At 42.9% G+C, this 57,671-nt stretch carries 51 protein-coding genes, 2 other RNA genes, 2 pseudogenes and 1 riboswitch (1 of these 56 running past the window's edge); of the genes and pseudogenes, 5 read left to right on the forward strand and 50 right to left on the reverse strand.

What is annotated here, in order from left to right:
* The 8 genes and pseudogenes from T546_RS22850 to T546_RS0104955 all read right to left on the reverse strand — a co-directional run.
* A pseudogene (locus T546_RS22850) lies at positions 1-482 on the reverse strand (hypothetical protein); the annotation flags it as partial.
* Positions 483-666: 184 nt separating this feature from the next.
* Positions 667-1,956, reverse strand: a complete 1,290-nt coding sequence (locus tag T546_RS0104925) for a glycoside hydrolase family 27 protein (protein ID WP_026890665.1) — start codon at positions 1,954-1,956, stop codon at positions 667-669.
* A 116-nt stretch (positions 1,957-2,072) separates the two neighbouring features.
* Positions 2,073-2,348, reverse strand: a pseudogene (locus T546_RS22855) (sigma-70 family RNA polymerase sigma factor); the annotation flags it as partial.
* A 174-nt stretch (positions 2,349-2,522) separates the two neighbouring features.
* Positions 2,523-3,701: a phosphoribosylaminoimidazolecarboxamide formyltransferase gene (locus T546_RS0104935; RefSeq protein WP_026890666.1), complete on the reverse strand. Its 1,179-nt coding sequence runs from the start codon at positions 3,699-3,701 to the stop codon at positions 2,523-2,525.
* A gap of 14 nt (positions 3,702-3,715) precedes the next feature.
* Entirely contained in the window at positions 3,716-4,429 is a 714-nt protein-coding gene (locus tag T546_RS0104940) for an IMP cyclohydrolase (protein ID WP_026890667.1), read from the reverse strand.
* 53 nt (positions 4,430-4,482) lie between these two features.
* Positions 4,483-4,565, reverse strand: a riboswitch (ZMP/ZTP riboswitch).
* A 52-nt stretch (positions 4,566-4,617) separates the two neighbouring features.
* Entirely contained in the window at positions 4,618-5,973 is a 1,356-nt protein-coding gene (locus T546_RS0104945) for an ABC transporter permease (RefSeq protein WP_026890668.1), read from the reverse strand.
* Entirely contained in the window at positions 5,963-7,795 is a 1,833-nt protein-coding gene (locus T546_RS0104950) for a COG1361 S-layer family protein (RefSeq protein ID WP_026890669.1), read from the reverse strand. Before T546_RS0104950 ends, T546_RS0104945 begins: the two co-directional genes overlap by 11 nt.
* Positions 7,782-8,501 (reverse strand): ABC transporter ATP-binding protein, encoded by a 720-nt coding sequence (locus T546_RS0104955; protein ID WP_034598079.1) that lies wholly within the window; start codon positions 8,499-8,501, stop codon positions 7,782-7,784. The genes T546_RS0104950 and T546_RS0104955 overlap by 14 nt, the downstream gene beginning before the upstream one ends.
* A 260-nt stretch (positions 8,502-8,761) precedes the next feature.
* Here T546_RS0104955 and pyrB point away from each other — a divergent pair, with 260 nt between their 5' ends.
* Together pyrB and T546_RS0104965 are read left to right on the forward strand one after the other, a co-directional pair.
* On the forward strand, positions 8,762-9,685 hold the full coding sequence (gene pyrB / locus T546_RS0104960) for an aspartate carbamoyltransferase (RefSeq protein ID WP_026890671.1): 924 nt from the start codon (positions 8,762-8,764) through the stop codon (positions 9,683-9,685).
* Complete coding sequence (locus tag T546_RS0104965; RefSeq protein WP_026890672.1) at positions 9,679-10,104, forward strand: aspartate carbamoyltransferase regulatory subunit; 426 nt, start codon at positions 9,679-9,681, stop codon at positions 10,102-10,104. The genes pyrB and T546_RS0104965 overlap by 7 nt, the downstream gene beginning before the upstream one ends.
* Before the next feature lie 74 nt (positions 10,105-10,178).
* On the opposite strand, the gene T546_RS0104970 is transcribed toward T546_RS0104965, so the two are convergent.
* The 22 genes from T546_RS0104970 to T546_RS0105065 form a co-directional block, all read right to left on the reverse strand.
* Positions 10,179-10,697, reverse strand: a complete 519-nt coding sequence (locus tag T546_RS0104970; RefSeq protein ID WP_026890673.1) for a GNAT family N-acetyltransferase — start codon at positions 10,695-10,697, stop codon at positions 10,179-10,181.
* 30 nt (positions 10,698-10,727) lie between these two features.
* Complete coding sequence (locus T546_RS0104975) at positions 10,728-11,396, reverse strand: exonuclease domain-containing protein (RefSeq protein WP_026890674.1); 669 nt, start codon at positions 11,394-11,396, stop codon at positions 10,728-10,730.
* 125 nt (positions 11,397-11,521) lie between these two features.
* On the reverse strand, positions 11,522-12,493 hold the full coding sequence (locus T546_RS0104980) for a family 43 glycosylhydrolase (RefSeq protein WP_026890675.1): 972 nt from the start codon (positions 12,491-12,493) through the stop codon (positions 11,522-11,524).
* Between the two features lie 12 nt (positions 12,494-12,505).
* Positions 12,506-13,375: a carbohydrate ABC transporter permease gene (locus T546_RS0104985; protein ID WP_026890676.1), complete on the reverse strand. Its 870-nt coding sequence runs from the start codon at positions 13,373-13,375 to the stop codon at positions 12,506-12,508.
* Position 13,376: 1 nt separating this feature from the next.
* Positions 13,377-14,261, reverse strand: a complete 885-nt coding sequence (locus T546_RS0104990; protein ID WP_026890677.1) for a carbohydrate ABC transporter permease — start codon at positions 14,259-14,261, stop codon at positions 13,377-13,379.
* 79 nt (positions 14,262-14,340) lie between these two features.
* Positions 14,341-15,714: an ABC transporter substrate-binding protein gene (locus T546_RS0104995; RefSeq protein ID WP_026890678.1), complete on the reverse strand. Its 1,374-nt coding sequence runs from the start codon at positions 15,712-15,714 to the stop codon at positions 14,341-14,343.
* Positions 15,715-16,150: 436 nt separating this feature from the next.
* Complete coding sequence (locus T546_RS0105000) at positions 16,151-17,194, reverse strand: LacI family DNA-binding transcriptional regulator (RefSeq protein WP_026890679.1); 1,044 nt, start codon at positions 17,192-17,194, stop codon at positions 16,151-16,153.
* Positions 17,195-17,392: 198 nt separating this feature from the next.
* An RNA gene (gene rnpB, locus T546_RS24520) (RNase P RNA component class A) lies at positions 17,393-17,740 on the reverse strand.
* Positions 17,741-17,787: 47 nt separating this feature from the next.
* The gene (locus tag T546_RS0105005; RefSeq protein WP_026890680.1) at positions 17,788-19,449 is read right to left on the reverse strand and encodes a nucleoside kinase; all 1,662 of its coding nucleotides are present in this window, start codon (positions 19,447-19,449) and stop codon (positions 17,788-17,790) included.
* Between the two features lie 11 nt (positions 19,450-19,460).
* Positions 19,461-20,258, reverse strand: coding sequence for a Nif3-like dinuclear metal center hexameric protein (locus T546_RS0105010; RefSeq protein ID WP_026890681.1), 798 nt, complete (start codon positions 20,256-20,258; stop codon positions 19,461-19,463).
* A complete protein-coding gene (locus T546_RS0105015; protein ID WP_034597975.1) occupies positions 20,245-20,946 on the reverse strand; it encodes a tRNA (adenine(22)-N(1))-methyltransferase in 702 nt (233 codons plus the stop codon). Before T546_RS0105015 ends, T546_RS0105010 begins: the two co-directional genes overlap by 14 nt.
* Before the next feature lie 21 nt (positions 20,947-20,967).
* The gene (gene rpoD, locus T546_RS0105020; RefSeq protein ID WP_026890683.1) at positions 20,968-22,083 is read right to left on the reverse strand and encodes an RNA polymerase sigma factor RpoD; all 1,116 of its coding nucleotides are present in this window, start codon (positions 22,081-22,083) and stop codon (positions 20,968-20,970) included.
* 129 nt (positions 22,084-22,212) lie between these two features.
* The gene (gene dnaG, locus T546_RS0105025; protein WP_026890684.1) at positions 22,213-23,985 is read right to left on the reverse strand and encodes a DNA primase; all 1,773 of its coding nucleotides are present in this window, start codon (positions 23,983-23,985) and stop codon (positions 22,213-22,215) included.
* Between the two features lie 36 nt (positions 23,986-24,021).
* A complete protein-coding gene (locus T546_RS0105030) occupies positions 24,022-25,032 on the reverse strand; it encodes a deoxyguanosinetriphosphate triphosphohydrolase (protein WP_026890685.1) in 1,011 nt (336 codons plus the stop codon).
* Between the two features lie 89 nt (positions 25,033-25,121).
* Entirely contained in the window at positions 25,122-25,952 is an 831-nt protein-coding gene (locus tag T546_RS0105035) for an AraC family transcriptional regulator (RefSeq protein ID WP_026890686.1), read from the reverse strand.
* A 72-nt stretch (positions 25,953-26,024) separates the two neighbouring features.
* Positions 26,025-27,728 (reverse strand): S8 family peptidase, encoded by a 1,704-nt coding sequence (locus T546_RS0105040; RefSeq protein ID WP_026890687.1) that lies wholly within the window; start codon positions 27,726-27,728, stop codon positions 26,025-26,027.
* Between the two features lie 48 nt (positions 27,729-27,776).
* Positions 27,777-30,053, reverse strand: a complete 2,277-nt coding sequence (locus tag T546_RS0105045) for a SpoIID/LytB domain-containing protein (RefSeq protein WP_026890688.1) — start codon at positions 30,051-30,053, stop codon at positions 27,777-27,779.
* A gap of 89 nt (positions 30,054-30,142) precedes the next feature.
* Positions 30,143-30,321, reverse strand: a non-coding RNA gene (gene ssrS / locus T546_RS24960) — 6S RNA.
* Positions 30,322-30,396: 75 nt separating this feature from the next.
* Positions 30,397-30,651 carry an HPr family phosphocarrier protein gene (locus T546_RS0105050; protein WP_026890689.1) on the reverse strand — a complete coding sequence of 85 codons (255 nt, stop codon included), beginning with the start codon at positions 30,649-30,651 and terminating at the stop codon, positions 30,397-30,399.
* 34 nt (positions 30,652-30,685) lie between these two features.
* A complete protein-coding gene (locus T546_RS0105055; RefSeq protein ID WP_026890690.1) occupies positions 30,686-31,456 on the reverse strand; it encodes a GNAT family N-acetyltransferase in 771 nt (256 codons plus the stop codon).
* Positions 31,457-31,517: 61 nt separating this feature from the next.
* Positions 31,518-32,162: an HAD family hydrolase gene (locus T546_RS0105060; RefSeq protein WP_026890691.1), complete on the reverse strand. Its 645-nt coding sequence runs from the start codon at positions 32,160-32,162 to the stop codon at positions 31,518-31,520.
* Between the two features lie 12 nt (positions 32,163-32,174).
* Positions 32,175-33,869, reverse strand: coding sequence for a phosphoenolpyruvate carboxykinase (ATP) (locus tag T546_RS0105065; protein WP_026890692.1), 1,695 nt, complete (start codon positions 33,867-33,869; stop codon positions 32,175-32,177).
* 144 nt (positions 33,870-34,013) lie between these two features.
* Here T546_RS0105065 and T546_RS0105070 point away from each other — a divergent pair, with 144 nt between their 5' ends.
* Entirely contained in the window at positions 34,014-34,979 is a 966-nt protein-coding gene (locus tag T546_RS0105070) for a pectinesterase family protein (RefSeq protein ID WP_026890693.1), read from the forward strand.
* Positions 34,980-35,025: 46 nt separating this feature from the next.
* Here T546_RS0105070 and T546_RS0105075 read toward each other — a convergent pair whose 3' ends face one another.
* The 5 genes from T546_RS0105075 to leuC all read right to left on the reverse strand — a co-directional run bounded on the left by T546_RS0105075 (position 35,026) and on the right by leuC (position 39,168).
* The gene (locus tag T546_RS0105075; protein WP_026890694.1) at positions 35,026-35,490 is read right to left on the reverse strand and encodes a YhcH/YjgK/YiaL family protein; all 465 of its coding nucleotides are present in this window, start codon (positions 35,488-35,490) and stop codon (positions 35,026-35,028) included.
* A gap of 103 nt (positions 35,491-35,593) precedes the next feature.
* Entirely contained in the window at positions 35,594-36,484 is an 891-nt protein-coding gene (locus tag T546_RS0105080; protein WP_026890695.1) for a cell wall hydrolase, read from the reverse strand.
* A gap of 308 nt (positions 36,485-36,792) precedes the next feature.
* Positions 36,793-37,266 (reverse strand): Cys-tRNA(Pro) deacylase, encoded by a 474-nt coding sequence (ybaK, locus tag T546_RS0105085; RefSeq protein WP_026890696.1) that lies wholly within the window; start codon positions 37,264-37,266, stop codon positions 36,793-36,795.
* A 134-nt stretch (positions 37,267-37,400) separates the two neighbouring features.
* A complete protein-coding gene (leuD, locus tag T546_RS0105090; protein ID WP_026890697.1) occupies positions 37,401-37,889 on the reverse strand; it encodes a 3-isopropylmalate dehydratase small subunit in 489 nt (162 codons plus the stop codon).
* 13 nt (positions 37,890-37,902) lie between these two features.
* Complete coding sequence (leuC, locus tag T546_RS0105095; RefSeq protein WP_026890698.1) at positions 37,903-39,168, reverse strand: 3-isopropylmalate dehydratase large subunit; 1,266 nt, start codon at positions 39,166-39,168, stop codon at positions 37,903-37,905.
* Positions 39,169-39,315: 147 nt separating this feature from the next.
* Between leuC and T546_RS0105100 the strand changes: the two genes are divergently transcribed.
* A complete protein-coding gene (locus tag T546_RS0105100; protein WP_026890699.1) occupies positions 39,316-40,221 on the forward strand; it encodes a LysR family transcriptional regulator in 906 nt (301 codons plus the stop codon).
* A gap of 77 nt (positions 40,222-40,298) precedes the next feature.
* Here T546_RS0105100 and ilvC read toward each other — a convergent pair whose 3' ends face one another.
* The 4 genes from ilvC to T546_RS0105120 all read right to left on the reverse strand — a co-directional run bounded on the left by ilvC (position 40,299) and on the right by T546_RS0105120 (position 44,645).
* On the reverse strand, positions 40,299-41,309 hold the full coding sequence (gene ilvC, locus T546_RS0105105) for a ketol-acid reductoisomerase (RefSeq protein ID WP_026890700.1): 1,011 nt from the start codon (positions 41,307-41,309) through the stop codon (positions 40,299-40,301).
* 105 nt (positions 41,310-41,414) lie between these two features.
* Positions 41,415-41,915, reverse strand: a complete 501-nt coding sequence (gene ilvN, locus T546_RS0105110) for an acetolactate synthase small subunit (protein ID WP_024836078.1) — start codon at positions 41,913-41,915, stop codon at positions 41,415-41,417.
* 137 nt (positions 41,916-42,052) lie between these two features.
* Positions 42,053-42,682 carry a metallophosphoesterase family protein gene (locus tag T546_RS0105115; RefSeq protein ID WP_026890701.1) on the reverse strand — a complete coding sequence of 210 codons (630 nt, stop codon included), beginning with the start codon at positions 42,680-42,682 and terminating at the stop codon, positions 42,053-42,055.
* A complete protein-coding gene (locus T546_RS0105120) occupies positions 42,660-44,645 on the reverse strand; it encodes a BMP family ABC transporter substrate-binding protein (protein ID WP_026890702.1) in 1,986 nt (661 codons plus the stop codon). The genes T546_RS0105115 and T546_RS0105120 overlap by 23 nt, the downstream gene beginning before the upstream one ends.
* A gap of 126 nt (positions 44,646-44,771) precedes the next feature.
* Between T546_RS0105120 and T546_RS22860 the strand changes: the two genes are divergently transcribed.
* Positions 44,772-46,058, forward strand: coding sequence for an MFS transporter (locus tag T546_RS22860; RefSeq protein WP_166429797.1), 1,287 nt, complete (start codon positions 44,772-44,774; stop codon positions 46,056-46,058).
* Positions 46,059-46,108: 50 nt separating this feature from the next.
* Here the strand turns inward: T546_RS22860 and T546_RS0105130 are convergent, their stop codons facing one another.
* From T546_RS0105130 to T546_RS0105180, 11 genes are all read right to left on the reverse strand, one after another.
* On the reverse strand, positions 46,109-47,029 hold the full coding sequence (locus T546_RS0105130; protein ID WP_026890703.1) for a PLP-dependent cysteine synthase family protein: 921 nt from the start codon (positions 47,027-47,029) through the stop codon (positions 46,109-46,111).
* A gap of 1 nt (position 47,030) precedes the next feature.
* Entirely contained in the window at positions 47,031-48,197 is a 1,167-nt protein-coding gene (locus T546_RS0105135) for a trans-sulfuration enzyme family protein (protein WP_026890704.1), read from the reverse strand.
* A 314-nt stretch (positions 48,198-48,511) separates the two neighbouring features.
* Positions 48,512-48,976, reverse strand: coding sequence for an SsrA-binding protein SmpB (gene smpB, locus T546_RS0105140; protein WP_024836084.1), 465 nt, complete (start codon positions 48,974-48,976; stop codon positions 48,512-48,514).
* 143 nt (positions 48,977-49,119) lie between these two features.
* Complete coding sequence (locus T546_RS0105145) at positions 49,120-50,346, reverse strand: Zn-dependent hydrolase (RefSeq protein WP_026890705.1); 1,227 nt, start codon at positions 50,344-50,346, stop codon at positions 49,120-49,122.
* Positions 50,347-50,368: 22 nt separating this feature from the next.
* Entirely contained in the window at positions 50,369-51,889 is a 1,521-nt protein-coding gene (gene preA, locus T546_RS0105150; protein ID WP_026890706.1) for an NAD-dependent dihydropyrimidine dehydrogenase subunit PreA, read from the reverse strand.
* Between the two features lie 4 nt (positions 51,890-51,893).
* Complete coding sequence (hydA, locus tag T546_RS0105155) at positions 51,894-53,273, reverse strand: dihydropyrimidinase (RefSeq protein WP_026890707.1); 1,380 nt, start codon at positions 53,271-53,273, stop codon at positions 51,894-51,896.
* Positions 53,274-53,331: 58 nt separating this feature from the next.
* Positions 53,332-54,510, reverse strand: coding sequence for an ABC transporter substrate-binding protein (locus T546_RS0105160; protein WP_026890708.1), 1,179 nt, complete (start codon positions 54,508-54,510; stop codon positions 53,332-53,334).
* 26 nt (positions 54,511-54,536) lie between these two features.
* Positions 54,537-55,346, reverse strand: a complete 810-nt coding sequence (locus tag T546_RS0105165; protein WP_026890709.1) for an ABC transporter permease — start codon at positions 55,344-55,346, stop codon at positions 54,537-54,539.
* Positions 55,347-55,357: 11 nt separating this feature from the next.
* A complete protein-coding gene (locus T546_RS0105170) occupies positions 55,358-56,170 on the reverse strand; it encodes an ABC transporter permease (protein WP_024836090.1) in 813 nt (270 codons plus the stop codon).
* A gap of 2 nt (positions 56,171-56,172) precedes the next feature.
* Positions 56,173-57,000 (reverse strand): ABC transporter ATP-binding protein, encoded by an 828-nt coding sequence (locus tag T546_RS0105175; protein WP_024836091.1) that lies wholly within the window; start codon positions 56,998-57,000, stop codon positions 56,173-56,175.
* Between the two features lie 88 nt (positions 57,001-57,088).
* Positions 57,089-57,671, reverse strand: the 3' portion of a protein-coding gene (locus T546_RS0105180) for an iron-containing alcohol dehydrogenase (protein ID WP_026890710.1). 569 nt of this gene lie beyond the right edge of the window; the window shows 583 of its 1,152 coding nt (coding positions 570-1,152); its start codon lies beyond the right edge, outside the window; the stop codon is at positions 57,089-57,091.

The following is a 57,671-nucleotide window of genomic DNA, read 5'->3' on the forward strand; positions in this document are numbered from 1 at the left end:
GCTACATAAGCAGGCTGACCATCTTTTCCGTTGTATTGTGCCAGTTCTTCCAAGGTGAATTCCCGGGTGCCTTCCTCTGGTTCCTCTCCGTTTTCTGATTCCTCTCCGTTCTGTGGCAGAGTCCCATTTGGGGGTTGGGTCCCATTTGGGGGCTGCGTCCCATTCTGGGGTTGGGTTCCATTCTGCGGCTGACTCCCTCCCTGGGGCTGGGTTCCATTCTGCGGCTGACTCCCTCCCTGGGGCTGGGTTCCATTCTGCGGCTGACTCCCTCCCTGGGGCTGAGTTCCGTTGTTCTCTTCCTGATTGACTGGCTGGATAAGCTGATTGAAATATTGAATGTGGCTTTCCAGCATAACGATCTCACTGCTTAGAGTATCCAGTATATCTTCACGGTTAAACTGATCAGAACGCAGTTTCTCCACATCTGAATTGATTTTTCTCAAACCTTTGCCTACAAAATCTAATACCAGTTCCATTTCCATATGAACACCTCCATAAAAAGTATACAGGATTATAACTATATGTATCGTTTTATTGCTTGACCAAGTGGGAGTTTTAAGCATTGCTTGATTCAATATATGTGGTAAGTACAATTTTAACCCCCTATTTTTATGTTTTCTCAATAAAAAATCATCCTCTCACATGAAGTAAAAGGATGATTTTAAATTATGGAAGATACCGGTAAATGGCCGCTCCATGTCCGGGCAGAGTAACGGATATATTTTTTTCTTTAAAAGTTTCATGCTTACCCGTCCATAGCTCTGTAAGGGTAAGACCGCTAAAGCTTGAAAGACCTGCCATATCTGCTTCGATTAAGATGGGCCGTTCTTCATTCGAAAGATTAAAGACAGCAAGGTATTGTGTGCCGTCTGTTTTATCATGACTCAGCCAAAAACAATGATGGTCATCTCTCCATAACTGCCTGGCGTTTACTGAATCAAATAAAAGCTTTAAGACCGCCTTATTCGTCAACAGCTTAAGGGTCCAGTCATCAAGGAGCGTCAATTCTCCACCAATCATTAGCGGTGATCGGAACATGCACCAAAGTGACATCATGGTAATCTGTTCTTCCCTGGTAAATCTCGTAGGCCGTTCCTCTCCAAATCCTTTGCCGAGTATTCCAACAGGCAGCATGTCACAATCCGGATAATTTCCTTCACTCACATGGTTCTGCCAGATTTCGCAGCGCTCAAACATGGGAAGAAGGTATTTCCAGTCATCCCAGAAATCATCGGTTATACGCCACATGTTTGCATAGGTACTGTAATGCCATGATTCATTAATCAAGGCAGGGCCTGGAGAAAGACTTAATACCATAGGGCGGCCGCACTTTTTGATGGCCTTATGAAGCATTACAATTTCCTGCTTTGCCGACGGGACATCCATTCGGCATATATCATCACATTTTATAAAGTCCACGCCCCAGCTGGCATAAAGTTCTATGATGGAGTCGTAATATTCCTGAGCCCCTTCTATGCCAGGTATTACCCCATACATATCAGGATTCCAGAAACACACAGACCCGGGATCTGCGATTTCATTGGCGGTCTTATCCGTTCCCATAAGCTTGCCATGGGTATGTGCAGCAATTCTTGGAATTCCACGCATGATATGAATGCCAAATTTAAGTCCCAGCTCATGGATATAGTGAGCCAGAGGGCTAAACCCCTTTCCCCCGGCTGATGATGGAAAACGCTCTGTGCAGGGGATCAGCCTGGAAAATTCATCTATTTCCACTTTCCCAAAGGGTATGTACTGGTACTTGTCCCTCCTTGTCCCTGCCCCGTAAGCATACCACTGAATATCCACTACAATGTATTCCCACCCATATTCCTTTAAATGTGCTGCCATATAATCTGCATTGGCCCTGATCTGATCCTCATTCACAGTCGTATCATAATAATCATAACTGTTCCACCCCATGGGAGGAGTCTGTAAAATGACCTGCTTTTTCATATAATCCCCTTTCTCCATTCATTACATAGTGATAAATCCATTATAACAAGCATGTTCGGCCTTGCAAGTATAATATGTAAAAATTTGGAAATTCCTATGCCTGTGAGCCGTTATGATAGGATATCATTTTCCACACATTTGGCCGCATAGGTAGCCAGCCTTGAGCCTCTATCCGGATGGAAGGTGTTCACGGCTTTAATCAGACCGATCGTTCCTACGGATAGGAGATCTTCCATGTCATAATCCGTGTTCTGATATTTTTTCGCCACATGGGCAACCAGACGCATGTTTCGCTCAATGAGTGTGGCTCTCGCCTCCTGATCCCCTTCCTGGTATCGTTCCAGACACTCTCGTTCCTCTCGCGCAGTTAAAGGTTTGGGAAAAGTTTTCAAAGAAAGCCACCTTAAACTTACTTACTCTCATTTTATGCTGCCCTTTCCATGAAAGTGCTTTTACAATAAATATTGGCTGGTACTTCTTTTTCCTCTTTTTTAAAGAGAGATATAAAAAATCGGACAAGAAAACTCAATGGTCTGTCTGAGTCTCTGTCCGATTTTTATAATATCTTAATGATGGAACAGGCGGATTTTGGTAAATGCCATTGCCATTCCATATTTGTTACATGTTTCAATTACCTGATCATCCCGTACGGAACCGCCCGGCTGGGCCACATACTGCACCCCGCTTTTATAAGCCCGGTCTATGTTATCCCCAAATGGGAAAAATGCATCTGAGCCTAAGGCGACCCCGGAAAGCTGATCCAGCCAGGCCCTTTTTTCCTCTGCGGAAAATACAGGAGGTTTCACTTTAAATATACTTTCCCATCTTCCGTCAGCCAGGACATCCATATATTCCTCACCAATGTAAATATCAATGGCATTGTCTCTGTCTGCCCGGCGGATATCATCCACAAATGGAAGTTCTAATACCTGAGGTGCCTGACGCAGGAACCAGTTATCAGCCTTGCTTCCTGCCAGTCTGGTACAATGGACTCTTGACTGCTGCCCGGCTCCAATTCCAATGGCCTGTCCCCCTTTTGCATAGCAAACGGAGTTTGACTGGGTGTATTTTAAGGTTATGAGAGAAATGATTAGATCCATTTTCCCGGAATCCGGGATCTCCTGATTCTTAGTAACAACGTCCTTTAACAGCTCTCCATCTATTTTCAGTTCATTTCTTCCCTGCTCAAACACAATCCCATACACCTGTTTCGTTTCAAGAGGCTCTGGCACATAATTAGGATCTATCTGAATAACGTTATAATTTCCATTCTTTTTTGCCTTTAGAATTTCTAATGCTTCAGGTTCAAAACCAGGGGCAATAACACCATCGGATACTTCCCTCTTAATGATTTTCGCCGTATCTACATCACAGATATCAGATAAGGAAATAAAGTCTCCAAAGGCTGACATCCGGTCAGCGCCTCTCGCTCTTGCATAGGCACAGGCCAACGGAGATAAGTCCTTCATATCATCTACCCAGTAGATTTTTGATAATACATCATCAAGAGGAAGACCTACCGCAGCTCCGGCGGGAGAAACATGCTTAAAGGAGGCTGCTGCCGGAAGTCCGGTGGCCTCTTTCAGCTCTTTTACCAATTGCCAGCCATTAAAGGCATCCAGGAAATTAATATATCCGGGGCGGCCGCTTAGAACTTTAATCGGCAGTTCTTTCCCGTCCTGCATAAATATACGGGATGGCTTCTGATTCGGGTTACAACCATATTTTAATTCCAGCTCGTTCATCCTTTGCGCTCCTGTTATTTGTTTTTATTTATGATTCTCGTCTCATATGCACCTGTTTTGATATCAATATATCGGACAAACAGGGATACCTTATTCTCTTCATTTAGGCTTTCCCAAACAAGCTCTGTAAATGCATCCATATCATCAAGGGTCTCAACCAGCTTTGGTTCTCCCTGAAAGCTTTTAAGGGGATCTCCATCCTGCATGTAGGTGTGGATAAAGCGAGCCTCGCCAGCCAGTGGATTTTCATAAGAAAAGGTATAGCGGTTGCAGGATCTGGCATCTCCATGATTGCTTTTTAAGATGGACATGTCATAGTGAAATTCACCGTCTTCTAAATGCATAATCCCTGAAATGCGAGGGGTATAGTTGGGGCCGTCCGGTTCAAATTCTCTGGAACGAAGGGATTGTTCAAAGGTCAGCTTCTGATCCATTCCATCATAAATGGTATCGGTCTGATCTCCATTGGTTACAATGGTCTTATTTCCAAGAACCCTTACCGGAGCATAAATAATTAAGCTGGGGTCTGTCAGCTTAGAGGGATCAAATGCCTGAGTACGAATTCCCTGCCCTTCCTGAGCAAATATCCGGTTACGGCTGTTTTCACTTCTTCCCATAATAAAATAAGCAGCCACTGCCTTTGTCCCATCCGGGGTCCTTCCGATTACGATCCCTCTTCCGGGATAAGAATTGTTCTTTAATTCGTCCTTTAAAGAAATCAAATTCATAGCATTTGTTCCTCCTTCATCATTTACACGCAAAAAACCGCCTGGGCATCCCATAGCGGTGCCCAGACGGTCGGCTTCAAATTGTATCGTGCTCCCTGTGGTTAATTCCACTGATCCGTCAGTCGCACGTACCTTGTAAATCATCATAGCTTATAAAAGATTAAAAAGCAAGTATTTTTTTCAATCCATTATTCATTCCGAATGGCTGCCAAGGGACTGAGCTTCATAGCCCTTAATGCCGGGAAGAAGCCTGCTGCCATTCCCACAAAAATAGCAAAGCCGATGGCTGTTGTGGATAACCATATGGGAATTTGTGACAGATCACCCGGCATATCCGGCATGAACCGGCTGGCCAGGAACTTATTGATCAGAAACGAGATTCCATAGCTGAAGGCAATGCCTGCCACACCTCCAAAAAAGCCGATAAAACCCGATTCCAACAGAAACATGTTTCTGATTACATTCATATCACAGCCCAACACCTTAAGAATACCGATCTCCTTGGTTCTTTCATAGATGGACATCATCATGGTATTTGCAATACCGATGGCTGCAACAAACAGAGAAACCGCTCCAATACCGCCTAAAAGCGCCTGAACCATCTTAGCCTGCTTTTGGGACTGCTCCAGCCACTCCATGTTAGAGTTCGCCTGAAATCCCATATCAGAGACTGCCTTTTGAACCAAAGCAACATTCTTCATATCATCTACCTGGATCACGGACTGATCATAGATAAAATAGTTGTAAGGCTTTCCTTTTTTTGTGGTTGGCTGATTTGGGATGGGTTTTTTCTTAAATATCTGTTTTAACTGCGTTTTCAAGGTATCTATGTCTACATATACACTATAACTGTAATTATTATATTCTTCCGGCGTACCCTTCACCAACCCGCTGGTATGCAACAGATATTTCTTCGGAGGCTTCACAGGAGTCTTCCCATCGTCAGCGGTTCCTCCGTTTTGAGCCTGGTAATAAGCATCCATATCAAAGATTACAAACATGGGCCGGTTCATAAAATCTATATCCGGAAGGTTACTGGTGTCACCGAACATACGGTTAGAGCTTTTGGGATTATAAAAGTCTCTTATGACCATATTTCCCACCACCATCTTTAGCTCATTATCACCTGCTTCCGGTATCTGCCCTTCTTTCAAAGTAATATCTTTCATATATTCCTGAGTGACACCTGTAATCGTTGTATTGGATTCATAAGCTCCCTGCTTCATCAGTACGCTTACCTGCAAGAGCGGGGAAACTGCTTTCACGTGTTCGATTTTTTCAAATTGCCGGATCACATCATCAGTCATGTATTTGGGATCCTTGCTGTCCTGATTCATCCGTTCACCGGAATATACGGATATTTCCGTAAGGCTGCCGTAAGAAGCAATCTGGTCCATGGTCAGCTGATTAAAACCGATTCCTAAGGAGACCATAACTACAATGGAAGCAGTTCCGATCCAAACTCCCAAAACCGTTAAAAATGTCCTTAGCTTTCTCCGTCTTAAATTATTTGCACTCATGGAGAGCAAATCACTAAATTTCATGATCTGTTTCCTCTTCTATCGCTTCCGCTTCTTTTTTCTTTTTCAGCCTTTTGAATACAATCACTCCGCCGATAATCCCTACGGCCAGGACTACAATCACAGAAGCAATGATCACATTCCGGTACTTGGCAAATCCTTGAGGTTCCATATCCGTTGGCAACGCGCCTGGATCTTCTCCTCCAAAATCAGTTTCCTGAGCGTCCGATACCATTAAGGTTATCTCTTTCTCCAAAGGCTCACTGACAACTCCATTTTCATCTTCATAGGTAATGAGAACTTTGATTCTTCCATCGTCAGCTGTAGGGGCAATGGCTGAGACCATGGCATCCACATTCCCGGTCTCTCCCGGTTTTATATTGCCTACATAGCTGCTGGTCTGCTGGATGGAATCTCCTACGAAATTCACCATAACATTATATAAAAGAACCTTACCTGTATTATTGATAGGGAACATGACATTGGTCTCTGATCCTACATTGACAGTATCTGGGGAAACCTCTATGGTTCCTGTATTGAGACGAGGAGTCTGTCTGACAGGGATATTTACGACCACTTTTTCTTCTGCATTCTTAAACTCAGGACTGTCGTATTTCTCATTAATGGTTATAGCATACGTCCTTTGGTCTACCCAGGCACCTGCCCGAAGCTTTACCTTGACATCCGTAACCTGACCAGCCCCAAGGGAGTTAACGACTATAGCGGAAGAACTGGAATCTGTGGTAAACACTGCACTTTCCGTTACCTTTTCCGATTCCAGGCTGAAAAGAATATTGCTGGCTGCAACGTTTTCTGATGCATTTTTCATATGAAGAGTAAGCTCAAATTCATCACCGGCATATACGGTTTCCGGGTTGGTCTGGAATCCATCTACAATCAGCCTTGCCTTGGAACGGTCATTGGCATTAAATTCCTTCGTATCGCTTTCCTTTTCCTTGTTTTGAACCTTAACAAAGAAGGTTCCCTCGGCCTTCTGTATATCTCCCTCTGTACTGTCACGGTACTCAATCACAAAGGCAATGGGATAATAGCCGCTGTAAACGTCTTTGCGAATGCTCATGCTGTAAGGGATTTCAATGTTCTGCCCCCCACCAACACGGTCGTAATGCTTTGTATAGTTTCCGTCATTGATGTCGAAAGGAAATTTGGTGCTGTCCTGATCTACTTTCATCCGGATATTCACATCAAAGGCTGTAATGTCAGAAGAATTGCGGACATTCATATTGTAATTCATAACATCGGGATAAACTCCAAATGGAGTACTCTGGTTCTCTCCCAGCTCAAACTGTATCGTCCCCTGGTTGCTGCCTGACGCAGTGGTACCAGCGGATTTTGTAATCCATATATTCACTTTTTCCCGTCTGAATTCATTCCCATCCGCTTTTACTAAAAGCGGTACGGTATAGTAGCCTTCTGACAAATCACGTCTTACTCTTCCAGAGAGGGAAAAACTTTTTGATTCTCCACGTTTCACCATTCCTATCAGTTTACCATCAAAGGTACTGGAGGTAATTTCAAACGGAAACATAGAGCCGATACTAACAGCAGTGGTTTCATCTGCCGCATCCGAGGTGGCCTCAAATTCTTCCTGAGCCACACCTTTGTCAAACATAATTGTTACACCCTTTAAATCTTGATCTTGTGAATTATTAGTAAAAATCAGATTAAGAGTAGTCTTTTCTCCTGTCTTTCCGGAAGGAGTAGTCTTCGCATCTATGTAAGCGTTCTTACTGACATCGTACTGCGCAAACACTGCACCCGGCACCGATGCAATCATCATAAGAACCGCAAGAAGTAACACTGCCCCCCTTCTAAACTTCTTCATCTCTGATTTCCTCCTCAGTATCTTCATGATGCTGCTCCTCTATCTTAAATATTTTTCCATCTACAATGTGGAATTGTCTGTCTGCAAATTTTGCTATGTAATTATCATGAGTAACCATAATAAGGGTCTGATTCTGTTCCCGTACTATCTTTTGCATGAGTCCAAGAATCTCCTTTGTTGTCTTGGAATCCAGGTTTCCAGTAGGCTCATCTGCAAAGATGATCTTCGGATCCATGGCAAGTGCCCTGGCAATGCCGACACGCTGTTGCTGTCCTCCGGACATCTCATTTGCCATATGCTTCTTCTGCTTTTCAAGCCCCACCAGTTTTATATATTTTAAAGCCCTTTCGTTTCTGATCTTCTTTGGAATCCCCCGAAAGGAAAGGGGAAGGGCAACATTCTCTGTTGCATTCATAGTTTTAATCAGATTATAAGACTGAAAGATAAATCCAACATGCTTTCTTCGAAATGCAACCAGCTTATTCTCCGAAAGCTTTTCAATGTGATTCCCACCGATGACAATCTCTCCCTTAGAGGGCTTTTCAAGTCCTGCCATCATATTAAGAAGAGTGGATTTGCCAGAACCAGATGGGCCAACGATGGCACAAAACTCACCTTTATATATCGTAAAATCGACACCGTTCAGCGCATAAACCTTGGTATCTCCTACCTTATACACCTTGTATAAATTTTTCACTTCAATCATAGGTGTCTTATTTTCAGCCAATACAGTTACCTCCTGACTTTCTTTTGCATACACATTATACAATAAATAACCATTTTGGGTCTTACTGTATTTTCTTAATCTTCCTTACATATTCCTTACACCATAATTGGAAAAATCTTCAAGAATTCGACTAAAAAAGATTATACCATAAATCGAAAAAAAGTGTGGAAATATTCCAATGAATACTATATAATGGGATAGAATTTGAAACCATAACTCAGTGGATAAAGGAGATTCTTATGAGACATTTACTTAACCCGTTAGATTTTAGTGTGGAAGAAACCGGACAACTTTTAGATCTGGCAAAAGACATCGAAGATAATCTTCCAAAATATTCCCACGTATGCGATGGAAAAAAATTAGCCACATTATTTTATGAGCCAAGTACAAGAACCCGTTTAAGTTTCGAAGCTGCTATGCTGAATCTGGGGGGTAGTGTACTGGGCTTTTCTTCTGCTGATTCCAGTTCTGCCGCAAAAGGCGAGAGTGTTTCCGATACCATTCGAGTCATCTCCTGTTACGCAGATATCTGTGCCATGAGACATCCAAAGGAAGGTGCTCCCTTAGTGGCAGCCACACATTCCGGAATACCTGTGATTAACGCCGGAGACGGTGGCCATCAGCATCCCACTCAAACACTTACCGATCTGCTTTCCATTCGCTCTTTAAAGGGCCGCCTTCATGATTTAACCATTGGGCTTTGCGGTGATCTTAAATTTGGCCGTACCGTCCACTCTCTCATCAACGCTCTGGTTCGATATGAGAACATCAAATTTATCTTAATTTCTCCCCCAGAACTTCGTGTACCTGAATACATCCGGGAAGATGTGCTTCGGGCCAACAACATTGAATTTATGGAAATGGACAGCCTTGACGATGCCATGCCTGACCTTGACATTCTCTACATGACCCGTGTCCAGAAGGAACGTTTCTTTAATGAAGAGGACTACATTCGTTTAAAAGACTGCTATATCCTGGACAAGAAAAAAATGAAGCTGGCAAAAGAAGATATGTATGTTCTTCACCCCCTTCCCAGAGTCAATGAAATCTCTGTGGAAATAGATGAGGATCCAAGAGCCGCTTATTTCAAACAGGCGCAGTACGGCGTATACGTGCGAATGGCTCTGATTATGACTTTACTGGAGGTAGAAAAATCATGTTAAATATCAGCGGATTAAAAGAAGGAATTGTACTGGATCATATTGAAGCCGGGAAAAGTCTGGAGATTTACTATCATCTGGGTCTGGACAAGCTGGACTGCCAGGTAGCCATTATAAAGAACGCCAAGAGCAATAAGATGGGCAAAAAAGATATTATTAAAATAGAAGGCGGATTAAACCATATTGATTTAGATATCCTTGGATACATTGATCATAATATTACCGTCAACATTATCCGGGATAACCAGATCGCTGAAAAGAAATCTTTAAGCCTGCCTCAAAAAATCACCAATGTAATACCATGCAAGAATCCTCGTTGTATTACTTCAATCGAACAGGGACTGCCTCAAATTTTCTATCTTGCTGATGAAGGGAAAGAAACGTATCGATGCATGTACTGTGAAGAAAAATATACAAAATAAATAATACCCCCGGAGAGCATCTGATATTTAAGGTGCTTTGCCGGGGGCTTGCTTTTTATAACATATCTTCTTATTTAATCCAGCTTTTTCAAAAGAATATCTCTTATGTAACCACCGTATTTTTCTTTTGTCATAACGACCTCATAGCCCTGGCGGACTGCATTGGACTTGCTGTAGATGTTATCCGGGTGAATGGTGCACATGAGATAACGGAACCCTCGTATAACCAGTTCCTTCTGCGCCTCCTGCATGAGGGAGTATTGAAGCCCATATCCACGGTATTTGGGAAGAACCGCTACAGACTCCATATGAGCCACGGTTTCCAGTTCCTCTTTTGGCAGATCGATATCATGGCCAAGATTCTCTTCCCCCATTCCATGCATAGCTGCAATTAATACTCCAGCCACAGCTCCCGTACTTCTTTCCACAGCCTTATAGGCGATCCCTTTTTCTTCCTGAAGCAGACGCCGGATGCTTTCCCAGTCATCTGCAACGAACCACTCTTTTCTTTCTATCTCCCGAAAAGAAGATTCGATGATTTCAGCCAGAACCTGGGACTCATTTAGATAAGCCCTTTCAATAGAAAATTCCATTCATCATACCTTTCCAAAACCAAACCCCGACTATACGTTTCTTGTAAAGCGGCAGCTTGGATAATTGGTACAGCCATAGAAATCTCCAAATCTTCCGCTTCGCCGTCTTAATTCGCCACCGCACTGTGGACAGATTTCTACTGTGGTCTCTTTTACAAGCTTTCCCATTTGTTCATAGCACTGCTGATTCATGACGCAGTCATTTAACGCCCGATGGGCTCCCTTAGTTTCAATCCGGAAATATTCCGAGATATCCACCAATCGGTATCTCCTTAACATGGGAAGACATTCCCTGGCCATATGTAACGTATCGATATAATCGTTGGGAACCTCTTTTTCAAGGAGTTCCTCTGCTGCCCGGTAAATAAACGGAAGGTCAAAGGACTGGATGTTATGTCCTACTAAAATCTCCCCTTCAATAAATGAAAGGAAATTGGGAAGCACCTCTGTAAGCCCCGGCGCATCCTTTACCATATCATCTGTAATCCCGTTTACATTCGTCGCCCCCGCCGGTATATGGGTACCAGGATTTATAAGGGCAGTAAATTCCTCCACTGGATTATGATCTCTTACCTTGATTGCTGATATTTCTATAATAGAATCTTCTTGCGCGCTGATTCCAGTGGTCTCCAAGTCAAAGACCACGTAGTCTTTTGCATACTGGTTCAAACGTCTGCCTGTTATCTGTCTGACAGCCATAGTTTCCTCCGTTCTGTATAAATATGTATCTATGGTCTATGTAACGCTTCTATTATAACGTCACTCCTGTCTTTCATCAAGCTTCCAGGCAAAAATCTTTCTTTATGAATAAAGTTAATCAATTATTATATCTTCCTATTATGTTCCGCATGAAATACTGGCTTTCCCTCATTCCAGCCAACTTCCATTAAATAAGTATGACGGTTGGGATCATAAAGGGGGTCACCTGTAATCTCATCGTACTGTCTGGCATGATAAACCATAATATCTCTGATTCCATCTTCATCCTTTACAAAGGAATTGTGGCCCGGTCCAAAGATTCCATTTTCTCTATCCGTTTGAAATACCGGCATCCGCTCCTTTTTCCAAGCATTTTTATCCATGAGATCTTCATCGGCATCAATGCTCAGCATTCCCATGCAATAACATTCTCCGGTGGCACTTGCGGAGTACGTAATATAAATCTTATCCTCATGCTTTAACACTCCAGGCCCTTCATTGACCCAAAAGCCTACTCTCTCCCAGTCGTAATCAGGGGCGGACAAGGTCACCTGCTCCGTAGACAGCTTACACGGCGACTCCATTCCGGCAATATAGAGATTTGATATCTTTTTCCCTGAACTGACCTTTTCCGCCCAGACACAGTACCAGGCACCCTTGTGTTCGAATACCGTCATATCAAGGGAAAAGTCCCGGAAGGTATATTCATCAAAGGGCTCCATCATCCCAAGCTCCTTCCACGCTCCGGTTATGGGATCCTCATCCAGGCATTCCAGCACATAAGGACGGATTTCCCAGATGTTTTCTGCTTCCCCTGCCGCAAAATAAATATACCAGCCTCCATTGATATAATGAATCTCAGGTGCCCAGATATGTGCTCCCATGATTCCCTTTTTGTGCTTTTCCCAGACCGTAATCTCCCTTTCGTCCTTCAGACCTAACAAAGTACTGGAACGGCGCAGTATAATTCTGTCGTACTCAGGGACGGAAGCAGTAAAATAACAGGTGCCATCCACATGGCGGTATATGTAAGGGTCTGCCCGATTACGTATAAACGGTTCATTATAGGGGGTCTTTCTGTAATTATTTTTGTCCATTTAAAATTACCTTTATCCTTTCACAGCTCCTGCCATCATTCCTTCTATAAAGTATTTCTGGAATGCCACAAAGAGTATAAATATTGGTATTACGGAAAATACAGAGCCAACCACCAGAAGGCTGTAGTTATCTCCATATGGGTTAATGAGTGTATTAAGTCCTAAGGTCAAAGGATACTTTTCGGAAGAGCGAATCACCAAAAGCGGCCACAGATAATTATTCCAGGCATTCATTCCATTTAAGATTGCCATAGCAGAAAAGGCAGGCTTCATAAGTGGGATGATCAGCCGGAAAAAGATTCCGTACTCCGTAGCTCCATCGATTCTTCCGGCTTCCAAAAGAGACTGAGGAATGCTGACCAGATACTGACGGAAGAAGAAAATAGTCGAGGCATGGGCAACGAATGGAAGGACCACGGCTGTAAAGCTATCCATCATCTTCCAGGCAGACATCTGCTTATACAGTGGAAGCATTACTACCTCCAGAGGAATGGAAAGAATCAACAGTACAAGGAGAAACAAGAACTTTTTCCCCTTAAACTCGTAAGCAGCAAAACCATAGCCTACAAAGGCACTGATGATCAGAGTACTTAAAACGGTTATTACCGTAAGGCAAATGCTGTTAAAAAACCATTTCCAGTATTCATGCTGTCCGGTAAACAATAGAACGTAATTATCCAGATTCATTCTGGAAACATTGATATCCAGATTAAGTCCATACTGCAAAAGATCACCGCCCGGCTTAAAGCTGGCTACAAACATCACCCAGATGGGGAGAGTAATAAGAAGAGCCAGAATGGAAAACAAAATGATAAGAGCTACGGAAGCATAACGTTTCCGTTCCCTGCTGCTATGTACTTTTTCACTGCCTTGTTTGTTCATATCATTCTCTCCCCTCTTCAAAGGTTCCCGTAATCTTTAACTGTAGGATATTGACCGCCATAACAACGAACAGAAGAATGAAGCCTACTGCACAGGCATAGCCTAAAGCCCTTTTCTCCACTCCCTGACGGTAGAGATAACCAACAATCGTCAGTCCTATGTTATTGGGAGAGTTGTTGCCCTTAAACAACATGTTGCTCTCAATAAACATAGATAAGCCTGCGTAAATGCTGATAGTAAGTACATAAACCGTAGTTGGTTTCACCAGAGGCATGGATATTTTTTTAAACTGCTGCCACTTGGAAGCGCCGTCAATGGAGGCTGCTTCATATAATTCAGAAGGAATGCTTTGAAGACCGGCAAGAAAATAAAGAATATTTACCCCAGTCCATCTCCAGCATGCCAGTAAAAGTAAGGCAAAGAAACTGGTACCCGCTCCTTTGAGCCACTTAATGGGACCTACTCCGAAATATCCCAGGATCTGGTTAAATAGCGAGGTAGAAGCTTCCCCATACATCAGCCGGAAAATAGTACCAGCCACCACCACCGAGGTCAAAGCCGGAATGAAGTAGATGGATTTGAATATGTCTGCTTTTTTCATCAGCTTACTATTGAGCAATGAAGCAAATAATAAGGGAAATGGAATGAGAAGAAGCAAGGTTCCCACCATATATTTAAAGCTGTTCCATAATGCTTTTAAAAATATGGTATCCGTAAGAAGCCTGGAATAATTGTCAAACCCAACCCATTGCTCTTTCAGCACATCCTGAAAGCTTAAAAGCACGCCGTTACATATGGGCACCAGCCAGAACAGCAGCACAGTAATCACAAAAGGACAAATAAACACATAGGGAGCTATTTTTTTAGAATAAAAAAATTTTTTCATTTATCTTACCCCATTTTTCGTTGGACAAAAGTAACAGGCTGCGAAAAGGCACTTGACCACCCGCAGCCCGGCTTTGTTATCACTTTTCTTTGAATTCATTGCTAAGAGTCTGTTGTGACTGCAGAAGGGCTTCCTTCACATCCATACCGTCTTCAAAAATGCTGTTTAAAGTGACATTGCAGAATTCGTTATTAATGGATGGATACTTTTCATCCGTATAAGCCTGCAGGATTCCTATGCTGTCCTTTGTTTTTAAAAGTGTATCAAATGGATAATTTGTAAAGTACTGAATGAATTTGTTATCAGGATTCTGTGTCAGGGAGGTGTCATTCCATACAGACGTATTAACAGGGTCAAAGCCTAACACATTCCAGACTTCTTTGTTGGATTCTTCGGAAAGCTTGATAAAAGCCATAACCTCCGCAGCAAGCTGGGCGTTCTTTCCGCTCTTAATAATTGCAGTACCAGTTCCGCCGCCGCCAATTGTGGCAACCTCACCATCGTTCTCATTAAAGACAGGTACCGGTGCAATGGCTACCTGCTTCTTGATATCAGTCATGTAATTTACAAATCTTGATGTCTGCCAGAAAGGCATGATCTGAACCGCATAATCTCCGGAATTGTAGAGAGGATATGCCTCTTCATTATCCGGCTGTCCTCCTGGAATTGTTGCAAATGCTCCCGTTTCCTGCATTCCTTTTATGTATTCCAATACTTCTTCCATTTCTTTGCTCGCGATATTAAGCTTTCCATCCTTATCAATGTAATCCCCACCCTTTTGGGCCAGCATCAGATTGACCATCCACTGGGCAGAAGTCTCGACACAGGAGAAGTATTTCCCGGTGGCTTCATGGTATTTTACACCAGCTTCCTTAAACTGATCCCAGGTCTTAATATCCTTATAGTTAATGCCTGCATCATTAAGCAGTTTTTCATTGTAAAATGCTACGGTAGTCCCAACGTGGGTTGGCAGGCCATATTCTTTTCCGTCCTTGGAGTAAATGTCTAATCGGGACTTAACAATTTTGTCCTTATAAGGTGCAATCACATCATTCAGCTCCATAAGTCCTATTTTTCCAACCATATATGCCGGGAACTTTCCAAGCTCGATATCCACAATATCAGGAGCCCCTTCCCCTGATTCCAGTGCAAGAGACAATTTATTATGCATGTCATCATAAGGCATATTGCTTAAAACCAGCTTCACCTTTTTATCTGGATGAGCTTCATTCCACTTCTCTGCCATTGAGACATAGAAATCCTGATGAAGTTCAATAAACGTCCATACATTTAATGTGGTTACGTTATCTCCCCCTACTTCCATGGCTTTTTTTCCTGCTGATGAAACTCCTTTTTCCGTAGATGCGGAATTCCCTGTCGCAGAACTGCAACCTGCAATCGTAGACGCTGCCAATACTGCACATAACAATGCTGCTAATCCCCGTTTTTTCATTACGAATCCTCCTTTTCGTGATCCTGCTTCTTTCTAAACAATCTTTCCCTCCGCATTCATCATCATTTCAAGGTATACCGCTCTTTTTTTCTTCATCTCTTTTCCGCTTTTTAAGCATATTAAACGTTTAATATAGTTAGTGAAAATTATTGGCTATTCATAAATATAGCCACTTTAAATGCTTATAGAAAGATGTTCTTTCTGGATATATTTGCATATTATCACATACCATTTATTCTGTAAAGTATTTTTGCATAATTAAATCAAATTATTAATCGTTTAATTATGTAATATTTGCTATATTTTCATGTCTAATTCTGTTGATTTATTACCTTTATTGGGCTTCTTTCGTCGAACTCAGGATAGCAAGTCTCATTTCGGCAAAAAAATAAAACGTTTCAATTGCAGATTTTTGCAAGAAACGTTCTATCTTTTATTATAATGTTATGTCTTTTACAGATTTACGCACCTGTAGTTCACAACCCACGTAACATACATTCTCAGATCCTGCTTCTATCCCCGTTCCGTTGATAAGATCAATCATCAGCTCACTGGCCTTATGTCCAATATCGTGAAGAGGAAGGCTCACCGTTGTCAGCGGGGGTCTGTAATAGCCAGACAGTTCCCTGCCATCATATCCTGCAATGGATACATCAATTCCCGCTTTCAGCCCCAGCTCATCTACCCGGTCGTAAACTCCTCCTGCCATCAAATCATTCATGCAGAAAATTGCTGTCACTCCCTTTTCCAGCAGCTGGCTGGCGCCCCGGTAACCGGATATACGGGTCCAGTCCCCTTCCATTACAAGGCTTGGGTCATATAAAATTCCGTTTTCAAACAGTACCTGCTGATATCCAACCAGTCTGGCCTGGGCATGGAGACTGTCAGGCTTACCAGTTATGACGCCGATCCGTTTATGACCGTTACTTACCATATACTCCAGTATTTTCGCGGCCCCATGGACATCATCCACGACGATGGAAGGTATCTTGTCACTTTTAGAATAGCCATAAGCCATAATCGCTGGTATGGGTAGAGTATCTGGAATGCAGCGAATGATTCTCTCATGAGCTGCCACATATATGATTCCTTCCACCTGTTTTTCCATCAGCTTTTTAATTTCAAGCCTTACCAGATCGAAATAATCCTCACGGTTATAATACGTATCATTGTATTTTTTAAACAGCCTTAAATTGGTCAGCAAAATCTGATAATCCTGTTCCTGACAATAATCTGTGATTCCGTCAATGATATCCGGAATGCTGAAAATTGTCATATCCTCAGCTATGACTCCAATGCTTCTGGTCTTCTGCATCTTTAAATTTTTAGCCACTATATTGGGAGTATAATTTAACTTTTCTGCCATATCCAAAACCAGTTTTCTTGTTTTATCACTTGCACCAGGCTTGTTATTTAAAATATTTGATACCGTGGCGACTGAAACACCGCAGCTTTTTGCCAGTTCTTTTATTGTTGCCATCGTCTGCCTCCAGTTCCTTTTGTAACAATTAACTCAAATTTTCAGCTGATTGTCAATAGGAAGAGAAGAAATATTAAACGTTTTACTTAGACTCTGGTGGTGGGGCAAAGTTTATAATATGCAAAAAAGCACGGCCCAAAGAGGCGTGCTCAAGTTAATTACCTTTATTCTATTCCATTTAATCAACTGCTGTTATATGTTTTGAGTAAGACGATAAGCCGGGTTATGTCGTTGAATGGCCATCTATCTAGGCCTGCCGTCGCCAGCAGGCTCAAGCGACCTACCCGGGAGCAGACGGGCCGCCTTGCGCTCCCTGTTCGGTCTTGCTTCGGATGGGGTTTACATGGACCCCTCCTGTTACCAGGAGAGCGGTGGTCTCTTACACCACCTTTCCACCCTTACCGCATAAATGCGGCGGTATATTTCTGTTGCACTGTCCCTAGAGTCGCCTCCGCCAGACGTTATCTGGCATCCTGCCCTGTGAAGCCCGGACTTTCCTCACCTGCAGCCTTTCGGCTTTGCAGCTGCGACCATTTGTCTTACTCAAAACTACACTAGTCTACCATAAATAAAAGCATTTGTAAAGTCTTACCTTAAACCTTGAAACAGCTTCCGCCTATAAATTCCCGCACAATGGAATTGCGGGGAATGTCTTCGCTGTTGACGCCCAGAAAATAATCCAGGAATTTCAGCAAACGCTTTGCCTCCATATATTCCGGAGATTCTCTTGGAATGCCAAATAATAGCGGCTCCGCAAACTGCTTTAATACCGCAAGCTCATAGACCGTAGCAGAGTTGAACATCATATCCGCAGATTCCTGGAAGGGGAATATATAAGACTCCTCTCCATTCCTTACCGTAGGCCACATCCGTATGGTATCCTGAGCAGATGCACCTCTTGTTCTGGCATCCCGGACCATACGGCGAATCAACCGGCAGTCAGTGGTTGGAATCCGGTTATGCTCATCAATGTTAAGCTGAGTCAGGGCACTGACATAAATCCGGAATTTGCTTTCCTGAGGCAAGGTATAGGACAGTTTGTCATTGAGGCAGTGGATGCCTTCTATAACCAGAATATCGTCCTTTCCCAAGGTAAGATAATCTCCCCGGTACTCCCTTTCCCCTGTTTTAAACTGATATCTTGGCATCTCTACCGTTTCCCCGGCAAGGAGTGCTGTCATATCTTTGTTAAACTGCTCCACATCAAGGCTTTCCAGTACCTCAAAATTGTAGCTTCCGTCAGGATTTTTCGGACTGTTCACCCGATTTACAAAATAGTCATCGGCTGCAATGGGGTGAGGATTCATGCCCTGAGCCTTCAGCTGTATGGAGAGACGGTGGGAGAAGCTGGTTTTTCCAGAGGAAGAAGGACCGGCAATCATAACGAACTTTTTACTACGGTCTGCCCCGATTCTGGCTGCAATCTCTGCAATCTTCTTCTCCTGAAGCGCTTCCTGAATCAGAATCAATTCATTAAGCTTTCCTGCCGCAATTTTTTCATTCAATGATCCTACATGGGACACATCCAGGCATTTGCCCCATTTCACACTTTCCTTTAATACCTGGAAAAGCTTTGTCTTTTTCTCTGGCTCAAAAGCTGGAACCTCTTTGGGATTATCCTTTTGAGGCAGCATAAGCATAAATCCCTCGTCAAATAATACCAGATCAAAATATTTGATATAGCCTGTATTCTGAACCATATATCCGTAGAAATAATCCTCAAATCCGCCTATGCTGTAGATATTGACCCTGGAAACCCGGCGGTAACGAAATAAGCGCTCTTTATCATACATACGATGCTTATGAAACAGCTCAATGGCATCATCTGTATTGACACTCCGTTTCATAATGGGAATTTCCTGGCTCACATATTCCTGCATCCGGATCTTCACACGGTCGATTAAACTCTGCGTAAGAGCGATATCTCCGTGGGGTTCAATGTAATATCCGTTCCCGAGAGAAAAGTCCACTGTGACTTTTTCTATTTTTTCCGCACCTACAATATCGTAAAATGCTTTCATCATAAGAAAAATTGCACTTCTGTGATAGGTCTGAATCCCAGGCTGGTCATTACCAGTAAAGAAATTCAAATTGCAGTCAAACTGCACGGTTTTATGAAGCTCTCTTAATTTGCCATTAATGCTGACAAGTAAAATATCGCTTTCGTACTGGGGCTGAAACTCCCTTGCAATCTCCTGATATGTGGTTCCCTTGGGGTATTCCTTTGCTGTTCCATGAATCGTTACAATTGCCATATTATACCTCCTTATACCAATGTCTGAGGAAATACCACTTCTGCCTTTTTGATCGTCAGCATTTCGCCTGCTTCCCGTCTTAAGTAATCTTCCATAAAATCAAGGAAAAGATACTCCAGGCCGTAATGTCCTGCATCAATAACAGCCAAATGATTGGCCGCAGCATCAATGCCGCTGTGATGTCCAATGTCACCGGTAACGAGTACCTGGACTCCGGCATTCAGAGCAGATTTAATCATGCTCTCCCCTGATCCGGGACTAATGCCGATAAAGTCTATTGTCTCTCCCGGTGCGTGCTCTCCATATATGGTAAGAAACGGAAGATCAAACCGTTCTTTTACAAGATCGGCCAGCTCCCGTATCGTAAGCTTCTCTTTTAAATACCCAGTCTTGCCAATTCCATAAGGAACTTCCTCTAACATCCCTTCCTGCTGCAATACCTTTGTCTCAGTCAGCTCCAGTTTCTGGGCTGCGGCATCGGCCATACACCCTGGCGCTGAGTCGAAGTTAGTGTGCATGGCATAGTAGGATATGTCATTGCGTAAAAGGCTTAGAACACGCCTTCCAATAAAATCCGTGTCATTAATCTTTTTTAAGGGCTTAAAAATAAGAGGATGGTGGGTAATGAGCATATCTGCTCCCCAGCTGATTGCTTCTTCCACCACTTCGTCTGTGGCATCCAATGCCAGAAACACTTTTTTTATCTCCTTATCGCTTCTTCCCGCCAAAAGTCCTACATTATCCCAGTCACAGGCACAGCTTACCGGTGCAAGCTGTTCCAGTTGTTTTATGAGTTCATCGCATCGCATCTTGTGCCTCCTTATTCCAGGACAGCTCTGTCTTAAGCTCCCTCATTCTCTTTTCAGCGGATTCACTTTCGCCTTTTAAAAGGCCCTTTAGGATTTCCTCTAATTGGATCTCTTCTTTCTTTAAGTACTCTGTCAGAACAGGGTCCTTGGATTCCAGAAGACTTTTTCCGTAACGGTATGAAATCTCACGTCCGTCGTGGTTGTTATCAAGAGGCTTTCTAACAGCTCTCATGACCACATAATACTTACCGTCTTCCTTTATCATAGTCTCCTGCTCGATGAAAAATGCCTGTTCCAAAAGGAACCGGCGCATCTTTTGAAGCTCTGATTGGGGGGATAAGACCCAGTTAGGGATATGATCCCATAAACGGCGGCCTTCCTCCAGAATATGTATCATCAGTTCTCCGCCCATTCCGGCTATGACAACACAGTCTGCTTCGTCTTTTTCCAACTTTAAAAGTCCGTCGCTTAAACGGACTTCAATCATATCGGAAAGGCCAGCTTCTGCGATATGAGACTGGGCCCTGCAAAGAGGGCCTGTCCTCACATCCATAGCAATGGCATGGGCTGCTTTTCCTTCCTGTACCAAATGAATGGGTATATATCCATGGTCCGTTCCAATATCAGCCACTTTACTTCCTTCTGGTATAAAAGAAGCTATGGTTTCCAAACGCTTTGATAATTTCATGCAAAAACTCCATCTTATGTCTTAATCGTCCAGGTAGTCCTTAAGCTTTTTGCTTCTGCTGGGATGGCGCAGTTTACGAAGTGCTTTGGCTTCTATCTGTCTGATTCTCTCTCTTGTAACATTAAATTCTTTTCCCACCTCTTCCAAGGTTCTGGGCCGGCCGTCGTCAAGGCCAAAGCGAAGCTTTAATACCTTCTGCTCTCGTTCAGTCAGGGTATCAAGAACCTCCATGAGCTGCTCATGAAGCATGGTGAACGTAGCCGCATCCGCAGGAACTGCCACCTGGTCATCCTGAATGAAATCGCCTAAATGGCTGTCCTCTTCCTCACCGATAGGAGTCTCTAAGGAAACCGGCTCCTGAGAAACCTTCATGATTTCCCGCACCCGGTCTACCTGCATATCAGCTCTTGCTGCAATCTCTTCCGGAACAGGCTCCCGCCCAAGCTCCTGTAAAAGCTGCCTGGATACACGGACCAGCCGGTTGATGGTTTCCACCATATGAACCGGAATCCGAATGGTACGTGCCTGATCGGCAATCGCTCTTGTAATAGCCTGTCTGATCCACCATGTGGCGTAGGTGCTGAACTTATATCCCTTGCGGTAATCAAACTTTTCAACCGCCTTAATTAGTCCAAGGTTGCCTTCCTGAATCAGATCAAGAAACTGCATGCCTCTGCCAACATAACGTTTTGCTATGCTGACTACCAATCGTAGATTGGCTTCTGTCAGGCTTTGCTTTGCAAAATCATCCCCGAGTTCTATATTTTTAGCAAGCTCTATTTCATCTTCGCTGGAAAGAAGAGGCACTTTTCCGATCTCCTTTAGATACATACGTACCGGATCTTCTACACTGACACCTTCCGGGACAGAAAGGTCAATGCTTTCCATATCGATCTCTTCTTCCTCCTCAATATCCTCTTCGATAAAAAGGTCTTCGTCCAGATCTAAGTCCTCCACCCCAATTTGAAGTACATCAACCTTATTGGATTCTAAAAAATCAAAAATCTGATCCAGCTTATCGGAATCCAGCTTTTCATCGGCAAAAAAATCCAGAATCTCCTGATTTTCCAGTACATTCCGTTTTTTTCTTGCCAGTAAAAGAAGCTGGTTTAATTTCTCCTCAAATGCCGCAGCCATCTCTTCGGCTTTATTCTCTGCGATTTGTTCCTCTTCCGTCTTTCCTGATCCCACCATCTTATCTGCTGTCTTCTTCACATTTTCGTCCATGTTATTCCATCCTTCCACAGCCTGCCTATAGTGTACACCCTAATCCAGCGAAATATGCAAGTCCTTTAACGCAGCCTGTTCCTTTATGATTCTTTGCAGTTCTTCTATCCCTTCTGCATGCCTGCTGGCGTAATCCAGACTGTTCTTTTTCACCTTCATAATCGTTTCCGAAAACGCCTTTTTCTGTTCTTCATTATTCAGGGACTCATTTAAGCTCGCATGAAAAAGACCTGCGACTGCCCGGTATTGATCATCATCGTTAATGAAATGATTCAAAATCTCAGCCGGATTCAGTGTTCCGGCAGCGTGTCCGTCAAAAACCATCCGTGCCACATTATAATACAGTTCTTCTATAAAATCTTCCGGAGTAATTACCCCATGAATCTTATCAAATAGTACCGGATTTTCAATCAGCCAGGTAAGAAGCAGTCTCTGTGACTGTTTCACACCATCTTCCTTATCTTTTTTCTTCTGGCCTTTAAACCCTTTTTCCTCTTCTCCCCTTGATGCAGTTCCGGCTATCCCTAACGATGCTCCCAGACGATTGACCAGACGCTTTAAATCTTCGTAATTTATAAAAAACTCTCTGGAGACCGCTTCTAAATAATTCTCTCGCTCCAAAGCTTCCGGAAACTCAAGCAATTTTTTGGCTACCTGATTGTAAAAGGCAGTCTTCTGCTCCGGGTCATCCATCTTATAATCCTTTTTCAGCACATCAATTTCATAGAGAAAACTATTTCTTGCTTCCTTGATTCTCTCCTGAAACGCATCCGCACCCAGATTCTTAATGAAATCGTCCGGATCCTTATAAGGCTGCATATTCAGCACACGTATGGACATTCCAACCTCTTTCAAAATAGGAATTGCCCTAAGTGCCGCTTTAATACCAGCCCCATCACTGTCATAGGTAAGAATCACTTTATCCGTATATCGTTTTAAAAGCTGAGCATGCTGGAGAGTGAACGCCGTACCAAGGGAGGCTACCGCATTGGTAAACCCGGCCTGGTGCATGGCAATCACATCCATATATCCCTCACAGATTAATATGTATTTTTCCCTGGAAAGTCTGGCATAATTCAGTCCGTATAAATTCCGGCTCTTATCAAAGAGCTTTGTCTCAGGTGAATTCAGATATTTAGGCTCTCCTGTTCCCATGACACGTCCGCCAAATCCGATGACACGGTTGTTCACATCCATAATAGGGAACATGACGCGGTTCCAGAATTTGTCGTAGGTCCCACGCTCTTCTATGGTCACAAGGCCAGTCTGCTTTAAGATTGCATCATCATACCCTTTCCCTTTTAGATATCGATACAGATCATCGCTGGTCTTATTGGAATATCCAAGGCCAAAACGAACAATAGTTTCATCGCTTAACTCCCTGTCTCTTAAATACTTATATCCCAGTTCTCCCTGAGGGTTTTTCAGCTGATAGTAAAAATAGCTGGCTGCCAGCTTATTAATCTCCAAAAGAGCTGCTCTTAAATCTTCCTGTGCCCTGGCTTCCTTGCTGTATTCCTGAACAGGAAGTTTTACTCCCGCCCGATCAGCCAATACTTTCAGCGCCTCGGAAAAAGAGTAATTTTCATATTCCATCACAAATGTAATGGCATTGCCGCCTGCACCGCATCCAAAGCAGTAGTACATCTGTTTCCCAGGTGACACGGAAAAGGAAGGCGACTTTTCATTGTGAAATGGACATAGTCCAAAGTAATTGCTTCCTTTTTTTTGCAGCTTGACATATCCCGAAATCACATCTACGATGTCATTCTTCATTCGGACCTCTTCAATTGCATCCTCCGAATATCGCATGAAGCCTTCATCCTCCTTCCTATATCGTTCAATTTCCTAAATGGCTTTCCATGCTTTCGGGACAAACAGCGCTTCGAATTTGACAATGGAATAGCTGTCGCTCATGCCTGCTATATAATCGCAGACAGCCCGCTCCTTGCTTACTCCCTGCTTCTCCATAAAATTTCTGTATTCTTCCGGAAGCTTGTCCGGATTATCCATATAGTATCGGAACAGCATTTCAATCAGCTGCTGGGCCTTTCCTTCTTCTGCCTTAGGTATCTCATTCTTATAAACATTGTTGAACATCCAGGTACGAAGTCCCTGCATGGCCTCTTCCATATGAGGCGACATGATAATCTCCTGCTTTTCAAAGCTGTTTCCAATAATGTCATGGATCAAATTATTCAGCCGTTCCCGTACACTGTGTCCAAGGATTCCTGTAAAACGTTCCGGCAGGTCCTCCTCCACAAACATCTTTGCCCGAATGGCATCATCAATATCATGATTGATATAGGCAATCTTATCGGAAAGGCGTACGATACCGCCCTCTAAGGTGGATGGCCGTCCACTGGTACGGTGGTTTAAGATGCCATCTCTTACCTCCCAGGTAAGATTAAGACCCATACCGTCTTTTTCTAAAAATTCCACAACCCTGACACTCTGCTTATAATGCTCAAATCCTTCGGAGCAGATCCGGTCAAGGACCGCTTCTCCGGAATGTCCAAAAGGAGTATGTCCCAAATCATGTCCCAGTGCAATGGCCTCTGTCAGATCCTCATTCATACGAAGTGACTTGGCTATGGTCCGGGCAATCTGAGACACCTCCAGAGTATGGGTCAGTCTTGTGCGGTAATGATCGCCTTCCGGCGCCAGGAATACCTGGGTTTTATGCTTTAATCTGCGAAATGCCTTACAGTGGATGATCCGGTCCCTGTCTCTTTGATACGCAGTCCGGATATCACAGGAGTCTTCCATACGCTCTCTGCCCCTTGTATTCTTACTTAAGGAGGCATAAGGGCTTAAGTATGCTTCTTCCCATTGTTCTGTGGATTCCCTGATATTCATTCAATCACATCCTTCGCCCAAAGTTATGGTACATTATATCATATTTTCTGTAATTTTAATACCCTATATTAAAATATTTGCAATTCCCATTACCGATTCGCCATTGTGTGCTTCCGGTAGGTACTGGGGAGACATCCATACCTTTTTTTAAAGGCCTTGGAAAATGATCTGCTGTCCGGAAACCCATGATTCATGGCAATTTCTCCAATCTCATGATCCGTTCCAACCAGCTCCCTCACCGCATATTTTACACGCAGGTCAATCAAATAGGTCCGGTAGTTGACCTGCGCATATTTCTGAAAGATTCTGGATAAATAAGTGGAACTGAAACCAAACCGTTCCGCGACTTCCTCAAGCTTTAATTCCTGGTCGTAATTGTCCCTCATATACTGGGTGACATCTGATAGTTTATCCAGCTGTTTCTTCTGGCGGAGCACCTCTTTATCCATTGATTCTGTTTTAAACTCCGTGATCAAAAGATAGAGAAGCTCATAAAACTGACTTTTGACCTTTAAGCTATAGCCGTAATCCTGTTTTTCATAAATGGAAAACATCGAGGTAACAAGGTCCGCCAATCGTTTATTCTGAACATCGTCTTTCTTTTCAAAATTAATATAACCATCTTCGCCCAGATATTCTTTAAACGTACCTCCTGGAATTTGCAGCACGATTGTTACATTTGGGTCCGGACATTCAATGGAATGGACCTCATTGGAATTTACCAGTACAAAATCCTGTCTGGCAAGAGATAAATGGCTGTTATTGATGTAGAAATCAATTTTTCCTTCCTGTACCAGAAAAATTTCCACGGAATGATGCCAATGCTTTGTTACTTTATACTTCCCCTCCCTGCCCTCAAAAATAAACAGCCGGAAAGGCAGGTCGTCGTTGGGGATGACAAGTTCATATCTGACTTCCATTAGATACCTCCCGAAAATGATCTGTTATTATTATAAATCATTTTCTTCTAATTTCCAATGGTTTTAAATGTGCTATACCGGCAGGCTGTCACTGACACATAACACTCCGTACCCCAGCTCAGGGTTTGGGTACTGGGATATCCCAGGAAGCTTTCTCGTCCCCCGGATCAGGTATGCCTTCACCTTTTCCCCAAATAAGAAAGGATCTCTGCCATCAACAATTCCCCATTGCATGAGGAGTGCTGAACTTCCTGTTACAAACGGTGTTGCAAAAGAAGTACCGGTGACTGATTCATAGCCTCCCCCTGCTTTGGCTGCTATGATTCCCACCCCCGGAGCAGCCAGATCCGGCTTTACTAGGTTGGTCCTTCTGGTAAACCCTCTTCCAGAAAAATCGGCATAAGACTGATACGTATCATCGTAAGCCCCAACTGAGATTACTTTGTTTGCTGTCGACGGAATGGTCAGAGTCGTTTCAGGAGTTGGCCTTAAAAAACGTGTAGATTCGTTAAGAACCCCAGCTGAGGGAAGCCACAAATCATATTTACCCTCTACAATTTGTCTGGGGGTTAAACGAAACTTCCAGATACCGCTGTCTATATAAGAATCAAGGGGCAGAAAATCTAAGTATATCTCCTGGGCTACACTGTAAGGTCCTGGTTTTCCGTAGTATAAAAGAATCCGGGTGTTCCGGTAGTTTATGGTCTGAGGTCCAAGTCTGCTGCTGATTGGCCCGATCACTTCACCAGATGGGGTAATAATGCTGATATCAAAAATATCTGCATAGGATTTCCAGAGCTGAACGCTGAAGCTTTGCTGGTATGACCCTACACTTAATTCCACCTCCTCGGGATTTGCCATGGTAAGAACTCCGGAAATATGACCGCCTGCAACTCCTTCATTTCCTGTACCTACAACAATGACGGTTCTTCCATAATTAGAAATATCATCGAGAAAGGTTTCTAAAAGGCTGGTCCCATCGTGGGAACCGTATGTATTTCCAAAGCTTAGATTAATTGCCACCGGCATCTGTCTGTCCACAGCTTCCTTCACCACAAAATTAACAGCTCTCATAAGCTCCGTGGTTCTTGGAAATCCGCCTTCCTGGGGAACTCCCAGCTTTACCACTATCAGGGGACTTTCATATGCAATTCCCCGGTATTGGCCTCTGTTTTCTCTTCCATTTCCGGCTGCAATGGAAGCGACTGCGGTCCCATGTCCACTAATATCCACTGAGGGGACTAAAGCTCTTGCACCGGCCCGGCTTCCGGTCGCCAGGGCTGCATCGATTTCTTCTTTGGTAAAAACCCGGTCCAAAGTCTGATCCCAAAGTAAAAGGATTCTGGAGGTTCCGTCGGGATTTCTAAAATCGTCGTGGTAATAATCAATCCCAGAATCAATAATGGCCACCAGGACTCCTCTGCCGTCTAAATTATTGCTTCCCTGTTGGACCAAATTGACGCAAGAGGCCGATTTTGCCTGATTAATAGCAAAAAACAGCCTCTTTGGTTTTTCCACGTATTCAATTTGAGGCAATTCACTTAAACGGTCAATTAAGGATTCGGGAACCCTTAATATAGCGTATTCATTTACCATCTGTTCTACCCTTATCCCCAGGACGGACAGATTACTGATATCTCCGGAATGCTTTACAATCACATCCCAGGAATTTTCTTCAGGATTATATCCAACATTTAAATTTCCTGATTTTGCCCGTTCCTCGGGGGTGGCACTCAAGGCAAGATTCAGCAGGTTTTCCAATTTTTGATCTTGCATATGATGATCCTGCGTTTTTTCTACTATCTTACGCAAACAAAGTCATTTTCATGACTTTGTTTGATCTGCTTCCCGTACTTCCACTCCGTTATAAAAGAATTTTAATATATCTTCAAAGCTCTTTCCTTCTTTAGCCATTGCCTGAGCACCATTCTGGCTCATTCCAACTCCATGACCAAAGCCGCCGCCATAGATATGGAAGGTAGTAATATTTTTATCATCCACGCCCTGATTCTCAATTGCAATATATGCACTTGGCAGGGAATCAAAATTTTTCATGACGCTGCCGTCTTTTTTATTAAGGACCATGTACTTGTTGCCCATCTTGGCTCTTACCTGACCTTCGCCGCTGATGGTCATTACACCGTCAGAACCTTCCACCCTGATTTTCTTAGCGATTCCTCCAACACCTCTTTCCGTAACCGTAATATTTAAAATAGAACCGACTTCCGTAATCTCTTCTTCTAACTGCCGATTGGTAACCGTGGTATCCCACCGATACATGGGATAAGAAGAATCATAGGCTGGATAATCTTTATTCTTTATAAATGTATCAAAATCTGAGTTGGTCGATAAATTAAGCACACCCTTGTTATCCTGCATCAGCGTTCCATCTAAGTATGGAAACTGAGATGGATTTCCTCCCCACACACTGCCATCTGTGGTGTGTCCGCAGGAAGTAGAAAAGTAAAATGCTTCAATGGGAGTATCTCCATAGAACAATAGCTTTCCATAAGTCTCACGCACTGCTTCCTGAGTCTTTGCTGCTGTAGGCAGATTGTTATATACCTGGAATCTGGTGCTGTCATCTACATGAGCACCGTATTTACTGTAGGTATTGCTTTGAATCTGGCGGTATGCATAAGTTCTTGCACAGACGGCCTGAGCCTTTAGAGCTTCTTTCTCATAGCTGTCGGGCATCTCACTGGGAACTACCTTCGTTAAATAATCCTCTAAGTAAGTCTCATTAATAAGAAGCAGCCCATCGCCTTCCTTCCGTATCTCAATGGTGCCGTCATAGGCTGGCGTTCCATAGGATCTGTTTATGGAATTAACCGTAATCGCATCTCCTTTTTCCAAAGGCGCTGCAACAATTCTGCCATCCTTTAATCTTTCATCAGAGGTATCGATTACGACCTCTGCCTTTGCAGGAATCTCCACCTTTTCTTCTCCAAAGGTAAGTGTCAGTCCGCTTACCGCAGACAGGGTAACGGATGAGTGAAAAATGGACTGAAAGTTGGTATTCATCAAAAGGACCCGGATGCTCTTTGCATCAAACTCTCTTACCAGCAAGGCCGCACAGATTTTTCCATGGGCAACAACAAAATCCTGTATATCGTATCCCACCAAAATATCAGCCAGAGTTTTTTCCTCAAATTGACCGTATAAGCGGTAAACCTTAAAGTCTTTATCCAGCTTTAAGCTCCCATATCCTTCCACTTCAATGGAATCGTCCTTTACCGCCAGCACCTTACCGGATATCTTCTTCTTTTTTAAGGTAACCTTCTGAAGGCTTCCCTTTTTTAAGGTGACATCAGCCACATTATTGGCGAAATTATCAGCTTCCCCCAGGGAGGCTTCCAGTGGAAAGCTTCGCTCCACTAACCCTAAGTGAATAATAAAAGTTTTGCCATCTCCGGTGGTTAACCATGCATTCTTATAAGTAACCGTATCGGTGACTGCTTCCTTCATTGCAATGATTTCATTGCCTCTTACAAGGAGTTTCAGTTCCCAATCTATGTACGAATCAAGGCTGATACCTTCAAATTGAAAATTCCCCTGACTGGTGTATGCCGTCCAGGGAAGTGACCCATTCACATTGGTTGGAGTTCCATAAAGAAGAACATCAAGTTCCTTTATATTACCTTCCTTGTCAAGGGACTTTTTAAGCTCATCGTATAGGTTCCACCAGGCATCCGCAGATATCTGCTTATTCTTTTTTTTCTTCCCCACTTTAACATCTTTCCCAGAACCAGGTACCAGGGCCTCAGCCAGTTCCTCCGCATCTTTATAGGTCAGAAAGCCTTCCGCTGTCTCTTTTTTCGCAGGCACCTCACTGGGATTTAAATAACCTCCCCCATAGAGATAGCTCATGTATTTTACATACCAGTTGTTCTTTTCTGCCTCCGAAAAATATTCCTGCTTTTGATCTGCCAGAGCTTTCTCACAGCTTTCCCTGTCCGTCAGAAGAAGAGCCGCTGACTTATAAGCAAGTCCTCTGGATATCCCTCCTGGCTCTGGTTCGTTCACCAGAATAATCACTATGAGCAACAAAACCAAAAGAGGAATTCCCACAACAAATCCAATAAATGTCTTTTTATTCATGCGCTCCTCTTAACTCTTTTTTATTTTTCTATACTTTACCATATTTATAAATAAAGTTAAAGCAGCGATTTCTCGCTGCTTTTTTCTTTTGTAACCCCAAAATGCCGGTTCTTACTTATTGACGCCTAGCGATGCTAGGTGGGCAACCTCACTCAGGTTTCTGCCTTCCACTGCTAAGGAGGCCTGACATCCACCTGAAAATATTGGAATCCCATGAGTCATAATGTAGGTTCAAAAAAGGTAAGAGTGTCGCGCATTCCAGGAATCACATTCATCATGCTTCTATGGCATTTAGTATACACCACTTCGACCTGATTTACAAGTTCCTTTTACTGTCAGTTTCTTAACATTTGCCGCCAATCAGCCTGCCATGTTCCACGTACAGTTCCAGATGCTTTAACAGAGAATCACAGGAATCTTCCTGGATCATTAACTCCAACCCTTCCACAGTTGCCAGAGAAAGTACAGACAGCAGGGATTTTGCATTGACAATACTGTCACCACAAACCAACTGCATACGCTCCTTAAACTTCCCGGCAATTGTTACAAACTCAAGAATGGATTCAACCCCCCAAAAACCGATTTCCACCTTTCTCATCCTAAGTATTCCTCCTGATTACAGTACGTAAAATTTAAAGCCTGTATACTTTATACTCTTTTTCAAAAATGTATCCTAATTTTTCCGCAAGACAGGTCGATGGTATATTATCTGCATCCCAGCTCGGATTAATCCCCTGTTCCAGGCAGGAAAGAATAAAAGCCGCGCTGCATGATAATGCAAGACCTCTTCGTTCATATTCTTTTCTGGTCGCTACTGTTACCTGAATCATACCTTCGCTGATTCCATAAGCAGAGCAGCCGGAAACCAGGGTATTTCCTTCTAAAGCAGCAAATCCAAGCCCATTCTTTAAGAACTCTTCCGGTGTTTCGAAATTGGAACAAAATTCCCGGCTCCATTCTTCTTTCAGGGCCAGATCATATAAACTCTTATCCATCTTTTTTATGCGGATTCCAGTATGTGGAATTTGTAAAAAACGATTTAAATCAGTCTCGGAAAAATGGTTCCGGTCCTTTCTCATGGCGTAGCGGGATGAGATTCTGAATTCACCAAAAAAGGTTTCCTCCAGCCATTCCTCCCAACGCGCATCGGCAGGCGTAATAAATCCATGTCTGCACTGTAACAGCAAATGCTTTTTCAGTTCCATGGCAATTTCACCCTTCGGACATATGCCGAACAGATAAACGAAATTCCCCAGAAGTATCAGGCAAAACGATGGATTATCAAGTTCAGGAACCCAAACCCGGCCCATCCGCCCTTCTGCAGCACCCCGGGGCAAAACGCTTTCCGCCGTACTGCACAAATGTCTGATGATCTGTCTTTTTTCTTTTCCTAGTTCTATCATAAAGATCCTCCTTCCCGATATCAAAAAGGACTGTCCCCTGTTAGAGACCTAGTATAGCACACTATAAAAGATTCTGCAAATCAAAAATTGTTTCTGCTATTTTTAAAGCTCCTGCTTCCTCTAATTCCTGTCTGCTTCCATAGCCATATAATACGCCCACAGAATCAATGGAAACTTCCCTGGCACCAAGAATATCATGCTTTCTGTCACCAATCATAACAATACTGTCCGGATCTTTCAGACCGCATTCTTTCATGACATAACGAATGACATCTGCTTTCTTATCCCTGGTGCCATTTAAGTCGCTTCCTCCCATAAAAGTAAAATAGACATCAAGGCCAAAGTGTTCCATGATCTGCCTTACAAAGACTTCCGGCTTTGAAGATGCCACGTAGAGTTTATTTCCCCGATCTACCAGGGATTTTAAAACTTCCTCGGCACCTTCAAAAACTTTATTATCAAGAATTCCTTTGTCTGTGAAATACTCACGGTAAAGAATCACGGCTTTATTTGCATCTTCTTCTGAAAAGTTATAAAATTCCATAAAACTATCTTTTAAAGGCGGCCCAATAAATGGGCAAAGTTCATCTCGGTCCTCGATCTTAATCCCAAATTTATTCAGGGCATATTGAACCGATTTTGTGATTCCCTCTTTCGGGTCTGTCAGCGTACCGTCTAAATCAAACAGCAGATGTTTTTTATCCATGGACTTTCTCCCTTATATTCCAAGTTCCTCTACTACCTTTTCAATGGCTTTCAGCGCATCCTCGGGCAGTTTATCATATCCTTCTTTTAAAACAGCGGTGTTGGCAACAAACCGTAAACGCTCTTCCATTCTTGCCTTAAACTGAGTTCTGTAGCCCTCATCGGAAAGATCCGGTACAAAGCCTTCCCATTCAAAAATCTGAATATCACTTAAAGGTCCCCACTGGTGGAAGTCTGCCCTACCATCGAGAATCGCTTCGATGATTCCAAGTGTATCCTGAGGTTTTACTTTTTTGCCCATGAAATCTCCGGTATTGATGATATAGCAATCTACATTCTTTTCTTCCACCAGCTTTTTAAACTTGGCATAATCATTTGCCAGAGGATAGGTTCTGAATGGATTGGCATATGGTACGACTACAAGTGCGTCTGGATCTACACCTGGGGCCAAGCGTTCCGCTGTGGACCGTTTGGTTGCAAGGGTCGCTCCCATAACAGAAGCAAGGGATGCTCCCTTTAATTTTACAACTGGCGGAATCGTAGGATCCTTCATAATCCAGAAAATAGCGTTTACCGGTTCTTCTATCTTGTCCACCCGGTTAGGAGACCACAGTCTTGATTTAATGGCACGTCCGTTACCGTTTCTAATATCCTCGGTAACAAGCTGGATCTTGCCGTTCAAATCCAGGGTACAGCCGCAATTCTGAGCGGTAAGGAGATATTTATTGTCTTCACATCCCGCCGGATAATCCTGGGTCTTATCAAAATACGTCGGTTCCAGTGCCACGGAAACGCAGGTATCTGTATTGATAATAAAAGCATCATCGTGAAGTACTGTAACCTCATACTTACCGTCATGCTTTGCATGAGTAAGGGTGGATTTCCCGGAGCCTGACAATCCAAAAACAGATGCAACGTATTTGGAGCCGTCCTTTAAGGTGTACTTTTTCTGGCCTCCGTGGCAGGAAGCATATCCATTCCGGTTAGCAAGTGCCCAAGCCATGGTCAGAGTTCCCTTTTTGTGCTCCCCAAAATATCTCATACCAAGAATTGCTGCACAGTTGTGATCCGTATTAAAGTAACATAAGCATTTGGGATCACTTAAGCAGGATAAATCAACACCCGGCCTGTCTAAGCCGCTCCACTGAGGATCTGAGAAAAGATAAATATCCGGCTCATTCCCATTGCCTACCGGTTTGGAGGAACGATACATTCTTACATATTCATCTGAAATGTACTGGAAGTTTAACATCCAGTTGTACATGATATTTTCTTCACCCTTAGGAATTAACAGATGGGCTTTTACCATAAACTCAGGATCAAGGCCTACAAAGACCTCTGCATGATAGAGAGTTTTATGGCGCGTTTCATAAACTGCATCCATTAAGATTTTGTCAAGAGCAGCACAATCGACGGAAGGCTCATTGGCAATCTTTCTGGCCGTGGAGTACCTGCCGGTAACTGCCCCGTCATTAAAAAGAAGGACTTTTGCGTCCTTATCCAGTCCGAATTCCTGTCCCCGGTAAATAGGGAGGTCTGTAACGATCGTCCCTGGGGAATTTTTTGCCAGCTCATACGCTTCCTTCAACGTCTGGATTTTAATTACGTTATTGCCATAAAACGGGGTTTCAATGATGGACCGGGTAGCCGAAAAACCTGGCTTATCCTTTCTGATTTCCTCCGCTGAATAATTTGCCTTTGATGACATTGGAATTCCTCCCTGAATAAAATTTTTCCCCATTATCTCATTAGCTTTCTGTAAAGTCAATCATTTCTCTTGCAAAAAACCCTCAAATTGGGTATATTTAGTGTATGTTTTGCATTTTGTACACAAAAGGAAAGAAGGTTCGATATGATTCACATTGCACAGGACGGCTCCGGGGATTTTAAAAGCATCATGGAAGCCCTGAATTCATTGCCAAAGGATAACTCATCTGAACAGATCTTATTTATTCACAAGGGCTTTTATAAAGAGCAGATTACAGTTACGATTCCACACGTTACCTTTCAGGGCGAGGATGCAGAAACAACAGTTCTCTCCTACGATCTTTACGCAAAAATGATGATGGATGATGGAATGAAACGGGGAACTTTCCGTACATATTCCTGCCTCATTGATACCCATGATTTCACTGCAAAAAACATCACATTTGAAAACAGTGCCGGAATAGGAACGGAAGTAGGACAGGCACTTGCCTTATATGCAGACGGTGATCGTCTTGTATTTGAAAATTGCCGGTTACTGGGCAATCAGGACACCTTGTTTACCGGACCGCTTCCGCCTAAGGAAATTGAAGTCAATGGATTTATAGGACCAAAGCAGCATGCTCCCAGAATCAACGGACGTCATTATTACAAGGACTGTTACATTGAGGGAGATGTGGATTTCATCTTTGGCAGCGCAACGGCCTATTTTGAAGGGTGCACCTTCTTCTCTAAATACACAGGGAAAGAAATCAGCAGCTATGTAACTGCCGCTTCCACACCAGAAGGTCAGGAATATGGCTATGTTATGACAGACTGCCGGTTTGAAAGCAACTGTCCTCCAAACAACGCTTATCTGGGACGTCCCTGGAGAGAATATGCAAAAACCGTTCTCATCAACTGCTTTATGGATGATCATATCTGCAAAGAGGGCTGGGATGACTGGAACAAAGAGGCAGCCCATAAACATGCTTTTTATGCCGAATACGGCAGCTATGGGCCTGGAGCCGTCATGGAACAGCGTCCGGACTGGATTTTCCGTCTTACCGAAGAAGAACTGACGAAGTATACGAAAGATGCCGTACTATGCGGCGCAGATAACTGGAGACCATAAAAACAGGGGATTCGTCCGCAACAGCGGGTACGAATCCCCTAACCTATTAATTCTCTTTGATTTTAACAATAACTTTCTTAATTGGTGCCGGTTCTCCGGCTGCAGCCTTAGGCTTATGACCATCCCAAGGATTGAAAATCATATATTCTCCAGCTCTTACTACTACCCTTAAGCCTGGATTTTCATTGTCGTAAAATACAACATCTTTTTCTTCGTTATAAGGTACCTTTATATTCAGTTCGTCGATCGGAGCATATGTCATGGTCTCACTACCGGATATTACGTATTGAATATCAGAATAATCACGGTGTGTTTCATACTTCGCTTCTTCCCAAGGAATTGTTGTATACTCTACTACATTGGCAAAAACGTTCTTGCCGTCTATTTCATATTTACCTGGCGCCAGGTTCTCCAAATCGGTGTTCTTAAGAAAATCCACTGCTTTTGCGTATCTTCCTTCCACCCCAAGGTTTTTGTAAAAATCAAGGTTCTTTGCTGAGTCAAAAATCATAGTCGTACTCTCCTTTAGCGTATAGTATCATTTGACAGCAGTCCTCAATGGGAACCTGCAGATAGATATAGTATACACCAAAAGTAGATTATTTCACAATGCTTTATTTAAAAAATTCATGGTTTCCATGCTGGAACAAATAGGTCAGCCGGGAGTCAAACCAGCGGACAGCTCCGCTTCTTGAACCTCTCCGGTTCATAAAGTATAAAGCTCCATCAGAATAATCTTCTCCGGACAGAGCGCGGTCAACGCACGCTTTGGTGTTCTCCGTCACCTTCACGGTATTGATGCTTCCGTTTGATACAGGGGAAAACTGGGAAGGGGAATAGACCACTCCTCTTACTGTATCCGGGAATTTACCGCTTTTTACACGGTTTAAAATAACATTTGCTACAAGAATCTTGCCCTTATCATCACATACTCCTGCTTCTGCCTGAACGATTTTTAAAAGTACCTGATAATCGTCCTGATTGACAGCTGTGGCATGGGCCGCTTTTTCCTCTTCGGCCTTTCTGGCTGCTTCCTCTGCTGCTTTTCTTTCTTCTTCTTCTGCTTTTTTAGCTGCTTCTTCCGCTTGCCGTTTCGCCTCATTCTCCATCGCTATCTGAGTATTGATAAGCTTTATCTGGGCCAGAGAGTCTTTTTCAAGCTCCTGTTTTTCAATGACCTGTTTGACCAGTAGATTACCGGCTAACTGCTGTGCCTGTATCTTTGCGTCGGTAAGCGTAATTTGTACATTTGCTTTAGCAACTGTTTCCTCATCTTCAACATGTTCTTCTTCAGCAGCATCTTTTGGTGCTGGCGTTTCTGCAAATGCGGTCAGGGCATTTCTGCCACCGCTGCCAAATCCTGTCGAGGTAAACGCAACGACTGTAATCACTGCAGCTCCCGTCATAAAAACTGCGGAAGAACGATACATTCTTTTCGTGACCTTAATGGCCATGCCTCTGAAGAATTGACAAATCTGCTGAAGGATAGAGCGTAGTGTAAGCATACATACTCCTCTTCTCTTATCTCACTTGCCTTGGCTGTGAATACATTCCACAACCGTTACCGGGTGACAGCCGTAATTATAGAAGAAGCATGTTAAAAAAGTCAATGGGGATTTAACATTTTTGTGATATTTTAACTTTTGGCATTTCCTTCATTTTTATTTTTTAGTCTTATTGCACTATTTTACCCTGCTTTTGCCCTGGTTTTTTATGTTATATTTCTACTAAACTTTTACAATAGTGTTACATTTATGTTAATTATTCATTTTTCCAACAAAAGCCAGTCCACCTCATTTTTGTTTTATGTAAACTAAACATGCATGAGATTGGTAAATTTGCCATTGATAAAGTCTACCAGACTCTGAGGATCCATGATGATCTGCTGTCCTCTTACCCCTCCGCTTACTGCGATTTGTGGGTATTTAAGGGCCGATTCATCAATAAATGTCGGAAACAGCTTCTTCATTCCTATCGGTGAACAGCCTCCTCTGATATATCCTGTAATTCCCTGAAGATCCTTCATGGGAATCATCTCCGCTTTCTTATCTCCAGCTGCTTTTGCCACTTTTTTTAAATCCAGCTCTCCGTCAACCGGAATACAGCAGACCAAATATCCTGTTTTTTCTCCTTTTAATACAAGAGTCTTAAAGATACTACCATGATCGACTCCCATAAGATCTGCCACATGGCTTCCAGAGAGATCATTTTCATCCACTTCATATTCCTTTGTGCTGTAAGAAATACCTGCCTTATCAAGCATTCGCATTGCGTTCGTCTTTACCATTGAATTCTACTCCCTGTATTTTTTTCTAATTATAATACGCAAGCTTGATAATTTCAACGTTTCATGCAAAATGGATCCGGAATTGCCAAATGCAACATCTGACAATTACGGACCCATTTCCCATGGAAATTACCTTATTTCTTCTTATTAATATAGGGAAACAACCCACCTGCTGAGATAATTTCCTGCATAAAGGGCGGAAATGCCTCGCCCTGATAGGATTCTCCTGTCGATTCATTGGTTATGATTCCAGTGTCGAAATTCACCGATACATGATCTCCTGCCTGAATGGCTTTGGCAGCCTCCGGACACTCTATAATAGGAAGTCCGATGTTAATGGCATTCCGATAGAAGATCCTGGCAAAGGTTTCAGCAATGACACAGCTGACTCCTGCACATTTGATGACAAGAGGGGCATGCTCCCTGGAAGAACCGCAGCCAAAGTTTTTATTGGCTACAATGATATCTCCTTTTTTTACCTTGGAAACAAAATCCTTGTCAATGTCTTCCATACAGTGCTTTGCCAGCTCATACCCATCAGTTATATTTAAATACCTTGCCGGGATGATGACATCCGTATCCACATTATCTCCATATTTAAAAACAGATCCACTTGCATTCATGTCACGCTTCCTCCTATAATCCCAATTCTTCCGGTGCTGATATATGTCCGGTGACTGCGCTGGCGGCCGCTACGGCAGGACTAGCCAGATATACTTCTGACTCTACATGGCCCATACGTCCCACAAAGTTCCGGTTTGTGGTGGAAATACAGCGTTCTCCCTTTGCGAGAATTCCCATATAGCCTCCAAGACAGGGGCCGCAGGTAGGGGTACTGACAATGGCTCCGGCTTCTATAAAGATTTCTAATAATCCTTCTCTCATGGACTGTAAATAAATCTCCTGAGTTGCAGGAATTACGATACAGCGTACATTTTTTGCAACCTTTCTGCCTTTTAAAACAGCGGCTGCGATTCGCATATCATCAAGCCTTCCGTTGGTACAGGAACCAATCACTGCCTGATCCACCTTGATCTCATCGAAAGTTCCTATGGTTCTTGTATTTTCCGGGAGATGAGGGAATGAAATCGTTGGCTCAAGCTTTTCCAAATCAATGGTATAAACTTCCTCGTATTCCGCATCCCCATCTGCCTCAAAGATCTTAAATTCGCGTTTGGAATGATCCTTCATGTACTGGATGGCTAATTCATCCACTGGAAAGATTCCATTCTTCCCGCCGGCCTCAATGGCCATATTGCAGATGGTAAAGCGGTCATCCATGGTCAGGTTTTTAATTCCATCTCCAGTAAACTCCATGGATTTATAAAGCGCCCCATCCACTCCAATCATACCTATGATATGGAGGATCACATCTTTTCCGCTGACCCACTTACTTGGTTTTCCAATGAGCTCAAACTTAATGGCAGAGGGTACCTTAAACCAGGCTTTTCCAGTAACCATACCTGCCGCCATGTCAGTGCTTCCAACTCCTGTGGAAAATGCTCCGAGTGCACCGTAGGTACAGGTATGGGAATCCGCACCAATGACTGCATCTCCGGCAACTACCAGTCCTTTTTCAGGAAGAAGAGCATGTTCGATTCCCATCTCTCCTACATCAAAATAATTGGAGATTTCATGACGGGCTGCAAAATCACGGCAGCATTTACAATTTTCCGCAGACTTTATGTCTTTATTTGGAGCAAAATGGTCCATGACCAGGGCAATTTTGTCCTTATTGAAAACTGTTTCCTTGTTAAATTTCTCCATCTCTTGTATGGCAACCGGTGATGTAATATCATTTCCCAGTACCAGATCCAAATCAGCTTCAATTAACTGTCCAGCCCTGACTTCATCAAGCCCCGCATGAGCTGCCAGAATTTTCTGGGTCATCGTCATTCCCATAGTCTGCATCCTCCTGTTGGTTCCATTTTCCTAAGAACCTCTATCATTTTACTGCTTTACATTCTAGCATACTTATTGATATAATAGAAATACATAATATGAATATTTAGTATAATGACTAGTTATAGGATGAGAGGGAACTTAAGCATGGAGCAGAACTTGTCCCAGTATAAGATTTTTTATGAAGTTGCGAAAGCCGGAAATATATCAAGAGCGGCGAAAGAACTGTTTATCAGCCAGCCTGCCATCAGCAAATCCATCAGCAAGCTGGAAGGGAGCCTGGGAGTCTCTCTCTTTACCAGAAATTCAAGAGGTGTCCAGCTTACGGATGAGGGGAAGCTTTTATACAATCATACAAAAGCCGCCTTTGAAGCATTGGCACAGGGAGAACAGGAGCTAAAACGCATCAAAGATTTTCACATAGGTCATTTGAGAATCGGTGTGAGCAATACCCTGTGTAAATACATTTTACTTCCATATTTAAAAGGTTTTATTGAGAAATATCCTCATATTAAGATTACAATTGAAAGTCAGTCTACGGCTCATACCGTGAATATGCTGGAGCAGCAAAGGATTGATCTCGGTCTCATTGCAGAGCCTTCCAACCGGCGTCCTTTACTTTTTAACCCTGTTATGGAGATCCAGGACACCTTTGTGGCAACGAAATCATATTTAAATAACTTATACTTAAGAGAAGGACCGGATGCAGACCTGTTTCAAACGGGTAATATCCTTCTGTTAGATAAGAACAATATGACCAGGAAATATATTGATGAGTATCTAAACGAGAACCAGCTCGTCCCCAATCAGCTATTGGAGGTCACTACCATGGATCTGCTCATTGAGTTCGCCAAGATAGGTATGGGGATCGGCTGTGTCATTAAGGACTTTGTTCAAAAAGAACTGGATCAGGGAGATCTGGTCCTGGTACCTATGGAGAATAATATCAAAAAAAGGACCGTTGGATTCGCATACAATCCGTACGGAATGTCAACAGCTATGGATAAATTCTTTGAAGCAATGAAGATTAATATGAAGAACACTTTTATATAGAAGAAACAGCAACATTATGTTACAAAAAATGAGCTTTGAATGGTAAATACCACTCAAAGCTCATCTTATTTATCTGATTAATTATCAATCATCTTTCCACCATCGTTCCAGCTGTATAGCTTACGAAGCTCTCCGCCTACCTGCTCTAACTTGTGAGCAGCTTCTTTGTTTCTCATGGCATGGAAACGAGCAGCACCAACCTGATTCTCTAATAACCAGTCTTTTGCAAAGGTTCCGTCCTGAATATCGGTAAGTACCTTCTTCATTGCCTTTTTAGTTTCATCCGTGATGATCTTTGGTCCTGTGATATAATCGCCATACTCAGCCGTATTGGAGATGGAATATCTCATTCCTGAAAAACCGCTTTCGAAAATTAAGTCAACGATCAGCTTCATCTCATGAATACACTCAAAATAAGCATTTTCAGGAGCATATCCAGCTTCTACCAATGTCTCAAATCCAGCTTTCATCAGTGCGCATACACCGCCGCAAAGCACTGCCTGCTCACCAAAAAGATCTGTTTCTGTCTCATCTTTAAAGGTTGTCTCTAAAACACCAGCTCTTGCACCGCCCAGTGCCAGTGCATATGCAAGGGCCCTGTCTTTTGCCTTACCGGTGTAATCCTGATGAACAGCAACCAGACAAGGAGTTCCTCTTCCTACCAGATATTCGTTACGTACGGTATGACCAGGTGCCTTTGGCGCGATCATGGTTACATCAACATTCTTTGGAGGATTGATCTGTCCGAAGTGTACGGCAAAACCATGGGCAAACATTAACATGTCGCCATCTTTTAAATTTGGCTCTATGGATTCCTTATAAAGAGCTCCCTGCTTCTCATCGTTAATGAGGATCATGATGATATCAGCTTTCTTTGCAGCCTCTGCTGCGGAATAAACAGTTAAACCCTGAGCTTCTGCTTTTGCCCAGGAATTACTTCCCTCGTAAAGTCCAACAATGACTTCACAGCCGGACTCCTTTAAATTAAGTGCATGGGCATGACCCTGGCTGCCGTATCCAATCACTGCAATGGTCTTATCCTCTAGTAAGGATAAATTGCAGTCTTCCTGATAGTAAATCTTTGCCATCTTTTATTTCCTCCTCATTGATTGACTCGTAATTTATTTGTTAAAGGAACCATGCCGACGACTCTCTGTCCGCCTTTGGCAATACCTCTAGCTAGCTGATTGCAGTTATGGCAGATAACGAATATCGTCTGATCCTCTGGATAATCCAGTGAGACCTGTACGTGCAAGCTCTAAAATCTCATAATCCTCAAGAAGATTAATGAGCGCATCAAGCTTTGACTGATCGCCAGTCAGCATAACAGTCAGAGAATCTCTTCCAACATCAACAATAGTGGCTCTGAAAATGTCAGCGATTGCACTTACTGCCTGACGCTGTGCGGAATTGGCCTTCACCTTGACTAAAATCAGTTCTCGAAACACAGAGTTTCCAGGCTTTAGCTCTTTAATATCTCTTACATCCTCCAGCTTTCTCAGCTGCTTTTCGATCTGATCCAAAATTTCCTGATCACCGATGGACACGACTGTCATTCTTGAATATCTTTCATCCGCAGTTACACCAACCGTCAGGCTTTCAATGTTATAACCGCGTCGGCTGAATAAGCCGGCCACACGGCTTAAAACGCCGGAGGTATTATCAACTAATAATGATAGTACTATTCTTTCCATCCTTATCCCTGCCTTTTTGTTTAATGATTTTAATCATAGCAATCTAAATACTGTTTGTCAATTAAATAAAAGGAATGTGTATTATAATTTAAAGTTATATCACGGCAAAGTGTCAAAAACAAGGCAATAAAATGCTGTTAATTACAGGATTCCATGGCAGATTCCCCAGAACATGGATAATCTAAAATGACATATTCATAGGCATTAATGACTGTGGTGCTGCCATATTGGTCTTTTCGCTTAAAGGAATTTCCGTAATTGGCATGAACATGGCCATGAAGGAAATACTGAGGCGAATACTTGTCAAGTAAATCTTTAAAGCAGGAAAAGCCCTTGTGAGGAAGATCCGGCAGATCGTTGAGTTCATACGCCGGAGCATGGGTGACTAATATGTCAAACCCCTTATTTCTTTTAAGCTTCCACCACATACGCTTGATCCTCTGCTCCATCTTCCGTTCCGTAAACTGATTGGGGGCATCTGGAATGTATTCCATGGATCCTCCAAGCCCCATGATCCGTATTCCTTTGTAGGTCACGATATCATCCTCAATACAGATACACCCCTCCGGGGGGCACTGCAAATACCGGCAATCATGATTCCCACGAACATAATATACCGGAGCCCTGGAAAAGGTGGCGAAAAAAGAAAGATATTCCGCCCTTAAATCTCCGCAGGATATGATTAAATCAATATCCTTTATCTTATCCGGTGTAAAAAATTCGTACAGTGACTTAGACTCTTGATCAGCCAATACCAGAATCTTCACGCTCCAGTTCCTCCATCTCCCCATTGTCGTATATTGTCTGGCCCTGGAGACGTACCAGCGACCGTGCTTCATCGGTAAGTTCTTCATAGTCAGGAATTTCACCAACAATATTCTCTGTCAGCCAGTTCATGGTAGTGATCTCTTCCGGAGTAAGACTTTCTCCCTCTTCACACTGTATCTTGCCATCCTGAGAATAAATGGTTCCTACAAAAGGTTGAAAACTTCCGGCCCGAATGGAATTCTTTAAAAAGTTGATGAGACGCTGGGTCCCATGAGGCAGATTATGAGAGCAGATCACATCAATCACATCTGCGGACATTCCCCACCAGTAATTAATGGCCTGTTTTCCTTTCAGTTCCTTCCGGTCTGAGGCCCCATGGCAGGTAATATTAATTATCTTTTCATAGAATTTTCCCCAGTGGCAGATTGGCGTGGCAAGATTCCTAAGGGTACCATCTCCCAGCTTCTGGTAAAGTCCGTATTCTCTGGAAGGAGCATTGGGGGTAATCATATCGTCTCCTGATATAAAGGTAATGCCTTCGCTCTCAAGCTCTGCATGAGCGTCCCTGTCTTTCACTCTGGACCATTCTAAATACACCACGGCATAGGGATTGATCATTCTGGCCCCCAAAGCAAAGGCGTTGATGTTTGCAAGGGTTCCGTATACCGGATAATCTGCGATATAACCAAGCTTATCTCCCTGAGACATAGAAGCAGCCAGTGCTCCCATAAGGAACTTGGATTCATACATTCTTCCAAAATAAGTACAGATGGAAGAATAAGACATATTAACGGAACAGTTAAAGATCCTAACTTCCGGATGGTCAATGGCAGTCTTTACCGAATCATTGATCATCTGGGAAGCTGTAGTAAAGATCATGTTGCAGCCTGCCAAAAGGGCCTGTTCCATGGCTCGTTTCGTCTCGCCTTCTGTGTCCCCATGGAAAAATGACATGGTCTCGATCTTCTCTTCAAAGGCCTGCTCCAGATACATCCTTCCCAGCTCATGCCCATAGGTCCAGCTGGAGGTTTCAGAGGTCTTTGCATGAATAAATGCGATTTTAAGCATCTCAGGCTCAATGTTCTGAACAGGCAACAGCCAGTTAATGAATTTAAGAGGATTGCTGTCTGCCTTATCATCCATTTCTTCCGGCTGTTCTAAAAGAGCGATCTTATTGCCTCTGGAGGCTAAAAGAAGTTCATCCTTTATCTTTACCAGATCCATCTTAATCTGACGTTCTACCCGGTCCTTTATGGTCCGATAGCCAAACAGCTCTACATACACGAGAAAGGCATCGGAACATGTCATATCATAATCATCACCGCCGAAAGCGTGAAATGCCTTGGAAAAACGATCGTATGCCGACTTAAAGACAAGTCTTTCATCTTCGCTCCACTGCTCACCAGGGTTTTTATTCATGGCTTTGATGAGTCTGTCATAGCTGCCTTCTTTGCTGAACCAGATATCACAATTAAAAGATACCTGATAAAAATCCAGGAATTCATAATACAGGCGGTTATCCAGATCATCCGTTCTTTTTGGTATCATACGGATCACAGATGCTGCGATACTGAAAGCGCCTACATATTTTAAAACACTGACTCTTTTGTTGCCCTCCTGAACATAATACTGGTTCATAAATTCATAGACAACAATGGGATCATGGATTCCTTCCTGAATCTGATGATCGTATAAATAAGCCCATTTCGCTCCGAACTCTGATTTTTCCGATAAAAGGGGCATAAAATTATTGGCAAAGGCGGTAGTTCGCCCTTTTGTCTTGGTTCCTACTATTTTTTCAAGTGGGATATCCATAATCCCCAGGTTTACTTCTGACACAATATCTGTATAGGATAAAATGTCATCAAGAACCGGAAGATAGGGATACTCTCCTTTCGATACAGAAGCCTGGTACTGCCTTCGTCCCCTTCTTACTGCCCCAACATAATCATATAGAGCCATCCGCTTCTCCTTTTCTCACGATAAATTTTCCAATCTTTCTTCCATTTTATATGGAAAATCTTAAAAATGCAAGTAAGTCCATTTCTTTTGTTTTTTGTTTGACGTTTTATTCCCGCTTTAGTATACTTGATACAGTTACGCCAAAATAAAATATACTACTACGAGGTACTCATGGAAGCCATTGCCAGAAAGCTCACGCTAAAATTCGGATTCATCCAGTCCAGCTATTGGATCAGCCAATGCGCTATTAACAGCTTTGCAGCCGTTTACCTGCATGCTAAGAATTTCGACAATACCCAGATCGGATTTATCCTGTCATTTGCAGCAATTTTGTCCCTGATTTTACAGCCTCTGACCGCTTCCTTTGCGGATAAGTCAAAAAGAGTGACCTTAAGGCATCTGCTGCTGGCACTGATGTTTCTGGTTTTTGGATTGAGTCTGCTTCTATATATCCTGCCTGGTTCTTTCCTGCTCATATCCGTAATCTACATACTTGTGAATGCTGTGGAGTTTACCGTCAATCCATTGTTTAATTCCCTGGCTATGGAATATATGAATCAAGGGGTTCCAATGAATTACGGGCTGGCACGAGGCATGGGTTCTATATCCTTTGCTGTTATGTCTTTTTTTCTTGGCTCTTTAGTAGATAAATTCGGTGCTGATATTATTTTGCCAGTATTTTTAGTTTGCTATGTACTCGTAATCTTGTCCACCTATCTCTTTCACGACAAGCTGCCGGTAAAATCCCAGGAGCAAAAGGATGTGAGGGGCCTTAGTGATGATATAGTCCTGGAAGAAGAAAAGGAAGCTTCCGGTATCTTAACCTTTTTTCTGGACCACAAGCTTTTTCTTCTCATGCTATGTGGAGTTGCCATGATATTTTATTCCCATGTGCTTATTAATACATATTTGATTAATATTATGGAACATGTAGGCGGAAGTGGTTCTGATATGGGAATTTCCCTGTCTATCGCCGCTTTTTTGGAGCTCCCCGCTATGGCCTTTTTTATTTATATTGTGAAAAAGATCAAGGTTTCTACCCTGATTAAGCTATCTGCCTTGTTTTTTGCCATAAAGAGCTTTGCCATTCTGCTGGCGCCTAATGTTTACATGGTACATTTTTCTATGGTCTTTCAGATGATTGCGTTTGCACTGTTTACACCGGCTTCTATTTACTTTGTCAATGATCTGATAGAAAAGGAGAACCGGGTAAAAGGTCAATCCATGCTTGGGGTTGCCAATATAGGGGTTGCAGGAACTCTTGCTAATCTCACAGGAGGCAAGCTGCTGGATTCTTATGGCGTCACCGCTATGCTGCTTACGGGAACTGTGGTCACTGCAGTGGGATTTCTTATTATCTGTATCAGTATCAAAGAACCAGACAAACAAAAAAATACAGGAGGCCTTACATAAAGGGCCTCCTTTTGTTTGCTGTTCATATAGGTTTGGTTATGTTTGTTTTATCATTCTTTATAGTCATATAGTTTAGCACTGAAATACCGGTCTCCCCGGTCTGGAAGAATCACAACAACATTTCCCTTATCAATCCTTTCCACAAGCTTTTGCACAGCCGCCAGGGCAGCGCCAGAGGAAGTACCTGCTATAATCCCTTCCTTTCTGGTTAATTCCCTGGACATTTCAAATGCCTCCTGATCCGATACTTTAATTACCTCATCCACCAAATTCATATCCATGGTATCCGCAATAAAATCATTGCCGATTCCTTCTATATTGTAATCGCCATGTTCACCGCCTCCCATGGTAGAGCCAATGGGATCTGCCAAAATACCCTTTATGTCTGGATTCTTCTCTTTTAAATATTTTAATATACCGGTAAAGGTTCCTCCGCTTCCTGCGCCAAGTACGACATAATCTATGTTCCCATCCAAGGCATCATAGATTTCTGGCCCTGTTGTCTCGTAATGCGCCAGCGGATTGCTCTTGTTTTTAAATTGCTCAAAAGATACAGAGCCTGGGATCTGGGCTTTTAGTTCTTCTGCCTTTGAAACAGCACCAAGCATCCCCAGTTCACGAGGCGTATTTATAACCTCCGCACCAAAAGCCTTCATTAATTGTTGTTTTTCAATTGAAAACTTTGTAGGTACCACAAAAATAATCCGATAGCCTTTATTTAAAGCGGCAAAGGCAATGCCAAGTCCCGTATTGCCAGCAGTAGCTTCTATGATTGTAGACCCTGGCTTTAGGAATCCGTTTTTTTCTGCGTCAGCAATCATGTACTGTCCGATTCTATCCTTCACACTTCCACTGGGATTGTATAATTCAAGCTTGCCAAATAGATTGATTCCTTTTTTATTAATAAGATGATTTAATTGAACCAATGGAGTGCTGCCTATTAATTCTTGCATGGATTCATAATATTTCATACTAATTCTCCCTGGCTGCTTTTATGGCAGTCTCTAAATCATCAATTATTTCATCTACATTTTCAATTCCCACGGATAAACGGATCAATCCTTCCGTGATACCCACCTTCTGGCGCACCTCATATGGAATGGAGGCATGTGTCATGCTGGCGGGATGACATACCAATGATTCAACACCTCCAAGACTTTCTGCAAGTGCGATCAGTTCTAATCCATCATAGAATTTTCGAATATTATATTCCTCTTTTAATTCAAAGGAAAGCATGGCACCTCCATTTTTTGCTTGCTTTTTATTGATTTCATAACCAGGGAAATCTTTATGGCCCGGATAATAAATCTTTTTGACTGCGGGATGTTTTAAAAGATAATCTGCAATTTTGGAAGCATTCTCTACGTGTCTGTCAAGACGAACCCCTAATGTTTTGATACCACGTATCAATAAAAAGGAATCAAAGGGCTGTAAAATACCTCCCGTTGCATTTTGAATAAATGCAAGTTTATCCGCTAATTCTTTCTTATTCACAACCACAAGGCCTGCAATTAAGTCACTGTGACCACCTAAATACTTGGTCCCGCTATGCACTACAATATCCATACCAAGCTGGATCGGTCTTTGTAAATAAGGAGTCATAAAGGTATTATCCACAATGGATAAAATCCCATGTCTTTTTGCTAAATCGGCAACTGCTTTTAAATCGGTAATTGTCAAAAGGGGATTGGCCGGACTCTCAATAAAGATTGCCTTAACCTCCTTAGTGATACTCTTTTCAAGCGCTTCCAAATCTGTAGTATCCTCAATGGAGTAATGGATGTCAAAATTTTTAAAGATTTTGTCCAGTACCCGGAAGGTACCTCCATAAACATTGCTGGATATTATTACTTTATCGCCGGAATGAAATAAGGTTAATACCGCGGAAATGGCTGCCATACCGGAAGCAAATGCAAAACCTGCCACTCCTCCCTCCAGCTCAGCAATCAATGCTTCCAGTGCTTCTCTCGTTGGATTGCCCGTTCTTGAATATTCATACCCGGTATGCTGTCCAAGGTGTATCTGTTCGTAGGTTGAAGTCTGGTAAATCGGTACGTTCACAGCTCCGGTTCTTTCATCTCCATAAATACCTCCATGGATTAATGCCGTAGAAATATGCTTATAACTTTTTTTGCCCATTGTTTTCCCTCCATATTTTTTATTTTAAGGATTGCCGTGCAATTACATACATTTATATAGGTTTTATATGTTTATTGTTATAATATGTATATTACTGAATTTGTTGTTATAATCTATAACCAGCTATATATTTTACCTATAACGAAAGAGAAAATACCCGTAGCTTTCTTATGGTTCTGGCAACAAAAAAATTGCCGAATCTGTATACAGTAACCATAGAAACATGGTTCGTTTTCTGTATACAAATTCGGCAATAAATTTTCTGGCAGTGCCATACATAAAGACCATAGGCCATCTTCTGCACGGGCAATTACCTATGATAGATTCTTTACTTTAAAATCTCGTTCCAGCTCTCTGCGCTGGTCCTTCTTTGCTATATCATCTCTTTTGTCATAAAGCTTTTTACCTCTGGCAAGGCCTATCTCCACCTTTACCAGACTGCCTTTAAAATAAACCTGGAGAGGAACCAAAGTATATCCTTTGGTCGCCATCTTCCCATCCAATTTTGAAATTTCAGCTCTATGAAGCAGCAGCTTTCTGACACGCAGAGGGTCCTTGTTAAAGATATTTCCTTTTTCATAAGGGCTGATGTTCATCCCGTAAACAAACACTTCCCCTTTGTCTATTCTAACAAAAGATTCCTTTACGCTGCACTTTCCCATGCGCATGGATTTAACCTCTGTTCCTGCCAGTTCAATCCCTGCTTCATATTTTTCATCAATAAAATAGTCGTGATACGCTTTTTTATTGTTGGCTATTAGTTTAATTCGTTCTCCCAATTTCGTTGACCTCCATAAATACGCTACGTTTATGATACTACAATGTTTATTTTTAGTAAAGGTCTAAGTAACAATCACAAAAAATAAAGTTCTTTCTGGTAAATACCTGTGATAGTATTTACCAGAAAGAACTCTATGATGGCTTACTGTCTGTCAATATGAAGTATGGTATTTAAAAGTACATTCGCTCCTTTTAAACAGTTTTCCACGGGAGTATATTCGATTTCACAATGGCTATGGCCTCCCACACTAGGCACAAATATCATAGTAGTGGGAACAATGTCAATGGCAAACTGTGCATCGTGCCCCGGGCCGCTGTAGATTCTCCGGTTGGAATACCCGCATTCCTGAGCGCTTTTTTCCACGTAATCTACCAGCTCAGAGGTAAAGCTTACGGTCTTTCTGGACCAGGCTTCTTCGTAGCTTACCTTGCACTGCTCTACAACACTTGGGATCTTCTTAATCACTGCGAGCACCTGTTTAATCACTTCCGGGTCCTGATGTCTGGCATCCAGAGTGATTCTTACCTCATCGGGAATAATGGTATGGATATTGGGATGCGCCGAAATTTTACCAGTGGTATAAACAAGCTTACTATCCAGCTGATCCAGCTCATCATGAAGATACTGAATTGTCTTTACTGCTGCATATAGGGCATCTTTACGGTATTTCATGGGTGTTGTTCCTGCGTGGCCTGCCTGCCCGGTAAAGGTAAATTCATAATTAATCATTCCGCAGACACCTTCCACTACACCGATGTCAATTCCTTCTGCTTCAAGTACCGGTCCCTGTTCGATATGAAGCTCTACCAGAGCCTTTGTTTTTAGCGGATCCATACGGTTTTCTTCTTTTCCTTTAAATCCGCTTTTATCCAAAGCCTCTCCAAAGGTCAAATCTGGAATATCTTTTGCTTTGGAAGCAAGCATGGTATCTTTATCAAACTTTCCGCAGATGACACCGGAAGACATCATGGCCGGTTCAAATCTTGCACCTTCTTCATTGGTCCACACAATGACTGTAATGGGGTGTCTGTGGGGTATTTTTTCTTTTACAATGGTCTCAGCTACTTCCATAGCGGTTAAGACGCCTAAAATTCCATCATAATTTCCACCCTGCCGCACCGAATCCATATGAGAGCCAGAGAAAATGGCAGGCAAATCCTCTGTGCCGGAAATGGTGGCATACATATTGGCCATATCGTCTGTAGTTACTGTGGCACCGATTGCCTCCATTCGTTTAACAAATTCAGTTCTTGCAGCAATCGCCTCTTCGGATAAGGAAAATCTGGTAATCCCTCCTTTTCCCGTATCACCGAACCGTCCAAAGGTTTTTATCTTATCTTCCATTCTCTCATAATCGCATTGAATCATTCTGCTTACCTCCTCTATTCTCTTAATTCGCTGGTTGATTCTCCCGCTTTTTTACTCTGGTTCCGGCTGAAATTGCACCTACCGGACACACCAGCAAGCAGAGATGGCAGCCTACACATTTTTTGCCGTCCATAATCGGCTTTTTCGTATCCTTATCCTGCCTTAATGCCTGATGACCACCGTCATAACAGGAGATATAGCACCGTCCGCAGCCCACGCACTGATTCCGGTCAAATTTTGGATAACAGATGGAATCCCGTTCAAGCTCATCTGCAGGTATGGTATGGACAAGCGCCTTCCCAACGATTTCTTTTACGCTTTTATAGCCATGAGTGCTTAAGTAATATTTCATCCCTTCTATCATGTCATCAATGATACGATAGCCATACTGCATGACAGAGGTCGTGACCTGTATGTTTTCACAGCCAAGTGCCATAAATTCAAAAGCATCTTTCCAGGACTCAATTCCACCCATACCGCTTATTGGTGTATGGATCAGTCCAGGAAGATTCTTCATGGTATGGATAAAGCGAAGGGCAATGGGTTTCACTGCCTTTCCAGAGTAACCTCCCACGCTTGTTTTTCCTGAAACAAAGGGACCAGATACAAAAGAATCTGTATCTACGTTCATAATACTCTTAATGGTATTAATAGCCGCAATTCCATCGGCACCTGCCTCTACGGCAGCGAGGGCAGGGATTTCCATGTTCCCAATATTGGGCGTCATTTTAGCCAGGACAGGAAGATGAGTTCCTTTTTTTACTGCCTTAGTGTAAGCTGCGACCAATTCCGGATTCTGGCCCACATCAGAGCCTAATCCATTGGCAGCCATGTGAGGACAGGAAAAATTGCATTCAATAATATCTGCACCAGCTTCCGTCACGATTTTGGCAAGGTACGTCCACTCTTCTTCTGTCTGCCCCATAATGGAAGCAACAAATATTTTCGTGGGGTAATCCCGCTTTAAATCTCTGATAAACGCCAGATTTTCTTCTAAGGTGTGATCGGATATCTGCTCTATATTTTTAAAGCCTACAAAAGGAAGGGCTTCTTTTCTCAGTGCATCAAATCTTGGGGATACCTCCTTAGGAACAAAGGTTCCTATGGTTTTAAATGCCACCCCTGCCCATCCCATCTCAAAGGCCTTAGCTACCATCTCATAATTGCTTCCCACAACAGAGGAGGAGAGAAAAAAAGGATTTTCACACGGAATACCGCAGAAGTCAATGGATAAGTCTACTTCCTCTTTCTCCACCTTTTCGTAGGAGGTGAGCTTTTCAAACATATCAGGAATGGGAACTGGTGCATTGATTTTCCCTTTTAAACAGGCCGACAAACAAGGTTTATCTTCACAGCTGCTGCAAGGAAGAGATTCCGGCAGACGGCTTATGGCGCCAAAAATATTTTCAAAGCGATAGCTGCGTATTACTTGATCAATCTCCAGCTCATACGGGCAAGCCTTGGTACAGGGCGCCTCATGACACAAAAGGCATCCGCCTGTTTCCTCTAACAAGGAAGTTTCTTTGTATAATAATTTATCCATACTATCACTCCAAGCCATATTTTTGCGGTTCACGTTTTACAAAGGCTCCAAAACCTGGAGTCCCTACAAATTCTCCTTCATCGTATACTAAGGTTCCTCTCACATAAGTCTGAACCGGATACCCCTGTACTTTAATCCCTTCCCATATGGTGTGATCATAATCCGAATGCATATTGTCAACGGAAATGGTCAGCTCTTTTTCCTTGTCATAAATGACAATATCTGCATCCTTTCCAATGGTCAGGGAACCTTTTTGCGTACATCCAAAAATCTTAGCCGGATTGGAAGCACATAATTCGACTGCACGGTTAAAGCTTATCTTCCCCTCGTTTGCTTTTGAAAGCATATAAGGATATAGGTTCTCAATTCCTGCACAGCCGTTGGGAATCTTAGTAAAATCATCTTTTCCCCAGTCTTTTTCGTAACTCTGGAATGGGCAATGGTCGGTTGCCACCGTATCAATGCTTCCATCCATAATGGCTTTCCACAAGGCATCCTGACTCTCCTTGGCCTTCATCGGCGGGGAGCAGACAAAGTTCCTTCCATCTTCCCTTTTATAAACGTCACAAGTAAATTCCAGATACTGAGGACAGGTTTCAATGAAGATGTTATGGCCTTCTCTTTTTGCTGCAACGGCAGCCTCCAGTCCTTCCTTATCCGCCATATGAACGATATAAAGAGGTGCATCCACAGATTTAGCCCAGTGTACGGCCCGTTTGTCAGCTTCTGCCTCTACAAACTCCGGTCTGCTTAAATAGTGATACCATGGGGTTGTTTTTCCTTCTGCCTTAAACTGTTCTATATTTAAATCAATCACATCCGGATTCTCTGCGTGAATGTTTGTTATGGCTCCTGCTTCCTTTGCCCTTTTAAGAATGCGAACCAGGGTTCCGTCATCTACCATCATGCCTTCCTTCTTATAAACAAGAAAGCATTTAAAACTGGTTACGCCATAATCCACCGCATCTTCAAATTCATCCAAAATGGCGCCGCCGTTTAAATCGGTGATACAACAGTGAAATGCGTAATCGATACAAGCCTCCGGATCGCACATATCCTTTCTTTCCTGAACCGTTTCCACAATGCCTTTTCCTTTTCTCTGGATGGGATAATCAAATACCGTGGTAACTCCGCCGCAGGCTGCTGCTCTTGTTCCTGACAAGTAGCCGTCTGCTGAAACCGTTCCTCCAAAGGGCATTGCCAGGTGCGTATGTACATCAATGGCTCCTGGTAAAACAAGCTTTCCGGTGGCATCAACAACCTTTTTTGCATCTACTTTTAAATCGGTTCCTATGCATACGATTTTTCCGTCTTTCACTGCAATATCACCTATATAGGTTTCTTCCGATGTTACAATTGTTCCATTCTTAATTAATAAATCCATCACATTACCTCCTTAACGGATTCGTGGGTGCAAAGGCACCCACGATGATAGCTGCTTATTATTTGTTTACCTTATATACCAGTACTAAGCCTGATCTCTGATAAACCTGAGATACCGCCACTAAATTCATGCCCCCTGCATTTGCTGCAATCAGGTTTGCATCCCATGTCACACCAAAATCTACCTGACCGGAATTTACTGCTGTTGTTTCTCCGATATCACCGCCGCCTGGTGTGATGGTCACGTTTAATCCTGCATCTTTATAATAGCCTTTTGCTGCTGCCACATAATATCCCATGAACTGGGCCTGTGGAAGCCATTTTAACTGAATGGATACATCTGTTTTCTCCGGTGCTCCCAAGGTCGCATCACTCATAGCGTCTGTCCAGTAAGATGCATCACGGAAATCGTCTAAGGTTAAAGTCTGTAATTTTTCTGCTGCAGCACTGTCGTTTAATTTGATGTATTTCTTAGCAAGGTCAAGAGTCTGCTGCAATGCCTCATCATCTAGCTTTCCAAGATCAACTACCTTGTTTCCTTTTGTATCTGTTTCAACTAATTTCTTTACTTCTTCTGCCATGTAAGCCTGATGATCGCTGGATACTGAGGAACCTGCTTCAAATACGATTTTTGCTGCTTCCTCTGGATTGGCACAGGCATATTCCCAGCCCTTCATAGAGGCACGAACAAATGCTTTTACGGTATTTGGATTTGCCTTGGCAAATTCCTTCGTGGTAAAAATATTATCCTCAAGCATTGCTACGCCTTCATCATTCATATCAATGTATTTAACGGAATCTCCATATCCATATCCTCCCTGATAGGAGTTCTTCACCAGACCAAGCTCATTGTAGGTCATGGCTGATGCTAATAAAATGGAATCATCGTCAAAGCCATCCATATCAAACGCCTGACTTAAAAATCCGGTTTCCTGACCGTATTTGCTTAAGAGAGCCTGAACCTCGTATTCATTGCCAAGTCCCCAGTTTCCGACCTTGCCTTTTTTTGCTGCGTCCTCCACAATATCTTTTGCAGTGGCATCAGCTGCATAATATTTGCCTGCGCTCTCAGCGCCTTTTGCTTCTGTTGTCTCTTCTGCTTTCGCTGTGGTACTTTCTGAAGCTGATGTTGTCTGAGCCGTTTCTTTTCCGGTGCTGCCTCCGCAAGCAGTTAATGCTGCTGTGGTAAGTGCAATGGTTAATGCTGCTGCGGTTAAATTTCCTTTTCGTCTTCTCATAATTAATTCCTCCTCTAAACTAGTTTTTATCTTCTTCCTCTCAGCAAAGCTCCTTCCGCACAGAGCAGTATGCCGTACATAATAATTCCAATGGCACATGCTACTACAATATAGGCCCAGGCCGTTGCATACTGGGCGAGCACAATATTTTCCCTGATCTGTCTGCCAACTCCTATAATGAATTCAGCAAAATACTCACTGACCAGAGCGCTGATAATGCTGGCTGGAACGCTGACTCGTAAGGCAACAAATATATAAGGTACGCTATTGGGAATTCTTAGCTTTAGAAAGACCGTTAATTTTCCTGCTGCATAGCTTTTCATTAAATCCAGACTATAAGGCTTTAATTCATTTAAGCCCCTGTAAGCGTTGATGCTCATTGCGACGGTACAGGTGATCGTGACCACGATGGTCTTTGCAAACATGCTTCTTATATTGGCATCATCGCTTATATCCTTTGTCAGATTATTAAGTATGGGAGCTATTGCAATGATCGGAACTGCGCTGATGGCAGATGCAATGCTTAAGCCTCCTGCTCCCCATTTGGGAAACACGGTAGCAATGATTCCAAGTAAATATCCAAAGACAGAGCCAAAGAACAGTCCTCCTGCCGCAACAATGACGGTTGCTGTCACATTCTTTCTTATGGCTGGCCCATTATCCAGAATAATATTTAAAATCCTTCCCGGAAGAGGCAGTGCAAAAGTATCAGCTCCTATCATCTTGTGCAACAGCTGTGTCTGCCATAGAATCAGCAAAAGGATACCAAATATGACTGGATATAAAACAGTTGTGAGGGACTGTTTCTCCCATTTCAGATATCTTTTTTTCTTCATGTTATCTCCTTCTACTTTTTCTTTCTCTTATAAGGTGATATCGCCTGCTCCAGTAAAACCATGAGATAAAAGCTGAGGATTCCAATCATGGCGCTTAAAAATACGATCTGCCAGAAAATATATATGGTAGTTGCATGCTTTAAGGATTGAGAAAGTGCGGTTCCAAGTCCTGCTCCTCCCTGTAACGTATCTACCAGAATTGCCGCAGTAATCGCCATAGGCGCCGATATCTTAAGCCCTGTAAAAAAATAAGGCAGGGACGATGGAATAAGCAGCTTTCGGTATATCTCAAATTTACTGGCTGCAAGAGAATACATGAGCTCGTGTTTTTCCTTTTCTACTGATTTAAAACCTGCCAGGGTATTGGTGGCAACGGGATAAAAGGTCAGTATGGCTGCTATGATGATACGGCTTTTATTAATATCCTTTGTAATGGCAAGGACGATAGGCGCCATACCAAGGATAGGAATCATCTGAATCATCATCAGATATGGAAATAATATCTTTTCAACCGGCAAAAAGAGATTCATGACCAGTGCCAGAACAAATCCCAGACCAGCACCTATGACAAACCCAATTCCTGCCCGGAGAAGAGTAATTCCCGCATTGCTTAATACGATCTGAAATGCGGTCTGGGTTCCATTCACCTTATTGGTCGTAAAAACAGAAGCCAGGATCTGATGGAGATGAGGCAGCACATTCTCCGGAGACCGTTTGGTTCCTTCAATAATCGTAGCCCCAATCTCCCAAATAATGATTAAGCCGATAACCCAGACCAGGGTCACCATATATTTGGAGGAGAGTAATTTTTTCATCCGGATCATAATCATACCCCCTCAAAGCTGTTTCTAACCTTAGATACCAAGGCATTAAACTCCTGGGTTTCTTTCATTTCTATGGGTCTTGGTCTTGGAAGGTCAATATCCACGATGGCAGATACACGGCCTGGATGTGGAGATAAAACAACAACCCTGTCTGATAAATAGACTGCCTCCTGAATGTTATGAGTCACAAATAATATGGTTTTATTGGTCTTTTGCCAGATGCGCAAAAGATCTTCGTGAAGCTTCTCCTTCGTGAATTCATCAAGGGCTGAAAATGGTTCATCCATTAAAAGTATCTCCGGACGAATTGCCAGGGCTCTTGCGATATTGACTCTTTGCTGCATGCCTCCGCTTAATTCATGAGGGTATTTCTGTCCAAATTCCATCAGTCCAACCAGCTCAAGCATTTTAGTGACCCGCTTCGTCCGGTCCTTTTTAGGCATTCCAAGAAGTTCCATAGGCATACAAACATTTCTTCGTACTGTCCGCCATTCATAAAGTACCGGGGACTGAAATACAATACCATATTTTTTCTGCAGGCGGATCTCTCTTGGTGACAGGCCCCGAACCGAAATAGTCCCTGACGTCTTTTCCTGTAAATCGGCAATTGTCCGAAGTAAGGTAGTTTTTCCACATCCCGAGGGCCCTAAAAGAGAGATAAATTCGCCTTGCTTGATTTCCAGATTTACGTTGGATAAAGCGACAATCGGCTCTCCTCCATCTTTATCAGGAAATTTCACGCTCAGGTTTTCAATTTTAATCTCGGTTTCTCTGGGAAGGGCTGGGTCTCTTTCTTTAAATTCTTCCTCTATATTCTCTACGTTCACCATTTAAGTCCTCCTGTTATGCAGACAAGGGTGTAAAGCTTTCGCCTTACACCCTTGTAAGTTAATTACGATAAGTAGGAAGTATTATGATTTAAAACAATCTACTGTATATGCTCAACAAATCTTCTTTCCCTATCTCTTTTCTTGTATTGGAAGGGCTTCCGCTTGCCATGGCATCCGTTGCCATCTTGTCAAAGGCAGCTTCAAACTCTTCCTTTTTGATTCCATATTCCTTTATGGCAGGAATGTGGCATTTCCCGCAAAGCTTATTAAGTTCCGCAAAAAATGCTTTGCTGGCTTCTTTTTCATCCGTTTCTTCCTTAGCTGCACCAATTACCCTGGCCATAGCAGCAAACCGGTCGTAACAGCCATCTGCCACATAAGAAAGGCACTCTGAGATAATCATTGCATTGGAGATTCCATGAGGTATGTGAAAAAGCGCTCCAATGGGCCGGCTCATACCGTGTACAATGGTCACCGATGCATTATTGATGCAGACACCGGCTTCGAATGCGGCAATTGCCATCTCCTCTCTTGCTTTTAGATTCGTTCCGTCCTCATAGGCAAGAGGAAGATATTTAAAAATACGCCTGATTGCAGATAACGCATAGGTATCGGTAAGGGCATTGGCCTTTTTGGATATATAAGATTCCACTGCATGAGTTAGGGCATCC

Source organism: [Clostridium] aerotolerans DSM 5434 (genome assembly GCF_000687555.1).
In the GTDB taxonomy this organism is placed as follows: Bacteria; Bacillota; Clostridia; order Lachnospirales; family Lachnospiraceae; genus Lacrimispora; species Lacrimispora aerotolerans.

Bases quoted from the DNA above. Each gene is read 5' to 3' on its own strand.
- T546_RS0104925 (WP_026890665.1), bottom strand. From the start codon at position 1,956: ATGAAAAAGCAGGTCATTTTACAGACTCCTCCCATGGGGTGGAACAGT.
- T546_RS0104935 (WP_026890666.1), bottom strand. From the start codon at position 3,701: ATGAACGAGCTGGAATTAAAATATGGTTGTAACCCGAATCAGAAGCCA.
- T546_RS0104940 (WP_026890667.1), bottom strand. From the start codon at position 4,429: ATGAATTTGATTTCTTTAAAGGACGAATTAAAGAACAATTCTTATCCC.
- T546_RS0104945 (WP_026890668.1), bottom strand. From the start codon at position 5,973: ATGAAATTTAGTGATTTGCTCTCCATGAGTGCAAATAATTTAAGACGG.
- T546_RS0104950 (WP_026890669.1), bottom strand. From the start codon at position 7,795: ATGAAGAAGTTTAGAAGGGGGGCAGTGTTACTTCTTGCGGTTCTTATG.
- T546_RS0104955 (WP_034598079.1), bottom strand. From the start codon at position 8,501: ATGATTGAAGTGAAAAATTTATACAAGGTGTATAAGGTAGGAGATACC.
- pyrB (WP_026890671.1), top strand. From the start codon at position 8,762: ATGAGACATTTACTTAACCCGTTAGATTTTAGTGTGGAAGAAACCGGA.
- T546_RS0104965 (WP_026890672.1), top strand. From the start codon at position 9,679: ATGTTAAATATCAGCGGATTAAAAGAAGGAATTGTACTGGATCATATT.
- T546_RS0104970 (WP_026890673.1), bottom strand. From the start codon at position 10,697: ATGGAATTTTCTATTGAAAGGGCTTATCTAAATGAGTCCCAGGTTCTG.
- T546_RS0104975 (WP_026890674.1), bottom strand. From the start codon at position 11,396: ATGGCTGTCAGACAGATAACAGGCAGACGTTTGAACCAGTATGCAAAA.
- T546_RS0104980 (WP_026890675.1), bottom strand. From the start codon at position 12,493: ATGGACAAAAATAATTACAGAAAGACCCCCTATAATGAACCGTTTATA.
- T546_RS0104985 (WP_026890676.1), bottom strand. From the start codon at position 13,375: ATGAACAAACAAGGCAGTGAAAAAGTACATAGCAGCAGGGAACGGAAA.
- T546_RS0104990 (WP_026890677.1), bottom strand. From the start codon at position 14,261: ATGAAAAAATTTTTTTATTCTAAAAAAATAGCTCCCTATGTGTTTATT.
- T546_RS0104995 (WP_026890678.1), bottom strand. From the start codon at position 15,714: ATGAAAAAACGGGGATTAGCAGCATTGTTATGTGCAGTATTGGCAGCG.
- T546_RS0105000 (WP_026890679.1), bottom strand. From the start codon at position 17,194: ATGGCAACAATAAAAGAACTGGCAAAAAGCTGCGGTGTTTCAGTCGCC.
- T546_RS0105005 (WP_026890680.1), bottom strand. From the start codon at position 19,449: ATGGCAATTGTAACGATTCATGGAACAGCAAAGGAATACCCCAAGGGA.
- T546_RS0105010 (WP_026890681.1), bottom strand. From the start codon at position 20,258: ATGCGATGCGATGAACTCATAAAACAACTGGAACAGCTTGCACCGGTA.
- T546_RS0105015 (WP_034597975.1), bottom strand. From the start codon at position 20,946: ATGAAATTATCAAAGCGTTTGGAAACCATAGCTTCTTTTATACCAGAA.
- rpoD (WP_026890683.1), bottom strand. From the start codon at position 22,083: ATGGCTGCGGCATTTGAGGAGAAATTAAACCAGCTTCTTTTACTGGCA.
- dnaG (WP_026890684.1), bottom strand. From the start codon at position 23,985: ATGCGATATTCGGAGGATGCAATTGAAGAGGTCCGAATGAAGAATGAC.
- T546_RS0105030 (WP_026890685.1), bottom strand. From the start codon at position 25,032: ATGAATATCAGGGAATCCACAGAACAATGGGAAGAAGCATACTTAAGC.
- T546_RS0105035 (WP_026890686.1), bottom strand. From the start codon at position 25,952: ATGGAAGTCAGATATGAACTTGTCATCCCCAACGACGACCTGCCTTTC.
- T546_RS0105040 (WP_026890687.1), bottom strand. From the start codon at position 27,728: ATGCAAGATCAAAAATTGGAAAACCTGCTGAATCTTGCCTTGAGTGCC.
- T546_RS0105045 (WP_026890688.1), bottom strand. From the start codon at position 30,053: ATGAATAAAAAGACATTTATTGGATTTGTTGTGGGAATTCCTCTTTTG.
- T546_RS0105050 (WP_026890689.1), bottom strand. From the start codon at position 30,651: ATGAGAAAGGTGGAAATCGGTTTTTGGGGGGTTGAATCCATTCTTGAG.
- T546_RS0105055 (WP_026890690.1), bottom strand. From the start codon at position 31,456: ATGATAGAACTAGGAAAAGAAAAAAGACAGATCATCAGACATTTGTGC.
- T546_RS0105060 (WP_026890691.1), bottom strand. From the start codon at position 32,162: ATGGATAAAAAACATCTGCTGTTTGATTTAGACGGTACGCTGACAGAC.
- T546_RS0105065 (WP_026890692.1), bottom strand. From the start codon at position 33,869: ATGTCATCAAAGGCAAATTATTCAGCGGAGGAAATCAGAAAGGATAAG.
- T546_RS0105070 (WP_026890693.1), top strand. From the start codon at position 34,014: ATGATTCACATTGCACAGGACGGCTCCGGGGATTTTAAAAGCATCATG.
- T546_RS0105075 (WP_026890694.1), bottom strand. From the start codon at position 35,490: ATGATTTTTGACTCAGCAAAGAACCTTGATTTTTACAAAAACCTTGGG.
- T546_RS0105080 (WP_026890695.1), bottom strand. From the start codon at position 36,484: ATGCTTACACTACGCTCTATCCTTCAGCAGATTTGTCAATTCTTCAGA.
- ybaK (WP_026890696.1), bottom strand. From the start codon at position 37,266: ATGGTAAAGACGAACGCAATGCGAATGCTTGATAAGGCAGGTATTTCT.
- leuD (WP_026890697.1), bottom strand. From the start codon at position 37,889: ATGAATGCAAGTGGATCTGTTTTTAAATATGGAGATAATGTGGATACG.
- leuC (WP_026890698.1), bottom strand. From the start codon at position 39,168: ATGGGAATGACGATGACCCAGAAAATTCTGGCAGCTCATGCGGGGCTT.
- T546_RS0105100 (WP_026890699.1), top strand. From the start codon at position 39,316: ATGGAGCAGAACTTGTCCCAGTATAAGATTTTTTATGAAGTTGCGAAA.
- ilvC (WP_026890700.1), bottom strand. From the start codon at position 41,309: ATGGCAAAGATTTACTATCAGGAAGACTGCAATTTATCCTTACTAGAG.
- ilvN (WP_024836078.1), bottom strand. From the start codon at position 41,915: ATGGAAAGAATAGTACTATCATTATTAGTTGATAATACCTCCGGCGTT.
- T546_RS0105120 (WP_026890702.1), bottom strand. From the start codon at position 44,645: ATGGCTCTATATGATTATGTTGGGGCAGTAAGAAGGGGACGAAGGCAG.
- T546_RS0105130 (WP_026890703.1), bottom strand. From the start codon at position 47,029: ATGAAATATTATGAATCCATGCAAGAATTAATAGGCAGCACTCCATTG.
- T546_RS0105135 (WP_026890704.1), bottom strand. From the start codon at position 48,197: ATGGGCAAAAAAAGTTATAAGCATATTTCTACGGCATTAATCCATGGA.
- T546_RS0105145 (WP_026890705.1), bottom strand. From the start codon at position 50,346: ATGATTCAATGCGATTATGAGAGAATGGAAGATAAGATAAAAACCTTT.
- preA (WP_026890706.1), bottom strand. From the start codon at position 51,889: ATGGATAAATTATTATACAAAGAAACTTCCTTGTTAGAGGAAACAGGC.
- hydA (WP_026890707.1), bottom strand. From the start codon at position 53,273: ATGGATTTATTAATTAAGAATGGAACAATTGTAACATCGGAAGAAACC.
- T546_RS0105160 (WP_026890708.1), bottom strand. From the start codon at position 54,510: ATGAGAAGACGAAAAGGAAATTTAACCGCAGCAGCATTAACCATTGCA.
- T546_RS0105165 (WP_026890709.1), bottom strand. From the start codon at position 55,346: ATGAAGAAAAAAAGATATCTGAAATGGGAGAAACAGTCCCTCACAACT.
- T546_RS0105170 (WP_024836090.1), bottom strand. From the start codon at position 56,170: ATGATCCGGATGAAAAAATTACTCTCCTCCAAATATATGGTGACCCTG.
- T546_RS0105175 (WP_024836091.1), bottom strand. From the start codon at position 57,000: ATGGTGAACGTAGAGAATATAGAGGAAGAATTTAAAGAAAGAGACCCA.